The organism is Rhizobium sp. LjRoot258, from assembly GCF_964254185.1.
Classification (GTDB): domain Bacteria; phylum Pseudomonadota; class Alphaproteobacteria; order Rhizobiales; family Rhizobiaceae; genus Rhizobium.
Window position 1 is genome coordinate 1 of the sequence record NZ_CAXUST020000005.1, and the last position, 42,159, is coordinate 42,159.

Annotated in this window: 37 protein-coding genes and 13 pseudogenes; 24 read left to right on the top strand and 26 right to left on the bottom strand. The window is 60.3% G+C overall.

Going from position 1 to position 42,159, the window contains the following annotated elements; genetic code table 11:
* The first annotated feature begins 318 nt into the window (after window positions 1-318).
* Window positions 319-879 carry a hypothetical protein gene (locus ACSQ9D_RS34175; protein WP_436286195.1) on the top strand — a complete coding sequence of 187 codons (561 nt, stop codon included), beginning with the start codon at window positions 319-321 and terminating at the stop codon, window positions 877-879.
* A 274-nt stretch (window positions 880-1,153) separates the two neighbouring features.
* Here the strand turns inward: ACSQ9D_RS34175 and ACSQ9D_RS34180 are convergent, their stop codons facing one another.
* Window positions 1,154-1,417: a hypothetical protein gene (locus ACSQ9D_RS34180; protein ID WP_436286196.1), complete on the bottom strand. Its 264-nt coding sequence runs from the start codon at window positions 1,415-1,417 to the stop codon at window positions 1,154-1,156.
* A gap of 61 nt (window positions 1,418-1,478) precedes the next feature.
* The gene (locus ACSQ9D_RS34185; RefSeq protein WP_436286197.1) at window positions 1,479-2,018 is read right to left on the bottom strand and encodes a cytochrome b; all 540 of its coding nucleotides are present in this window, start codon (window positions 2,016-2,018) and stop codon (window positions 1,479-1,481) included.
* Window positions 2,019-2,280: 262 nt separating this feature from the next.
* Between ACSQ9D_RS34185 and ACSQ9D_RS34190 the strand changes: the two genes are divergently transcribed.
* Window positions 2,281-4,083 carry an ABC transporter transmembrane domain-containing protein gene (locus ACSQ9D_RS34190; RefSeq protein ID WP_436286198.1) on the top strand — a complete coding sequence of 601 codons (1,803 nt, stop codon included), beginning with the start codon at window positions 2,281-2,283 and terminating at the stop codon, window positions 4,081-4,083.
* Here the strand turns inward: ACSQ9D_RS34190 and ACSQ9D_RS34195 are convergent.
* Window positions 4,084-4,325, bottom strand: a pseudogene (locus tag ACSQ9D_RS34195) (adenylate/guanylate cyclase domain-containing protein); the annotation flags it as partial. It abuts the gene before it with no gap.
* Window positions 4,326-4,357: 32 nt separating this feature from the next.
* On the opposite strand from ACSQ9D_RS34195, the pseudogene ACSQ9D_RS34200 reads away from it, so the two are divergent.
* Window positions 4,358-4,858: pseudogene (locus ACSQ9D_RS34200) on the top strand (IS6 family transposase); the annotation flags it as partial.
* Between the two features lie 78 nt (window positions 4,859-4,936).
* Here the strand turns inward: ACSQ9D_RS34200 and ACSQ9D_RS34205 are convergent.
* The gene (locus ACSQ9D_RS34205) at window positions 4,937-5,161 is read right to left on the bottom strand and encodes a hypothetical protein (RefSeq protein ID WP_436286199.1); all 225 of its coding nucleotides are present in this window, start codon (window positions 5,159-5,161) and stop codon (window positions 4,937-4,939) included.
* Between the two features lie 881 nt (window positions 5,162-6,042).
* Here ACSQ9D_RS34205 and ACSQ9D_RS34210 point away from each other — a divergent pair.
* The 4 genes and pseudogenes from ACSQ9D_RS34210 to ACSQ9D_RS34225 all read left to right on the top strand — a co-directional run.
* Window positions 6,043-6,255 (top strand): hypothetical protein, encoded by a 213-nt coding sequence (locus ACSQ9D_RS34210; RefSeq protein ID WP_436286200.1) that lies wholly within the window; start codon window positions 6,043-6,045, stop codon window positions 6,253-6,255.
* Window positions 6,256-6,309: 54 nt separating this feature from the next.
* Window positions 6,310-6,837 carry a DUF992 domain-containing protein gene (locus ACSQ9D_RS34215; protein WP_436286201.1) on the top strand — a complete coding sequence of 176 codons (528 nt, stop codon included), beginning with the start codon at window positions 6,310-6,312 and terminating at the stop codon, window positions 6,835-6,837.
* A 233-nt stretch (window positions 6,838-7,070) separates the two neighbouring features.
* A complete protein-coding gene (locus tag ACSQ9D_RS34220; protein WP_436286202.1) occupies window positions 7,071-7,820 on the top strand; it encodes a cytochrome c biogenesis CcdA family protein in 750 nt (249 codons plus the stop codon).
* A gap of 45 nt (window positions 7,821-7,865) precedes the next feature.
* Window positions 7,866-7,994 (top strand): annotated as a pseudogene (locus ACSQ9D_RS34225) (AEC family transporter); the annotation flags it as partial.
* Window positions 7,995-8,056: 62 nt separating this feature from the next.
* Here the strand turns inward: ACSQ9D_RS34225 and ACSQ9D_RS34230 are convergent.
* The 4 pseudogenes from ACSQ9D_RS34230 to ACSQ9D_RS34245 form a co-directional block, all read right to left on the bottom strand.
* Window positions 8,057-8,551, bottom strand: a pseudogene (locus ACSQ9D_RS34230) (FAD-dependent monooxygenase); the annotation flags it as partial.
* 28 nt (window positions 8,552-8,579) lie between these two features.
* Window positions 8,580-8,720, bottom strand: a pseudogene (locus tag ACSQ9D_RS34235) (group II intron reverse transcriptase/maturase); the annotation flags it as partial.
* Between the two features lie 169 nt (window positions 8,721-8,889).
* Window positions 8,890-9,207 (bottom strand): annotated as a pseudogene (locus ACSQ9D_RS34240) (ISAzo13-like element transposase-related protein); the annotation flags it as partial.
* Between the two features lie 204 nt (window positions 9,208-9,411).
* Window positions 9,412-9,666: pseudogene (locus ACSQ9D_RS34245) on the bottom strand (OsmC family protein); the annotation flags it as partial.
* A gap of 467 nt (window positions 9,667-10,133) precedes the next feature.
* Between ACSQ9D_RS34245 and ACSQ9D_RS34250 the strand changes: the two are divergent.
* Window positions 10,134-10,250, top strand: a complete 117-nt coding sequence (locus ACSQ9D_RS34250) for an acyl-CoA dehydrogenase C-terminal domain-containing protein (protein ID WP_436286203.1) — start codon at window positions 10,134-10,136, stop codon at window positions 10,248-10,250.
* Between the two features lie 27 nt (window positions 10,251-10,277).
* Entirely contained in the window at window positions 10,278-10,400 is a 123-nt protein-coding gene (locus ACSQ9D_RS34255; protein WP_436286231.1) for a hypothetical protein, read from the top strand.
* Window positions 10,401-10,517: 117 nt separating this feature from the next.
* On the opposite strand, the gene ACSQ9D_RS34260 is transcribed toward ACSQ9D_RS34255, so the two are convergent.
* Window positions 10,518-10,733: a hypothetical protein gene (locus ACSQ9D_RS34260; RefSeq protein WP_436286204.1), complete on the bottom strand. Its 216-nt coding sequence runs from the start codon at window positions 10,731-10,733 to the stop codon at window positions 10,518-10,520.
* A gap of 620 nt (window positions 10,734-11,353) precedes the next feature.
* Here ACSQ9D_RS34260 and ACSQ9D_RS34265 point away from each other — a divergent pair.
* Window positions 11,354-12,673, top strand: a complete 1,320-nt coding sequence (locus ACSQ9D_RS34265; protein ID WP_436286205.1) for a glucoamylase family protein — start codon at window positions 11,354-11,356, stop codon at window positions 12,671-12,673.
* A 535-nt stretch (window positions 12,674-13,208) separates the two neighbouring features.
* Here the strand turns inward: ACSQ9D_RS34265 and ACSQ9D_RS34270 are convergent.
* Window positions 13,209-13,604, bottom strand: a complete 396-nt coding sequence (locus tag ACSQ9D_RS34270) for a response regulator transcription factor (protein WP_436286206.1) — start codon at window positions 13,602-13,604, stop codon at window positions 13,209-13,211.
* Window positions 13,605-14,297: 693 nt separating this feature from the next.
* Here ACSQ9D_RS34270 and ACSQ9D_RS34275 point away from each other — a divergent pair.
* The 10 genes and pseudogenes from ACSQ9D_RS34275 (at window position 14,298) to ACSQ9D_RS34320 (ending at window position 25,326) form a co-directional block, all read left to right on the top strand.
* Complete coding sequence (locus ACSQ9D_RS34275) at window positions 14,298-14,936, top strand: response regulator transcription factor (RefSeq protein WP_436286227.1); 639 nt, start codon at window positions 14,298-14,300, stop codon at window positions 14,934-14,936.
* Window positions 14,937-15,914: 978 nt separating this feature from the next.
* Window positions 15,915-16,651 (top strand): annotated as a pseudogene (locus tag ACSQ9D_RS34280) (serine/threonine protein kinase); the annotation flags it as partial.
* Window positions 16,652-17,709: 1,058 nt separating this feature from the next.
* Window positions 17,710-18,927, top strand: coding sequence for a 5-aminolevulinate synthase (gene hemA, locus ACSQ9D_RS34285; RefSeq protein WP_436286207.1), 1,218 nt, complete (start codon window positions 17,710-17,712; stop codon window positions 18,925-18,927).
* Window positions 18,928-19,004: 77 nt separating this feature from the next.
* A complete protein-coding gene (ccmI, locus tag ACSQ9D_RS34290; RefSeq protein WP_436286228.1) occupies window positions 19,005-20,081 on the top strand; it encodes a c-type cytochrome biogenesis protein CcmI in 1,077 nt (358 codons plus the stop codon).
* Window positions 20,078-20,587 carry a cytochrome c maturation protein CcmE gene (gene ccmE / locus ACSQ9D_RS34295; RefSeq protein WP_436286208.1) on the top strand — a complete coding sequence of 170 codons (510 nt, stop codon included), beginning with the start codon at window positions 20,078-20,080 and terminating at the stop codon, window positions 20,585-20,587. The genes ccmI and ccmE overlap by 4 nt, the downstream gene beginning before the upstream one ends.
* Window positions 20,584-22,581 carry a heme lyase CcmF/NrfE family subunit gene (locus ACSQ9D_RS34300; RefSeq protein ID WP_436286209.1) on the top strand — a complete coding sequence of 666 codons (1,998 nt, stop codon included), beginning with the start codon at window positions 20,584-20,586 and terminating at the stop codon, window positions 22,579-22,581. The genes ccmE and ACSQ9D_RS34300 overlap by 4 nt, the downstream gene beginning before the upstream one ends.
* Window positions 22,578-23,033 carry a cytochrome c-type biogenesis protein gene (locus ACSQ9D_RS34305; RefSeq protein WP_436286210.1) on the top strand — a complete coding sequence of 152 codons (456 nt, stop codon included), beginning with the start codon at window positions 22,578-22,580 and terminating at the stop codon, window positions 23,031-23,033. The genes ACSQ9D_RS34300 and ACSQ9D_RS34305 overlap by 4 nt, the downstream gene beginning before the upstream one ends.
* A 195-nt stretch (window positions 23,034-23,228) precedes the next feature.
* Window positions 23,229-23,507 (top strand): annotated as a pseudogene (locus ACSQ9D_RS34310) (transposase); the annotation flags it as partial.
* Between the two features lie 224 nt (window positions 23,508-23,731).
* A pseudogene (locus ACSQ9D_RS34315) lies at window positions 23,732-24,806 on the top strand (IS110 family transposase); the annotation flags it as partial.
* Window positions 24,807-24,870: 64 nt separating this feature from the next.
* The gene (locus ACSQ9D_RS34320) at window positions 24,871-25,326 is read left to right on the top strand and encodes a DDE-type integrase/transposase/recombinase (protein WP_436286229.1); all 456 of its coding nucleotides are present in this window, start codon (window positions 24,871-24,873) and stop codon (window positions 25,324-25,326) included.
* Window positions 25,327-25,530: 204 nt separating this feature from the next.
* Here ACSQ9D_RS34320 and ACSQ9D_RS34325 read toward each other — a convergent pair whose 3' ends face one another.
* The 12 genes from ACSQ9D_RS34325 to ACSQ9D_RS34380 all read right to left on the bottom strand — a co-directional run bounded on the left by ACSQ9D_RS34325 (window position 25,531) and on the right by ACSQ9D_RS34380 (window position 36,120).
* Entirely contained in the window at window positions 25,531-26,142 is a 612-nt protein-coding gene (locus ACSQ9D_RS34325) for a DsbE family thiol:disulfide interchange protein (protein WP_436286211.1), read from the bottom strand.
* The gene (gene ccmD, locus ACSQ9D_RS34330) at window positions 26,139-26,309 is read right to left on the bottom strand and encodes a heme exporter protein CcmD (protein ID WP_436286212.1); all 171 of its coding nucleotides are present in this window, start codon (window positions 26,307-26,309) and stop codon (window positions 26,139-26,141) included. The genes ACSQ9D_RS34325 and ccmD overlap by 4 nt, the downstream gene beginning before the upstream one ends.
* Before the next feature lie 2 nt (window positions 26,310-26,311).
* Complete coding sequence (locus tag ACSQ9D_RS34335) at window positions 26,312-27,076, bottom strand: heme ABC transporter permease (RefSeq protein ID WP_436286213.1); 765 nt, start codon at window positions 27,074-27,076, stop codon at window positions 26,312-26,314.
* A 1,535-nt stretch (window positions 27,077-28,611) separates the two neighbouring features.
* On the bottom strand, window positions 28,612-28,806 hold the full coding sequence (gene ccoS / locus ACSQ9D_RS34340) for a cbb3-type cytochrome oxidase assembly protein CcoS (RefSeq protein ID WP_436286214.1): 195 nt from the start codon (window positions 28,804-28,806) through the stop codon (window positions 28,612-28,614).
* Window positions 28,803-31,079 (bottom strand): cation-translocating P-type ATPase, encoded by a 2,277-nt coding sequence (locus ACSQ9D_RS34345; protein WP_436286215.1) that lies wholly within the window; start codon window positions 31,077-31,079, stop codon window positions 28,803-28,805. Before ACSQ9D_RS34345 ends, ccoS begins: the two co-directional genes overlap by 4 nt.
* 48 nt (window positions 31,080-31,127) lie before the next feature.
* Window positions 31,128-31,925, bottom strand: a complete 798-nt coding sequence (locus ACSQ9D_RS34350; protein WP_436286216.1) for a DUF2189 domain-containing protein — start codon at window positions 31,923-31,925, stop codon at window positions 31,128-31,130.
* 5 nt (window positions 31,926-31,930) lie between these two features.
* Window positions 31,931-32,176 (bottom strand): hypothetical protein, encoded by a 246-nt coding sequence (locus ACSQ9D_RS34355; protein ID WP_436286217.1) that lies wholly within the window; start codon window positions 32,174-32,176, stop codon window positions 31,931-31,933.
* Window positions 32,173-33,045 (bottom strand): cytochrome-c oxidase, cbb3-type subunit III, encoded by an 873-nt coding sequence (ccoP, locus tag ACSQ9D_RS34360; protein ID WP_436286218.1) that lies wholly within the window; start codon window positions 33,043-33,045, stop codon window positions 32,173-32,175. Before ccoP ends, ACSQ9D_RS34355 begins: the two co-directional genes overlap by 4 nt.
* A complete protein-coding gene (locus ACSQ9D_RS34365) occupies window positions 33,042-33,206 on the bottom strand; it encodes a cbb3-type cytochrome oxidase subunit 3 (protein ID WP_436286219.1) in 165 nt (54 codons plus the stop codon). The genes ccoP and ACSQ9D_RS34365 overlap by 4 nt, the downstream gene beginning before the upstream one ends.
* 2 nt (window positions 33,207-33,208) lie before the next feature.
* Window positions 33,209-33,940, bottom strand: coding sequence for a cytochrome-c oxidase, cbb3-type subunit II (gene ccoO, locus ACSQ9D_RS34370; protein WP_436286220.1), 732 nt, complete (start codon window positions 33,938-33,940; stop codon window positions 33,209-33,211).
* A 5-nt stretch (window positions 33,941-33,945) separates the two neighbouring features.
* Window positions 33,946-35,604 carry a cytochrome-c oxidase, cbb3-type subunit I gene (gene ccoN, locus ACSQ9D_RS34375; RefSeq protein ID WP_436286221.1) on the bottom strand — a complete coding sequence of 553 codons (1,659 nt, stop codon included), beginning with the start codon at window positions 35,602-35,604 and terminating at the stop codon, window positions 33,946-33,948.
* Between the two features lie 138 nt (window positions 35,605-35,742).
* On the bottom strand, window positions 35,743-36,120 hold the full coding sequence (locus ACSQ9D_RS34380) for a c-type cytochrome (RefSeq protein ID WP_436286222.1): 378 nt from the start codon (window positions 36,118-36,120) through the stop codon (window positions 35,743-35,745).
* A gap of 473 nt (window positions 36,121-36,593) precedes the next feature.
* Here ACSQ9D_RS34380 and ACSQ9D_RS34385 point away from each other — a divergent pair, with 473 nt between their 5' ends.
* The 4 genes and pseudogenes from ACSQ9D_RS34385 to ACSQ9D_RS34400 form a co-directional block, all read left to right on the top strand.
* Window positions 36,594-36,824, top strand: coding sequence for a LysR substrate-binding domain-containing protein (locus ACSQ9D_RS34385; protein WP_436286230.1), 231 nt, complete (start codon window positions 36,594-36,596; stop codon window positions 36,822-36,824).
* 196 nt (window positions 36,825-37,020) lie between these two features.
* Entirely contained in the window at window positions 37,021-37,947 is a 927-nt protein-coding gene (locus tag ACSQ9D_RS34390; protein ID WP_436286223.1) for a LysR family transcriptional regulator, read from the top strand.
* A 796-nt stretch (window positions 37,948-38,743) separates the two neighbouring features.
* A pseudogene (locus ACSQ9D_RS34395) lies at window positions 38,744-38,893 on the top strand (carboxymuconolactone decarboxylase family protein); the annotation flags it as partial.
* A 166-nt stretch (window positions 38,894-39,059) separates the two neighbouring features.
* A pseudogene (locus ACSQ9D_RS34400) lies at window positions 39,060-39,357 on the top strand (glutathione S-transferase N-terminal domain-containing protein); the annotation flags it as partial.
* On the opposite strand, the pseudogene ACSQ9D_RS34405 reads toward ACSQ9D_RS34400, so the two are convergent.
* The 4 genes and pseudogenes from ACSQ9D_RS34405 to ACSQ9D_RS34420 form a co-directional block, all read right to left on the bottom strand.
* Window positions 39,358-39,748: pseudogene (locus tag ACSQ9D_RS34405) on the bottom strand (carboxymuconolactone decarboxylase family protein); the annotation flags it as partial.
* A 12-nt stretch (window positions 39,749-39,760) separates the two neighbouring features.
* Complete coding sequence (locus ACSQ9D_RS34410; RefSeq protein WP_436286224.1) at window positions 39,761-40,180, bottom strand: cupin domain-containing protein; 420 nt, start codon at window positions 40,178-40,180, stop codon at window positions 39,761-39,763.
* A gap of 399 nt (window positions 40,181-40,579) precedes the next feature.
* The gene (locus tag ACSQ9D_RS34415; protein WP_436286225.1) at window positions 40,580-41,497 is read right to left on the bottom strand and encodes an NADP-dependent oxidoreductase; all 918 of its coding nucleotides are present in this window, start codon (window positions 41,495-41,497) and stop codon (window positions 40,580-40,582) included.
* Window positions 41,494-42,159, bottom strand: a 666-nt coding sequence (locus ACSQ9D_RS34420) for an FMN-dependent NADH-azoreductase (RefSeq protein ID WP_436286226.1), incomplete at its 5' end; no start/stop codon positions are given. The genes ACSQ9D_RS34420 and ACSQ9D_RS34415, both read right to left, overlap by 4 nt.

Consider the following 42,159-nt stretch of genomic DNA (forward strand, 5'->3'; position numbering starts at 1 on the left):
TGCGCTGCCGTCATTGGACTCGGACTGTGCGAATGCGGTTGTTATAGCAACCGCGCTGAAAATCGCTCCCGCGATCAGTAGGGTAGTGCGCATACTTTTTTCTCCACGACATTGAATGTTATCCGTCACAGGCTGCCCTCGGCGTCACTCGATGAGATCTGCAACGAAGGTGCTCAGTTGTCGCAGCGCGGGGTGGAGTTTTCCAATAGCAGGTTTGCATCGTTTCCATAGCAGCGGGGAATACGGCTGCGACGGTCCTCAAACATCCTTGCCCCTGGCGGCTTCAACGGCATCTTTTATTGGATCGCCGGCTTTGCGGTGGAGATCTCGAAACCGTCAACATCGGCTATGCGGGGCCAACTCTTTCCGAGAAAGACCGGTCTCAGTTCTCAGCTGCCCTGGCACGACAATCTTCAGTCTCAATTTCATCCAGGCATCGATGGCGACCACGATGCAAAGGCTGGTTATCTCTATTCGTTGGGAGAAGAGCATCCCTTTATGGGAACGTGGAAAACACGTTCCACAATCGACATTTTTCCGCTCTCGCCCGAGCCGGCGGTTTTCTTCCTCTTCGGGGATGAAAAGTTTGACCATGAGGGCAAGCACACGATTCACCACGTTTGTAGGTCGTCGAAGCACGTTTTAACGTTTCGCCGCGTATTCTGTCCGTTTTTGCACGGCGATGACGGAGCGGCAGTCCGTGACAGCAATTATTTCTTTGCCAAAATTCGGGAAGATCGAGCCGTTGTGATCGCTATCGGTCGTGGCGACGAATCGCCGCCTGATCTTGGGCGGCAGCCCTTGTTCGCGGATGAGCTCTGTGGTTTGCAATGTCAAAACGACGATAGCCGTAGAATTCAAACGCGTCGCAGATCGTAAACTTGGCTTCCACAATTGCGGTGTCATCGGCCGACCGATCGCCGGCGGTCACAACATGTCGAGCGCGAGATCCCCATCAGCCGTCGCCAGATGTCGTGCCGTTTCGCCTGACCGTGGAGTGGCTCTCCGGACAGATATTCCCGCGCCAGCTGGCGCTTACACCCGAAGCTATGGGTACGCTATCTTGCCATGGGTCTCTTTTCGAAACTCCGACAAGAATGGTCAATTCCTTGTCTCGATCTGCCCACCCTAAGCGGCGCACCTACCGCTCCACCTACTTCCGCTCCTCGGCACTCAGAGCCAACGGCACGACGGGCCTGTTCCCCGTGTATTCGCCATCAGCGCTCTTCTTCAAAAATACAGAGCCGCCATCTTCAATGTAATTACCTTCAGCTCCAGCTGGGCCGCGCGCGTGATGGCGAGATGCGTCTTCCCGACGCCGGTCGCGCCAGGTCATATCGCCGATGTACGGCGTTTTGAGCTCCCGACACCTATCTCGTTTCACCGCGGCGCCGATCGCCGCCGTCGTCCGCTGCATTGCTTCCTTCAGCCGAATTGAGAACGAAAACGCCTCGCCGCGGTAGCTCCGGACTAACCATTCATCCGCCCCAAACCATCGACTGCAAGACTTTGTCGCGCAGGTAGAAGTGGTGGAAGAGAGCCGCCGCCGCATGCCCGCCCGCAACCCAGAGAATGGCGTTGCCAAGGGCAGTGTGTATTTCGATGATCAGCTGCCCCAGTCCATGCGCCTGTGCGATTTGGGGGGAGATATCGAATCCGAGAAGAGTGACGGGAAGCCCCTCGAGCCAGGTACCGAGCACCGCCGTCGCTGGAATTGCGATGAGGAGCGTATAAAGCGCGAACCGCACGAGCCTCGCCGCCACGGCCGCCCATCGTGGCATCGGCTGTTCCGCGGGCCTACTGTCGATCAGCCGCCATAGCAGCTGCAACACGACAATCATGAAAACCAGCATCCCGAGCGTTTCGTGAATCCTGCGGATACTGTCCGCGGCGGCGGAATAGAGCGAATAGCGGTCGCCCTTGCTCAGCACATAGGCGGCGAGGATCAATATGACAGTCAGCCAATGGAAGGCCCGGGCGCCGGCGCCGTAGCGAGAGGAAGTGCTGCGCAAACCCATTCTAACTCCGATACTAACCCGCCGCAGCGGTTGATGAAGGTTGGCGGCGTGTCGCCAGAGATTTGGGCGCTTGGTAAGCTGGCCGGTTCCCCTGACGCCCAACTTCATCTTATGCCGGACACATAGCCCGGGAGTCCTAAATCGGTGTCCTAGCGTCCCGCTACGCTTCCCATTCGGTTGCGGCACCTATACATGAAGGCCATCCGGATAACTAGTGCCAACAAGCTGCGGATCCGCGGCATCGAAGGCGATTGGAGACAATTTGACAGACGCAGTGCAGACCGGGGAAAAGAAGCCTCGTTCGCTGAAGCCGCTCGGGCGGCTGACGCCCTATGTGATGCGCTATCGCGGCATGGTCGCCGGCGCTCTCGCATCGCTGGCGCTTGCCGCCGTAACATCCCTCGCTCTGCCGCTCGCAATTCGCCGGATGATTGATCACGGCTTCACCCAGCCGGACGGCAGCTTCATCGACAGCTACTTTGTGATGCTGATGGTGATGGCCGTCATCCTCGCGATGGCTAGCGCGCTTCGCTATTACTTCGTCATCACCCTTGGCGAGCGTATCGTGTCGGATCTGCGCCGCGACGTATTTGCTCACGTGACGCGCCTTTCCCCGTCCTTCTTCGACGTCAATCAATCCGGCGAGATCGTCTCGCGGCTGACCGCCGACACCACGCAGATCAAGTCTGCCGTCGGCGCCACCGCATCCGTGGCCTTGCGCAACATGATCCTCTGTTGCGGTGCGATGGGGATGATGGTTGTAACCTCGCCAAAGCTCGCAAGCCTCGCGCTTGGCGCCATCCCGCTCATCGTTTTCCCGCTCGTCGCCTTTGGCCGCTCGGTGCGCAAGCGCTCGCGTGCCGCACAGGAGACGCTTGCCGAAGCCTCCGCATTCGCCAACGAGACGATCGCCGCCACACGCACCGTTCAGGCCTTTAACGGCGAAGATGCGGCTGCAAACCGCTATGGCCTGGCCGTCGAATCCGCTTATCAGGCAGCGCGATCGGCGATCCGGTCCCGCGCGCTGCTTACCGGCATCGCAATCACCCTGATCTTCGGCAGCATCGTTGCCGTGCTCTGGGTCGGCGCCCACAATGTGCTGACCGGTACCCTGTCGGCCGGTACGCTCGGCCAGTTCCTGCTCTATTCAGTCATCGCAGCCGGTTCGCTCGGTGCCTTGTCCGAAGTCTGGGGAGAGCTCTCACAGGCGGCGGGCGCCGCCGACCGGCTGACCGAACTGCTGGATGAAGTCTCGCCAATAGCCGCACCTGCAGAGCCGGAAACGCTGCCGGCGCCAGCCTTCGGCAGGGTCGAATTTTCGAACGTGTTTTTTGCCTATCCATCGCGTCCCGGCAAATCAGCACTGCACGGCCTGACATTCAATGTGACGCCGGGCGATACCGTCGCGATCGTCGGCCCCTCCGGCGCCGGCAAGAGCACCGTATTCTCGCTGCTGCTGCGCTTTTACGATCCGCAGCAGGGGAATGTTTCGATCGACGGCATCGATGCGCGTCAGGTAACGCCCGACGAGCTGCGCGAACGTCTGGCGATCGTTCCGCAGGACGTGACGATCTTCGCAGCCTCGATCCACGATAATATCGCCTTCAGCCGGGCCGGCGCCTCACGCGACGAAGTCCGTGCAGCCGCAATCGCCGCCCAGGCCGACGAGTTCATCGCCCGCCTGGACAAGGGCTACGATACGGAAGTCGGCGAGCGTGGCATTACGCTTTCGGGCGGACAACGCCAGCGTATCGCGATCGCCCGCGCTATCCTCAAGAATGCACCGGTGCTGCTGCTGGATGAGGCGACCTCCGCGCTGGACGCCGAGAGCGAGACCCTGGTGCAGAAGGCGCTCGACGGGCTGATGCAGGGGCGCACGACGCTCGTTATCGCCCATCGCCTGGCAACCGTTCTCAAGGCCGACCGCATCCTTGTCATGGACCAAGGGCGCGTCGTGGAAGAAGGCACACACCAGAGCCTGATCCGCCACGGCGGCATCTACGCCAAACTTGCGAAGCTGCAATTCGATGCCGGCGTGGAAGAGTTTCTGGCAATCGCCAAATAGCTATGTGTCTTCACGAAAAGCGTAGACGTCCACTGGCTCGCCGAGCCGCGAAACGGGAAGGAGCCTAGGCTTTCGAGATCGCTTTCACATTAGGCCATGTCGACGCGAGCCTTGGACAGAAGCACTGGGCGCTTCAGGTCCTTCGTCAGCGTCTCGAGGCGCGATGCGACGTTGACGGCCGTGCCGATGACGGTGAAATCCAGCGGCTTTCGCGAACCGATATCGCTGTACATGACATCACCGGGTACTGTCACATTGATTTTTGCTTAGGTGGGTGGCGGTAAGCAGAAGGAATGGACAAGCCCGCGACGTAAAGCACGATCGCCACCCGATCGAGATCGTCTCCCACGCGGTCTGGCTTTATTATCGCTTTGGCCTGAGCCTGCGCGAGGTTGAGGAAATGCTGCTTGAACGCGGCATCGTGGTCTCGTACGAAACTATCCGCCGTCGGGGAAAACGGCATGGCAGCGATTATGTCCGGCGGGTCCGGCGAAAGCCCGCGTCAACGGGTGATGTCTGGCACCTGAATGAGGTATCGATACGCATCAATGGCCGGAAATGCTGGCTGTGGCGGGCAGTCGATCAGGACGGATATGTGCTCGACGAAATCGTCCAAACCCGTCGCAACACCAAGGCGGCCAGACGGTTAGTCAAACGCCTGCTAAAGAAGCAGGGGATGAAACCGAAGCGGATCGTCACCGACAATCTGAAATCATATTCGGCCGCCAGGCGCAAGATCTTGCCGACTGTCGAGCACGGTTCACACGAGGGCCTTCTGTGGTTGCCGCCCCTGGTGCAAGTAGTTTCCGACTTTGTGAACGCGTGATCGAGTGCGGTCTTTTGTCAGGCCTTTTCATTTGCGGAAGCCGCTGGCTGGTATGGTGGTCTGTGGAACGGGGCCAAATCTGAACAGCGAGCTTGTCGCTCGTTCCCTTGTCCTGGCTTTCCGGCTCCAGATCTGTTCGATCATTGCGCCCATGCAGGTCATCAACTTCTCACACGCCTTCACCGCCGTTACCGCCTCATCGATATCTGCTCCGGCACGGACCACCACGTCACCAATGACAACTTCGATCACCGCCCCGTCACAGCCGCGACCGCCAGGCTGTGGCGCTGGAAGTCGCGAAGACGCGCGCTGCCCATCCAAGAAATCGCGACGCCAGCCGAATAATTGTGACGGACGAATAACCAAGGCGATGGGCAATCGCCGAAACACTAGCACCGGCTTCCAGAGGCGACGGCCTGCGCCTTGAACGCATCAGACCCAGCGGCGGCGCAATTGACGCGGCGCGCGCTCGAGCCCTTCGGGCACGGCCTCGATCATATGGAAGTTTCTAGTTCCAGAGCTAGGCGCAGACAGAGAAGCTCACAGTTCGTGAAATCTGCCGTCTGCAATATCGGACCCGTCCCCACCGCCGCTAGGTGGGGTCGGCTAGACGCTTCCCGTAGGGAGTGCTGCGACATAGTTGACCTCGATGTCGAACTGCCCCGGCCAGCCGTCGCACCTATGCCGGTAGAAAAAGAGAGAAGCCTGTGCCGCGCGCCGAGCTCCTTCAGAGTGAGAGGCGGGCGTTCCTTTCCCTCAGCATCGATCCGGTAGGGGACCTTGAGGTGACGGGCGGGTCGTCCTGCGATGCTTTGGGTCATGGGTGGACTCGCAACTCTGATTGCCGCGAGCCGTACGCCGTCGGCCGCAGCCTCACAACCGCGCTCGCCGAGACAGCGTTATTGCCAAAAGTTCCGCTCGGGTAAGTTCTCGCAGACAGAAACGCCGCACTCGCTTCGCAGCGTCCCAAGCGTCTTTCACCCATTCCGATAACGGTCGGCTATCGAGTCCATGGCGAAAGGTGATTTTCCTTTAGACCGTCACAGACCCAATCTTCGAGCCATCGTCGCCCGCCCGCGTGTGCGGGCTGAAGTCGGCGTTCCGTCGAACGATCGGAGGTTTGGAGGTCCGACATGCAGATCAAAGAGACACTCGACGGTTGCTTCGCCGGCGCGGTCGAGGGCCCTCCGCTGGAGGATCTCGTCGTGCTTGCGGACCGCGCCGACGTCTCTCTTGAAATACAGCGTGCATTCAGCGCGAGGGTGCAGAGCGTCCGCGAGGATGGCAATGGCGTCATCGCATCCGGGGTGGGTGGAGATTCCAGACAACGACCCGCAGGAAAATGACACCCTGGAGACCCCGCAGCCCGCACGGGTCACGATTTTAAAAAGGAGAAAATGATGAAAAAGAGTTTTAGTTTTGCGATGATGCTTGCCGGCGCCGCCCTGGCGGTTGCCGGTGCCACGACGGCGGGTGCGGCCGATCTGGTTCAGTCCTATCCGACACCCGAGCCTGGCGTGCGCGACGGCGTGAAGATCGGCTATCTCACCTGCGATATCGCAGGCGGCACCGGTTATGTTCTGGGTTCGGCCAAGGAAGTCGATTGCGCCTTCCATTCGGCGATGGGCAGCGAGCCGATCGATCACTATACCGGCCAGTTTCGCAAGCTCGGCGTCGACCTCGGTTTCACGACGCGGAGCCGGCTGATCTGGGCCGTCTTCGCGCCGACGGCCGGCTATCACCGCGGTTCGCTGAGCGGCCTCTATAACGGCGCCACCGCCGAAGCGACGCTCGGCGCCGGCGTCGGCGCCAATATCCTGATCGGCGGCACGACGGGCTCAATCCATCTGCAGGCTTTGAGCGTCACCGGCCAGCTCGGCCTCAACATCGCCGCCGGCGGCGCCTCCATGACGCTCGCGTCAAGCTGATAAGCTATCTGCAGCGGCCCTCCTGCCACCGCGGGAGGGCCATCGGAAAACGATCTTCACCACAGATCCGATCCACTTCCGAAGCTCCTGATGAAAGCCTCGGCTATCCACCTTTTCTCATACCTGTCCTATCTTTGATTTCAGCGGTTCTACTACGATCAGCGCAAAAAGGTGATTGGCAATCACCGGTCTGCAGCGGTAGGAACATCGCTCGATTGCTGCCGGAGAGAACCGTGTCGATTGCCGATATTTCCCTTTGGAGCGCGCTGCTTGCCGGAGCGCTCTCCTTCCTGTCGCCTTGTGTGCTTCCACTCGTTCCGCCCTACCTCTGTTATATGGCGGGTATTTCCGTGGAGCAGTTTCGCGGCGGCGATGCCGTTGCGGCAGCACCTGATATACGGCGCGACGTGCTCTTTTCCGCGCTGTTTTTTACACTCGGCTTCGCGACTGTCTTCGTCGCGCTTGGCGCCGGCGCCTCCACGATCGGCATGGTGCTGCGCCAGCATCTTGACCTGCTTGCCAAGATCGGCGGCCTCATCATCATCGTCATGGGGCTGAATTTTCTCGGACTTTTCCGGATCGGCATTCTAGCCCGGGAAGCCCGCTTCCAAGGCAACGGCAAGCCGGCAACGCTGACAGGTGCTTACGTCATGGGGCTGGCATTCGCGTTCGGCTGGACGCCCTGCATCGGACCGGTGCTTGGAGCGATCCTCGGCGTCGCCGCGTCAAGTGAAACGGTCGGCTCCGGCGCCGGGCTGCTTGCCGTCTATTCGGTCGGCCTTGCCGTGCCCTTTTGGATTGCTGCAGGCTTTTCCGGGACCTTCATGCGCTTCCTGTCCCGCTTCCGTCGGAATCTCGGCACGGTCGAGAAGCTCATGGGCGTCCTCCTCGTGCTGACGGGCCTTGCCTTCCTCCTCGGCCGGGTCAGCAACATCGCAATCTGGTTTCAGCAGACCTTTCCCATCCTGATGCAAATCGGCTGAACAGAAGCCTCGCCCGCCACAATCCCCTGCCTGACCGGAAGGCCGTTGGCCGATATCATCAGCCTTCTCCTGCCGTTCTTCGGAGTGATTCTTACTGGTTATATCGCCGGCCGCGTGAGCAAGCAGCCGCCAGAAGCGCTCGGCTGGCTCAACACCTTTATCATCGATGCCGCTCGGCAACGTTCCTGACACGGTGCTTCCGTGGTAATCGTTTCGCTCTGCCGGATTGGGATAAATCAAGCTTTCTTCCGCTTGAAACGTTCCTTTATCGCCTCGGGAATATCGCGAAAGCCGCGCCCGGCTCGATGCCCTCGCGCATGACAATGTTGCGCAGCGGCGGAATGGCCGACAGGACATGCAGGCCTGCGGCCCTCAGCACTTGAACCGGCAGGAAGTCGGACAGCAGCGAGGGTTCAGGAGATCGACGCTTGCGGTGCGGGTCATTATATCGGCACGGCCAATTCAGCATGCGAGCACAGGATCGCAGTCAGCGCCATGATATCCCGCAGGCTGAGATTGAAGCCCTGCGCTCCAATCGGAGGAAAGACATGCACGGCCTCGCCGACCAACGCAATGCGGCCCTTGCCGAATCGACGTGCCATCATGCCCAACAGAGGCCAGATCGGTGCGCCTTCTTCGACCGTGACCTTGCCGAGCATGGACTGCATGCGCGCTTCCACGACATTGCCGAGTTCGGCGAGCGAAAGCTCGATGCGAGCCGTCGCATCGGCCGCAGTACCGGATCCACCCACGCAAGAGCGGATTCAGCGACCGGGCAATGTCACCCAGTGAGCGCACCATGAGCTGTCGGATGTTCAATTCCCTGATCGTCGATTGCATAACCTTCAGCGCCGATGAGTTGACAACTGGCGTAAAACTACAGAATGGCTCGCCACGCATTTTGAACGTAGCAGCTCGGGCTGGTTTCAGACCCGCTCCTGAAAGCCGACCCCCATCATCCACGCAGCTTCAAAACACGGCTTTAACTTTATTTTCGATCCCTTTCCGCGCCACTGCAGCGCTCCTTTCGTCTTGGTGTCGGCGGAATCGCCCGCTGGTCGGCGGCGATGCCAAGTCTTTTCAACAGGGTGCCGACGACGTCGTAGCCGAGCCGAGCCGATGACCCATAGCGCAAAGGGCGCCCGCCAGGTTACGCAGGCTTTACGAGGTTCACTTCAACAGCGACATCGGATCGCAGGCGTCGGCGGATCAACAAGATCTTCCAGGTCGGACAGAAGCGTCGGGTCGGTCTCCGTCGGCGGCTTGCGGCCGGCGCCCTTGCGACGGATGCCGCAAAGCGCTGAATCCGGCGCTTGGCCGCGCAGCTCGCGCAACCCATGGCGCTGCGCGCGATCCCCGTCGCCTCGCACACCGCCGCGATCCCGCCCGTACGGGATCTGTAGTTCAGCCAGATCATCCTCATAGCTAGCCTGAGTGCTTGCGTTGCGGCCGGAAGTAGCGGCGTCCGCGCGTGTGTGAATATCTGCACTAATGCCGAGAATTTCGCCAACGGGGCAAAGGTTTGCGGCCTCCAGCAAGAATGCGCGCTGACGAGAGTGCGCTCGAACGAATCTCTTTCGCCCTGGGCGCCGTGGTAGAAGCTGACGCCCACTTCCACGCGCTCTAGCGGAAATTTCCGGAGCCCGGCCTGAAAACGAACGGTCATAGCGGTGCATGCGGCGAGAGATGCGCTGAGAAGGTCGTAAGGATTGGGACCGGGAGATATGTGGCCGGCGCCATCTGGACCGCCGATAGGAAACTGAGATGCGTCGACATGGCCAACCAGCGCGCCATGATTGCTGGGGTCGCTTGCGACGACAACTTCTCGGAGCTCGGGGCGCCTTATCCTATGGTGTCATAGAGTGCCCTTCCACTGTGTTAAGCGCGTCATGCGAACCGGCGTCATTAGCTGCCATATCGTTCGGTCTTGATCACTGCGGCGTCCAACCCGCCATTAATGCGCCATCGGCCGCGATATTGACGAAGGGGTTTGATCCGCGGACAACTGGATGCGCGGGCATGCGAGGGAGCCGGACAACCGACTTGGCGACCATTGCGCTATCGATGCGTCGGCGCAAAGTCAGTCGCGCGCATTGGGGTCTCTCGAGTAATCGCCAGCGCCAACTTGAACCTCGGGTCAGCCATCTCCAATGAGAGCAGTTCATCGGCGAACAACACGACGCGCTGCGTCCGAGATGACAGAAGCAGCACTGTCGGCAGCGGTGTTGGTGGGCTCAGCCGATGTGGGTTGCTTTTCGAGTGTGCGGCTCGCTGCCATGCGAGCCTGATAGTGCGCATCAAAAACGCAACTCGGTGATAGTCCTTGCCCGCTTCTTCGCGGGCCGCCTGCTGCCCCAGACTGCAGCGCTCGATGCGGCGATCCGTGCCGGTGCATCTGACATCATGGCGCTCGACGCCGACCTGTTCTGATTGCACTGCTCCCGGGAGGATAGCGCTTTGCTTGGCACGAACGACGTGGTGAAATCGGGCGACGAGTGTATCAGCTCCATCGAGGTCGAGAACATTGCCCGGGCCCATCCGGCCATCAAGGAAGGCGCCGTCGTTGCCAAGCCCGATTAGCGCTGGGCGAACGTGCGGTTCTGGTTGTCCCGAAGACTGGCCATAGCTTCACCGCCACGATGGTCGAAGCTTATACGGGTTGGATGTCCAAGGGGAGCATCCCGGACGACGCCATCATCATCGACAATTCCCGACCTGGATATACGACGACTTGGCCTTCGCAACCTTCTCCCTCAGAGCAGCCAGCTCTTCAGCAAGCAGTTCCACGGCGATCTTCTGGACGGCTGCCTTCAACCGATCCTCGACTTCGAAACTGTCCAGCATGTAACTGGTTATTGCATCTTTCATCAGTTCTTCGATGGCAGGGTCATTCTGCTCCAGCGTGTCAGTCATACTGTGCTTCCTTTGGTTGCGGGCATTCCCCTTCAGTTGGCACCTTTGAGGCTAGTCCCAAGCGTTATCTCGGTCCATAATACTCAGGGAAGACTTTCTGAATTCTAGGCATGCTCATTTCCTCCTTTGGTTTAGCCCACGTCACCAGATTGTCGGAGTCTATCGAACTTAAACTTCCTCGGTTGGGGGGATTACAGATGTGCAGGAAGCCTACCCTGCGAGGCTTTGGCGGAGGGAAGCAGTGGCTGTTCCAGTTTGGAGACTCGGCTGATAGGATTGGGAAGATCAAAGTCGGCGCCAAAGGCAACGGTGGGAGTGTTTGGATCGGCTGGTTTTCCTCCCTGTTCTGAAGTCATTTACAACGATGCCGGCCGATCCGCGCCAGCGCTTGTCGATGAGCCGAGGCATCGCGAACCTCGAGTTCCCGCCGGTTGGTCGGCCTATCAGCTTTTTACACAAAGATGGATTGGCGACGTCCCGTATCGGTTTCCATAGCTCAGAGGGGGTCAGTCGAGGAGTGCACGCCATGATACTGGACGAAAGACCGATGGCAGACGTAAATATGCCGCTTAGTGAAGAGGGGACACGCGCGACATCCGCGTCGTAATTGGTTAGCAATCATGCCCGAAATCCTATCGACCGACCGCTCCCTCGACCGTTTGCCAACCGACCAGGATCTGGCGCGGCTGCAATTCATGACCTTGCTATACTATCTCCAATGCACGAACCCGGACAACGGTCTGGTTCGCGACAAAACCGAACCGAATGCCCCGGCAAGCATCGCGGCAATTGGCATGGCTCTGGCGACAATCCCCGTTGTTGTCGAGCGCGGGGTAATCATCCGCGAATTCGCTGCAAAGATCACCCGCAAGCGAATGCGGTTTTTAATGGACTGTCCGCAGGGGCCAGAGCCCGATGCATCCGGGTACATGGGCTTTTTCTATCATTTTCTGGAAATCGAAACGGGCCGCCGGGCCTGGCAATGCGAATTGTCCACTATCGATTCGGCTTTCCTGTTCGCCGGCGCCCTGACCGCAGCGACCTATTTTGATGGCGATACGGCCGATGAGGCAGAAATCCGCCAGCTTGCGACGGCGCTTTACGAGCGAGCCGACTGGATGTGGGCTTGCGATGGCGGCCCCACTTTGACGCATGGCTGGCACCCGGAAAGCGGGTTTATTCCCTATCGCTGGCGCGGTTACGATGAGGGTCTGCTGCTGTACATTCTCGGGTTGGGATCGCCAACCCATCCATTGCCACCGGAGAGTTACGCCGCCTACACCGCGAGCTTTGAATGGAGAAACATCTATGGTCGCGAATTGCTTTATTCGGGGCCGCTTTTTACCCACCAGCTGTCGCACATGTGGGTAGACTTTCGAGGCATTCGTGACGAGTTCATGCGCCAGCACCACAGCGACTACTTTGAAAACAGCCGGCAGGCATCGTTCGTGCAGCAGGAATATGCAATTCGCAACCCAATGCGTTTTGCGGGTTACGGAGAACATTGTTGGGGGTTTACTGCCTGCGACGGACCAGGTTGGGGTAAGCGGGCGATCAGTGGCGTCGACCGGGAGTTCTTCGACTACATCGCCCGTGGCGCGCCCTTCGGACCTGACGATGGCACCGTCGCGCCATGGGTCGTTGTCGCCTCGCTGCCGTTCGCGCCGGAGATCGTCATACCGACAGTCCTCAACTTTGCGCGAATGAAGCTCGGCATGACGCGGCTTTACGGCTTCAAACCGTCGTTCAACCAGAGCTACGCCGTAGAGAACAGTCCGACCGGATGGTGGGTAAGTCCCTATCACTTTGGCATTGACCAGGGACCGGTGGTGCTAATGATCGAAAACTACCGGACCGGTTTGCTCTGGAACATCATGCGTCGATGCAAGCCCCTGGTGATCGGATTGCGTCGCGCGGGGTTTTCAGGAGGGTGGCTTTAGGTTGGATGCGCTCCGATCCTAGCCTTCCCGCGCCCGCCTAGTTTCCCTTGACCTGCTGCGGCAGTTCGAAGCCCAGAGGTCGTGGTTTCGTCGAAGCCGTTGGATGTGAGAATTCCGTCGAGGGCTGCAGGTGGCGGACAGGCCGCGCGAGCGGCTGATTACATCACGGCACGACGCAAGGGAGGCCGTCCAGGCCCCCCTCAGGCTCGATCCGCAAATTGCGAAGCGGGTGTTCGAGACCCTTATTAAGAACGAAGGCGCAAGGCTTGGCCATCTGTCGGTCGATAATCGAGGCGCACAGCGGGCGGGTTGTGGGCCCGCTCAAAAGCCTCGGGTATCGTCTTTCACTTCACTCTATCTCCTAACCGGGCGAGACGACCCGCCTGCCGGTCACCGGCCAAATGCTAACAGGTCCAGAATGGACCGTTAACAACCTCGCGTCCGCAGAGGATCCTTTGGATCCCGTAAGAACAATATTTTCTGAAATTCGCGAAGTGGAGTTGCAGCGCGCTTTGTAGGAGAGGTCTTTGCGACCTTACGACCCGTTTTCGCCTTCGCTACTGAGAGCCAGCGCAGAACGGATGCAATCAAGCAAAACCTGTTCGCCAAACGGTTTTGTCAGGCAGCCGACGATGTCCGCGCCCAACGCAGACGCGCGCACATTCTTTTCCGGAAAGGCGGTGATCAGAACAGTCGGAATGCTCTTGCCCAGCGCGACGAGCCGGCGGTGCAGATCGAGCCCGCTCATTCCGGGCATATTGATGTCCGTCACGAGGCAGGCCGTGCGGCGGATATGAGGGAATCTCAAGAAATCATCCGCGGATGAAAAGGTCTGGGCGTCAAATCCCATCGACCTTATGAGCCCCTTGATAGCCTCCCGCATCGACTCGTCGTCGTCGACGATCGCAATCAGAGGTCTCTTGGTTGGCACTGCCGCCTCCCGACTTCGCCGATCGGCGTCGTGCCGAATTGGCGTTGTGGCGCACTTGACTGGATGGATTTAGTATTGAACGGCGATAAAGGCATCGCAAGCTATACGATCGTATAAGTTGTCTAACACTTGCGGCAACGAGCGGGGCATCGGCTCAGGAGTTCCCGGAACATGGAGATGAGATAGTCGATGAAATTTTGAGATCGACGCGCTGGGAAAGTGGCACCATTCGCGCGTCGGGCCAGTCGATGATGCAGAAGAGGTGGGTGGGAGCTCGACTGTGTCGCGCGGAAGGGTGGAGAAATGGCCAGACAGCGGCGCGACCATCGAAGCTTTGGCTGCGGCTTGGCCCGGTGCAGCGCCTGGTCGAACTCAATCACCTGCCCGAAGTGGCTTCGGTCGCGCCGGTGGCCGCCTGAGCTTCCGATCGAACGCGACCACCCGGCCGAAGGGGCGTTCCCGCCTGCGCTTTCGCTCAGGCCTGTTGGCCGTCAAGAAGCCGGCCCGCATTTAGCCTTGTGGCCGAGGCAATTAGCGCGCATTCTCGTGTGCGAAAAAACTCCGGTTCGGCAGCGACGAAGGAGAGAGGAGGAGTGTTCTCATCGCGTCATTGGCGCTCTGTTGGTTCGCCCACCGCTGCTGCAGTGGGTGCAGATCTTGCACGTCCTAAAGCTTCGGTTGACCTTGGGGGCGCTGACGATGACTGAGGCAACCGTCATTGTCATCGATGATGACCAGGAGATCCGCGACGCGCTTGGCGGTCTGCTGCGTTCCGTCGGCTTTGCCGTGAATCTCCTCGCTTCGGTGGGTGACTTCCTCAGGTCTGGACGACCCAACGGACCGACCTGTCTCGTGCTCGATGTCCGACTTCCGGGACAAAGCGGTCTTGATTTTCAGCTCGAGCTGTCGCGAGAAAATATTCAGCTGCCGATCGTCTTCATCACCGGGCACGGCGACATTCCCATGTCCGTCCAGGCGATGAAAGGGGGCGCGGTCGAGTTCCTGACGAAACCGTTCCGAGACCAGGATTTGCTCGACGCCGTTCACGTCGGCCTGGCGCGCGACCGCGTGTGGCTTGAAAATGAAAAGGAATTGGCGACGGTGCGCGCACGTTTCGATAGCCTGACCCCGCGGGAGCGCGAGGTGATGGCTTTGGTGGTGGCCGGACGGCTCAACAAGCAGATTGCCGGCGATCTAGGCGTGAGCGAGATTACCGTGAAGGTTCACCGCAGCCAGGTCATGCATAAGATGGGTACCAAGTCCCTGCCCGAACTCGCGCGCATGGCTGACAAGCTGATGCTCGCGCCGGGAAAGCCGCAAACGCACTCATAAAGGTCTTGGCTGCGGGTATAGGTCACCCCCTCCTCATTGGTAATCGATCCTTCCTGGTGGCCAATAGCCCGGGCGGGAGCCCTCCTCTATGGTGTGGGTTCCTTCCTCCTCCTCCCAGGCCGTATCGCCCCCGATCGGCCCGCCTTGAGCCTCCCAACCCCCGGGAGGCTTCTTTTTAGCCCTCTCGCATGGCAGACAAGGTCGCGCGCTCGAGACCGACCGAATGGATTTGCCGATAAGATCGCGCCACGCCATGTGGGGCTGCCGAGGTTCACGGTTACACGTGCCCTCTGCCAAGCTCGGGTTGTTGAAGACAAACCTGAAGGAACAGATGGCAGGCGAGTGATCGACAATGGCGATGTCGGGAGAGAATGCCGTGCGATTCCGGGACCAACCCTCAAAGGTACGGGCCGCCGGCAGGGATATGAGCGCACCAATGTGGTCCGCATCAGCGCAGAGGTGCCGGAGCGCCATCATTGCCGATCCATGAACATGTCACACGCTGAGCAGTAGTTCGCGGATGGGCTCGATGCCGGTATTCAAAAGTATCGGAAGAAGAAACCACAGTATAATTTTCTGTCGGCTTTTCTATCGCTAGGTTCCACTCGTTGCCTCACGACAGGCAGGTAGCGAATTTCTCCCGTGCTACCAACAAGCTTCGGCGCTCTCCTCTCTCCGAGGCTCTGCGGGTCTACGATCCGCCCGGCCGTCCAGCCGCCGCTGGGCGGTCTTTCGTCTGCAGAGGCGGACCATGCATCGAAGGGGCAGGTGATGGCCGCTCGGCTGATCCGCTGGGACGAACAGGCAAGATGTGGTAAGAGCGTAGCGAAGTGGTTACGGTTCATCATATGTGCTCGCTTTGGCCAATGTGATTGGACGGATCTCGGAAACGAGAGTGGCCGTGCCAAATAGGCAGGCGAGGTGACGACGTCGGCAAATAAGCACATCCTCTTTCTTCGGCGTTGGTGGAGATAGCAGTTGGAGCTTCTTTGGGAGGATGGTGATCGCGTGTTCCACCGGCAACGGCACCGGGGCGCCGACGGCAAGTGGAACCAGGTAGTACTGGTCGTGCTTCCGGCCCTCGAGCACCCCACACTTTCAAGCCTTGAACGCTTCGACCATGAATATGAATTGAAGGATGAACTCGATAGCGCATGGGCGATGCGACCGCTTGAGTTGGTGCGCGAAGGCGGCCGGACCATGCTGGTGCCTGAAGATCCGGGCAGCGAGCCGCTCGCCCGGCGGCTCGGAACGGCAATGAAGACGGCGCTTTTCCTGCGCCTCGCGGTCGGCATCGCCGCTGCGCTCGGCAGGGCACACCAGCGCGGCCTTGTCCACAAGGAGATCAAACCGGCCAATATCCTGGTAACGGACGCGGGCGCCGAGGTGCGGCTCACCGGCTTCGGCATCGCCTCGCGCCTCTCCCGCGAACGGCAGCCGCCCGAGCCGCCCGAAGTTGTCGCCGGAACGCTTGCCTATATGGCCCCGAGCAGACCGGGCGCATGAGCCGCTCGATCGACTCCCGCAGCGACCTCTATGCGCTCGGCGTGACCCTCTACGAAATGCTGACCGGGAGACTGCCCTTCGCCGCTTCCGACCCGATGGAATGGGCGCATTGCCACATTGCACGGCAGCCGATACCGCCCAACGAGCGGGCGGCGGATGTTTCACCTGCAGTCTCGGCCATCGTCATGAAGCTGCTCGCCAAGACGGCGGTCTTCTCGTTGGACAAGCCGCGGCGCGGTCGATGATCGCGCGTGTTTCTGGAACGATAATCTTCCCAGGAGCGCCCACTTCGCTGCGCGGAATTTCGCGAATCTTGCGGTTCCCAAATTCGGTTGCGAGTGCTTGCTCAATCTATGGCCGGCGCGCTCGGTCCGCGTGGCATTCATGTCCGCAGGTGAAACAGTGCGCGAGAAGTGCCCAGCCCCGTGGCGTCGTCTCCGGGTGCTCGATACGGCCGGAGAATCGGTATCCATTAGGACTCTCGAAATCGAACGCTTGGCTTGGCATGATCCTTCACCCGCTTGAGGCCGCGTCGAGGCCGCGTCGAGGCCGCATAGTTAGTCATCGGTAACCAACGCGATATGCCCGGAGCAGGAGTTATATAGAGGGCAAGGACTGCGGCTATGCTGGGCTACTTTGCTAAGGTTGGTTCCCCTCCCGCGAGCGGGAGGAGTGATTTTCACTCCGCGTCCAACGGAACGATCGCATCGTCGAGTGCCGTGATAATCACCGTCCAGCCCGCGTGTATAGTTTCGATAGCTCGGCGCTCAGTTGCTGTGCTTGCGGTCCCGTTTCGTATCTCATCAGTGTGCACGGCGCCACTATGCCCGAGCTCGGCCGATTTTCCCAATGCCCATGCCGTTTGCTTTCCATAGCTTCGCGAATTGCTTGAGCATCGTCGATGCTTAGGAGCGGGAATTGGCGATCGCGACGGTCTTGGGGTCGACCACTCCGGTCGAGATACGGAAGATCGCGCATCGTGCTTCACTCTACGAATGGTGGGGAGGGCCGGCGCAGCAGTATTCCCGGTCGCTATGGAAACTATGCTCGCTTCGTATTGGAAACTTTCGTCCAGCGCTGCGACAACTGGGTATCGCGACGACAACGAGCAGCTTGTTTCGGAGCGTGGCGACGCGCATGCGAGCTGTGATGCCCACGGTGATTATGCGAGCGTCAGCCATCTCGAGAACTGCTTTGCCGCATCGTGTACCAGGGTTTCTCTTTGAAAGAACCCGCCCTGCCGAGTAATCCTAACAAGGGTCTGGTGATGAAAGATTTTGATGCTATCTTCAAAGGTGCGCTAGACGAGCTCCATTCGGAAGGCCGTTATCGGGTATTTGCAGAGCTAGTACGCCATTGTGGTCATTTCCCGAGAGCGAGACGGTTGACGGCCGATGGCGAACAGGACGTGACGGTCTGGTGCTCCAACGACTATCTCGGCATGGGCCAGCACCCCAAAGTGATCGAGGCGATGAAAGAGGCCATTGATCACTGTGGCGCGGGTGCGGGAGGCACCCGGAATATCTCTGGCACCACCCACTACCACGTTCTCCTGGAGCAGGAGCTCGCCGATCTGCACGGCAAGGAAGCGGCGCTGATCTTTACCTCCGGCTATGTTTCCAACTGGGCAGTGCTCGGCACGCTCGGCGCCAAGATCCCCGGCCTCATCATCTTCTCCGATGCGCTGAATCACGCGTCGATGATCGAGGGCATTCGTTACGCCAAGTGCGAGAAGGTTATCTGGAAACATAATGATGTGGCCGACCTCGAAGCCAAGCTCGCCGCTGCCGACCCCAAGGCGCCGAAGCTCATCGCCTTCGAGAGCGTCTATTCGATGGATGGCGACATCGCGCCGATCAAGGAGATATGCGATCTCGCCGACAAGTACGGCGCCATGACCTATCTCGACGAAGTCCATGCCGTTGGCATGTACGGACCGCGCGGCGGCGGCATTGCCGAGCGCGAAGGCCTGATGGATCGGCTGACGGTGATCGAAGGCACGCTCGGCAAGGCCTTCGGCGTCATGGGCGGCTACATTGCCACATCCGCCGCGCTCTGCGACTTCATCCGCTCTTTCGCTTCGGGATTCATCTTCACGACGTCGCTGCCTCCTTCATTGGCGGCCGGTGCCGTCGCCTCGATCCGGCATCTGAAGATCAGCCAGTTCGAACGCGCCCGCCATCAGGGGCGCGTGCGCAAGCTGCGCGGGCTGCTCGACCAGCGCGGCATCCCGCACATGCCGAACCCGAGCCATATCGTTCCCGTCATGGTCGGCGATGCGGCCAAGTGCAAGTGGCTCTCCGACCTGCTGCTCGACAATTGCGGCATTTATCTCCAGCCGATCAATTATCCGACGGTTCCGAAGAAGACCGAACGCCTGCGGATCACGCCGACGCCGCTGCATTCGGATGCTGATATCGAACATTTGACTGAATCGCTGCATTCACTTTGGTCGCATTGTGCGTTGGCCCGCCAGGTTGCCTGATCTCCAGTCCAGAGATCATCTGAGAAACAACACGGGCGTGTGTGCCTTCGCCACTAAGGGACCGAGGTATGAACAGTGTGCTGACAGAGACCATCCTCATGATGGTGACCATCGCAGCCGGATTGATCCTGCTTTATCCCTTCCGGCGCGGTGCGAAGTCCGTCGACCGCAGCCATCGGGTCGAGCTTGCCGTCTACCGTAACCAATTGAAGGAGCTTGAACGCGACCGCCTTGTGGGCTTGTTTAGCGACGAACAGGCCGACTACGTCCGGGCTGAGATAGCCCGGCGGCTCTTCGCGGCAAACGACAATAGCCGCCTGCGCAGCCATCGTCCGACGTCGCACCCGTGGACCCTCGCATCGATGTTCGTCTTCCTCGGCGCTGCCTTCTTCCTCTACTTATCCATCGGTCGGCCTGATCTGCCATCCCATCCATTTGAGCGGCAGGCCAGCGCGCAGGGTATGGACGTCACTGCCGTCATTGCAAATATTGAGCAAGCAGCCACACAGCACCCTGATGATGGGGACGCTTCGGACATGCCGGTGGGGCCGAGCCCCGCACGCCTCGATGGTCTTGCCGAAACGCTGATGGCGATTGCCGGAGGCGTGGTGACTGAAGATACCCGAAAGATCCTGGAACAATCCTTGTCCCTCGAGCCGAACAATCCGCGCGCGCGGTTCTATATCGCACTGAGCATGGAGCAGGCCGGCAAGTCGGAGGAGGCGCGCGCCGCCTTCGAGGCACTGGCGAAGCAATCACCCGCCGGCGCACCGTGGCTGCCGCTAGTCAATGAGCATATCACCAAGAACGGCGGCACGGTTATTGCACCTGCAACCCAACCAACCCAACCGACAGTACCGGGTGCCCCAACGGCCAAGGATGTGGCGGCGGCCGAGACCATGAGCGGCGGCGATCGGCAGCAGATGATCCGCGGCATGGTGGAAAGCCTCAATGCCAAGCTTGCCGAAAATCCCGATGATTTCGACGGCTGGATGCGTCTTGTCCACTCCTACGCCGTATTGAACGACAAGGCGCGCGCCGCAGACGCCTTGAAGCGCGGGCTTGTAGCCTTCCCGGCCGCCGGGGAACAAGGCAGGCAGCTTCTCGCGCTGGCCAAAGAACTTGAGATCTCCACAGAAGGATTGAGTGAATGACGCGCAAGCAGAAACGCCTGGCTGTGATTGGCGGCGGCATGAGTTTTATCATTGCCGCCGTGCTACTCGTCATGTTCGCGTTTAGCCAGTCGGTCGCCTATTTCTACATGCCGGCGGACCTCGCCAAGAATCCGATACCGCCAGACACCCGCATCCGCCTGGGCGGTCTCGTCGGCGAGAGCAGCGTCGTTCGTGGTGAGGGCTCCGTCGTGCGCTTCGCCGTCACCGATCCGAGTGGAGAAATCGTCAATGTCCGCTACCAGGGCATCCTGCCAGACCTTTTCCGCGAGGGGCAGGGCGTCGTCACCGAGGGAAGCTTCGAGGGAGGAAGCAATCTCTTCTCCGCCGACACCGTGCTTGCCAAGCATGACGAGACATACATTCCGAAGGAAGTGGCCGACAGGCTGAAGGCCCAAGGACTTTGGAAAAAGAGCGAAGGAGCGGCCCCGCTAGGCAAGGCGAAGGGGCAGGAAGCAAAGGCCCAGGAGGCGAAGGCGACGCAATGATCATCGAGATTGGCCACTACGCGCTGGTTCTGGCGCTCGCAACCGCGATCATCCTGTCGGTCGTGCCCGCGATCGGCGCCCGACGCGGCGATCAGGCAATGATGGATGTCGCCCCAGTGGGCTCCGTCCTGCTCTTTGCCCTCGTCGCCTTCTCCTTTGCGGCGCTGACCTACGCGCATGTCGGCTCGGATTTCTCGGTCGCAAACGTCTGGGAGAATTCGCATTCGCTGGTGCCGCTGATTTTCAAGTTCTCCGGCGTCTGGGGCAATCACGAGGGCTCGATGATGCTCTGGCTGCTGATCCTGGCGCTGTTCAGCGCGCTGGTCGCCGTCTTCGGCCGCAATCTGCCGGATACGCTGAAGGCCAACGTGCTTTCGGTGCAGGCGTGGATTTCGGTTGCTTTCATCCTCTTCATTCTGCTGACCTCGAACCCGTTCATCCGCCTCGATCCGGCCCCTGCAGAGGGCAAGGATCTGAACCCGGTGCTGCAGGATGTCGGCCTCGCGATCCATCCGCCGCTGCTCTATCTCGGGTATGTCGGCTTCTCCGTCTGCTTCTCCTTCGCCGTGGCCGCTTTGCTCGAAGGCCGTATCGATGCCGCCTGGGCGCGGTGGGTTCGTCCCTGGACGCTCGCTGCCTGGACTTTTCTGACGCTGGGCATCGCCATGGGCTCCTATTGGGCCTATTACGAACTCGGCTGGGGCGGCTGGTGGTTTTGGGATCCCGTGGAAAATGCCTCCTTCATGCCCTGGCTTGCCGGCACGGCGCTGCTGCATTCCGCGCTGGTCATGGAGAAGCGCGATGCGCTGAAGATCTGGACGGTTCTCCTGGCGATCTTGACGTTCTCGCTGTCGCTGCTTGGCACGTTCCTGGTGCGCTCCGGCGTCTTGACCTCGGTGCACGCCTTCGCCAGCGATCCGAGCCGCGGCGTCTTCATCCTCGGCATCCTGTTGATCTTCATCGGCGGCGCCCTGTCGCTGTTTGCCTTCCGTGCACCGCGGCTTGCTGCCGGCGGCCTCTTCGCGCCGATCTCGCGTGAGGGCGCGCTGGTTCTCAACAATCTCATTCTGACGGTCGCCTGCGGCACGGTCCTGACGGGCACGCTCTATCCGCTGGCGCTGGAAACGCTGACTGGCGACAAGATTTCCGTCGGCCCGCCCTTCTTCAACATGACCTTCGGCCTGCTGATGACGCCGATCCTGATCGCGGTTCCCTTCGGGCCGCTGCTGGCCTGGAAGCGCGGCGATCTGCTCGGCGTGCTGCAGCGGCTCTATGTCGCCGCCGGCCTTGCCTTGATCGCCGGGCTGGTCCTGTTCTACGTCCGCCATGGCGGACCGGTGCTTGCCGTTCTCGGCCTGGCCGCTGGCTTCTTCCTGGTCTTCGGCGCGCTCACCGATCTCTGGTATCGCGCCGGCATGGGCAAGGTGAAGGTGGATGTCGCCTGGCGCAGGCTGTCCGGCCTGCCGCGCTCGGCGTTCGGCACCGCGCTGGCCCATGCCGGGCTTGGCATCACCGTGCTCGGCATTGTCGCCGTTACGACGTTCCAGGCGGAGAACATCACCGAGATGAAGCCGGGCGGCACCGCCGACATCGGCGGCTATACAGTGCGCTTCAACGGCATGCAGCCGGGTGTTGGCCCGAACTACACCGAGGACCGCGCCCGCTTCACCGTCAGCCGCGGCGGTGCGGCCGTCGCCGAGGTCTCCTCGGCTAAGCGCGTTTTTACCGCCAGCCGCACGGGCACCACCGAGTCCGGCATTCTCACCCTTTTCCCGAACCAGCTCTATGTGTCGCTCGGCGATCTGACCAAGGACGGCGGCATTGCCGTGCGCCTGTGGTGGAAGCCCTTCATCCTCTGCATCTGGGGCGGTGCCGTCATCATGGCGCTCGGCGGTGTCGTCTCGTTGAGCGACCGTCGCCTGCGCGTCGGCGCCCCGAGTCGCAAGCAGAAGGCCGCGAAACCTGCGGCGCCAGTGATGGAGGCGGCGGAATGATTAAACGGCTCCTGCTTGCTCTCGTCCTGATGCTGGCGGCTGCTCCGGCCTTTGCCGTCAACCCTGACGAAGTGCTCTCCGATCCGGCGCTTGAAGCCCGGGCGCGGGCGCTGTCGGCCAAACTGCGCTGCATGGTCTGCCAGAACCAGTCGATCGACGATTCCAATGCCGATCTTGCCAAGGATCTGCGCCTTCTCGTGCGCGAGCGCATCACCGATGGCGACGCCGACAAGCAGGTGCTGAACTATATCGTCTCGCGTTACGGCGAGTTCGTGCTTCTGAAGCCGCCTTTTAGTGTGCGGACACTGCTGCTCTGGGGCGCGCCCGTGCTGCTGATCCTTGCAGGCGGGGTATCGCTCATCGTCTTCGCCCGCAAGAGAGCCGGCAAGCCCACCGGCAGCAAACTCACAGCAGATGAGCAGGCGCGGCTTGTTGAACTGAGCTTAGACTGAAGCCTGGATTATTGAGGTTTATCCAATGCAACGATATGGCGGCGTCTGGAGCAGGATGCCGAAAAGTATGTGCGGTTTTCGGGCAACATCCCGCTAACTTTTCAGTTGAGAGGCGGCTTCAGATTTCAGGTCGATTTGAATAGCCCCTAGATTTATAGAGACCTTCTTCCCTAAAAATGAGGCAGGGAGGCCGTTATGGGCAAGGCCAATTTCAGCGACGACTTCAAGCGCGACGCGGTGCGTCAGATCACCGAACTTGGCTATCCGGTTTCGGAGGTTTCGTAGCGGCTGGGAGTCAGCCAGCACTCCCTTTACGAGTGGAAGAAGAAGTTTTCAGCATCGAATGACAGGAGCAGTGACCAGACCGAGGAGATCAGGCGACTCAAGAAAGAGCTGGCCCGCGTCAGCGAGGAGCGCGACATCCAAAAACGCTCACGGGCTTACGACCGCCTGCGCGCGGTAGAAACAGGTTGTACTACGCTCATGGCTGGAGGGGAGTTGCCGGCTGCGTATTGGAGGCGTCGGACCCCGGTAAAAAACTAGCACATGGGCTGTTGCGAACTTGAGAGTGGTGACGCTGTTTCGGCGGCGATTCCGATTAGGAAAATGACGAACGTGCGCGGCCCAGCCCCTCCCGATCCAGAGGAGGAGAAGCCGTGCTAGAGACAGTGTCATCCGACGCCTTGAACCTTACCCGCATGAACCCGGGTGCCGCAGCGATCGACATCGGTTCCACGATGCACATGGCTGCCGTCAATCCTGATAGCGACGACATCCCGATGCGTGCCTTCGGCACCTTTACCCACGATCTGCATGATCTCGCTGGCCGGTTCAAATCCTGCGGGGTCACCAGCGTCACAATGGAGTCGACCGGCGTCTATTGGATTCCTGCCTTTGAGATCCTGGAGCAACACGGCTTTGAGGTGATCCTCGTCAAGCTCGATACGCGAAGAATGTCCCGGGCCGGAAAACCGACGTCAGCGATGCGGCTTGGCTTCGCCAATTGCATTCCTATGGCCTGCTGAGAGGAAGTTTTCGCCCCAACGCACAGGTCGCCACGTTGCGGGCTGCGGCAACGAGAACGGCTGGTCGAGTATGCCGCGGCTCATATCCAGCACATGCAGAAGGCTTTGATGGAAATGAACCTGCAGCTTCACCATGTCGTCTCGGACATCACCGGCGTCACGGGCATCAAGATCATTCGGGCTATCGTCACCCGAGAGCGCGACCCGGAGGTACTGGCATCATTGTGCGATGTCCGCTGCCACTCCTCCCTGGAGACGATCAGGGCATCCCTGACCGGGAACGACCGCGATGAGCATGTTTTTCTGCTCTCACAGTCGCTTGAGTTGTACGACTTCTATCAGTTGAAGATGCTCGAATGGACGATCGGCAAGCAGCACTCAGGTGACTGCGCCCGCCTAGATTGGCCAGCCGGTCCTCAGCAGACCCCATAGAGCAGCGCCCAGCGTCGACTTCGAACAGAAGCAAGCACTCGGCGAGGGATTAAGCTCACAAGGGATTGACTCAAGGCCTCGTTACAGAAGCCGATCTGCTGCGCTTCTGCGATTGGCAGCCACCACGATCGGCAGAAGCGACACTGGGCTTGGCGCATTTTATCGACGGCTGGCCGGCCGCATAGGTAAGCAGAAGGCTGTGGCGGCGACGGCACGCAAAATTGCGGTGCTATGCTACAATGCCCTCCGATTTGGGATGATTTATCGAGATCCGGGCGCAGCCGACTACGTTGAGCAGCATCGTGGCCGGGTCATCGCCAATCCATCGCAAGCTTCACAATGACCTTCTCGAGCAGGGCGGGACGTGCTGCCCGAACCGCGTGGCGCGCTTGACCCGGCTTGCGGGGATCAAGGCCCAGATCGGCTACAAGCGCCGTCCTGGCGTTTACGGCGGCAGACCCTCAGTCGTTGTCGACAACACGCTCGACTGGCGGTTCGATGTCAAGGCTCCGGACCGGGCTTGGGTCACGGACATCATCTACATCAGAACCTGCGAGGGATTTGTCTATTTTGCGGTCGTCATCGACCTCTATTCCCGCCGTGTTATCGGCTGGGCTATACAGAGCCGCCAGACCACAGATGTCGTGCTGCAAGCCCCCGCTCATGGCAGTCTGGCGGCGCAAGCCAAAAGAGGCGGTGCTGGTCCACACGGATCAGGGATCGCAGTTCACAGCATGGACTGGGTATCGTTTCTGAAACACCACAATCTGGCTCACTCGATGAGCCGTCGGGAGAACTCGATAACGCTGTCGTCGAGAGCTTTTTCAATCTTCTGAAGCGAGAACGGATACGCTGCAAGGTCTACCGGTCACGCGACGAAGCCCGAGTCAGGACGTGTTCGACCACATCGAGATGTTCTACAACCCGAAATGCAAACACGTCAGGAATGGAATGCTGTCACCGTCGAGTTCGAGCGACAGCAGAAACCGTAACCCGAGGTGGTGTCTACGAAACTCGGGGCTATTCAATTCGATCTAAAATCATTCGGCTCTAACCGAGAGCCCTGCCTTCTCCATTGCTGGAAACAATCCCTCCTTGAGGCCGAGATCGTCGAACGGTCCCACGCGCTTGTAGAGGATGGTGCCGTCGGGGGCGACGAGATAGCTCTCCGGAATGCCGTAGACGCCCCAGTCGATCGCCGCCTTGCCGTTCGGGTCGACGCCGATGGCACGATAGGGATTGCCGAGCTCGCCGAGGAAACGCAGCGCATTGTCGTTCTTATCCTTGTAATTGATCGCCACGATATTGAGCTGGTTGTCCTTTGCCAGCTCCTTGAGGATCGGGTGTTCTTCGCGGCATGGAATGCACCAGGACGCAAAGACGTTGACGAGGGTGAGTTTGCCCTTGACCGCCTCATCCGTCAGCGCCGGCAGGCCGGAGCCTTCGAGCGGCGGCAGGTTTAGTGACGGCGCCTTGTTGCCAATCAAGACGGAGGGAATTTCGGCGATGTTCTTGCCGTGGAAATCCTGGTCGTAGAGCATTTTCGCCGCCGTTGCTGCGATGCCACCGAAGACGACAAGCGGAATCAGCGCAAGCGTATAGCGGCTGGTGCCGCCGCTTGTCGGCTTGTTCTCGTGCGGAGCCTCGGTCATGCGCCGTCCTTCGGTCGGGCAGAACGGCGACGGAGACCGGCGGTTTCGAGCGCCGCCAATTCCTTCTGGCGCGCGCGCCCGTCAGCCAAGGTCCAGACCGTTATGCCGATCGTCACCAGGGCGGCGAGACCATAGGAGCCGTAGACGTAAATAGCGTAGGAGCCCATCTCTATTCCTCCCGGTTTGCCATGCGGGCAGCCATGCGGCGCTGGGTGGTGATGCGGCGGCGCCAGATCTCGTTGCGCATCGCCATAATGTGCAGCGTGAAGAACAGAAGCGTGAAGGCGATCGCCATGACGAGAAGCGGGCGCAGGAACTCCGGGTCGATCGCCGGCCCGTCGAGGCGCAGCACGCTCGCCGACTGGTGCAGCGTGTTCCACCAGTCGACCGAAAACTTGATGATCGGGATGTTGACGAAGCCGAAGAGGATCAGCACTGCGGTGAGGCGTGCCGCCTTTGACGGATCGTCCATCGCGCGGTTCAGCGCGATCAGACCGAGATACATCAGGAAGAGAATGAAGACCGAGGTGAGCCGCGCATCCCAGACCCACCAGGCGCCCCACATGGGCTTACCCCAAAGCGAGCCGGTAACCAGCGCAAGCAGCGTGAACGTGGCGCCAAGCGGAGCAGCAGCCTTTGCCGAAACATCGGCGAGCGGATGGCGCCAGACGAGCGTGCCGATCGCCGAGGCGCTCATGATCGTGTAGCACATCATCGCAAGCCAGGCCGACGGAACGTGAATGTACATGATGCGGACGGTCTCGCCCTGCTGGTAATCGACCTCGGCCGAAAAGCTCAGATAGAGCCCGAGGATGAAACAGAGGACCGTGATGCTGACCAGCGAGGGAAGGATGCGGGCGGCCAACGCCAGAAATTGTGTCGGGTTAGCAAGAGAAATCAGCCCGTTTCTGGGTATTGCTCGAATTTCAGTCATGACCCCTCCAAAAAGGACGAACCCCCTTCCGGGGCGCGCTCGCAGGTGAATAAAACGCCAAAAAATACCTCCCCCCGATCGACAGCGGTCCCGTTTTCACCTCGCTGCCCGTGGTTCGCCGGTGTGTCGGTTGCGCGCTGACGCCATCGCCCCCAGGCAATGCTGCTGTCGCCCAAGCGCCGGCCAGGGCCGCTTTAGAACCGAGCCCGACCTTGGATCAAAACCGCAACGATTTCCAATAACTAGCGAACATCGATTCGATAACTCTGCACTCAGTTGCTTGCTCACGGGCCGCGTTTCGTGTCTCAGCGTTGTGCCCGCGGCACCGGCACCTTCAGAGGCGGGAACGGCGCGGGGGCTCCTACACCGGATGGGACGTCGACACACTCAGTATCGCGCTTTCGATGACCCCGGAAGAGACGGGCTGGCTCCGCCACCATCGCATCTCATCGAACGGGTGGTCCCGACTCAAGGTCTGATAACCGCCACCGATATTGAAATGGAAAGACGGGATCGACATGCGAGCCTAGAAAATCATGCGCGTCGTGGTGGCACCGAGCCCGCTCGCGGAATATCGCAAGGTAACCGATGAAATCCCGCTCCGGATGCCTTGCAAGGATCGGTGCCCATGCGCCGCGGCGGAATCTGTCCCGTTCTTAATGACGCGGTTGGGACTGCACCTTGGGCTCCAACAGACACCCGAGACAGCTTCAGTTCAGCCCGCGCGGCCACCTCCCGACATCGGAGCGCAAGCTCGAGAAAATGAAGCGAGGGAGATCCGTTGGAATGACTTTGAAGACGGTTGGGAGGTCCTCATCCCTCTGTCGCCTTCAAGAAGTCGAACTCGTCATTGGCCCTCGCTGCCGTTCCGGAGCTGGTGATTCCGAGGCCCTCGCGATCACCAACTCCCGCTCCTGAGCATCGACAGCACAAGGATCTATGCCGAACTCGATATCGAGAAGTTAACCCCCGACCGCAAGAGGCCGGTTGCAAGGGTGTGGTAAGAGAGGTGGGGGCCGTGGTGCGAATAGTCATCAATGCCTGCCCGTTCGAGCGCTTGCTTTGCAATCATCGTGATTGCGGTGGAGTCGAAACAGACATGCGACGCGAGTGTCCGGAGAAATAGCACCGACGGCAGGATGAAGCTGGTCGCACATGCCGGATATAACGGCTCGTTGCTTGTCGCCACCCCTTGCTATCGACAAGAATCGCACCCGATTGGCAGTCGATATCATCAAGACTGAGGGCCAACGGCGGATGGACGGCACGCAATCGGCCGAGGCCACCGAAATGAAGCCCTTCAGATACAAGTAGCGTAGGAAGGCACGTACCACCCCGCATATTGCCTTGCCGCTGTCGGCAGAGCCATCAAGAGCAAGCCACTCGACATAGCCGATGACGATCCCGCGTGAGCGCTGAAAACCCATTCGCACCGGCCAAGGCCTCCCAGCCTATGAGGCGAACTGAAAAGCTTGGACGGACAACCCGGAGCGATTCAGATACGATCCAATCCACTTGACATCAGGACTAAGCAACTAATTGCGGTGAGGCGGCTTTTCCGCGTGCGCCGAGGTTGTGTCGTCTGGCCTATCGCGGTTTTCGAACAGAATTCGTTCGGCTGCTCCCGCAAGATCGTCATATTGGCCGCTTCGCAACGACCACATGAAAGCTCCGAGTGCAATGGCGCCGAGCGCGAGCGCAACGGGAATCAGGAAGAAGTAATCCGTCATCGCGCTTTTTCCGTCGCAAGCGCCTGGCTGGAGATATCGAGGGCGGGCGCGTCAGCGCGCGGCTCCATACGCGAGCGCCGGCCATGCAGCCGCAGGGAATTGGCGATCACGAGCAGTGACGACGCCGACATCGCCACCGCCGCGACCAGCGGTGTCACATGGCCGAGGATCGCGACGGGTACCGCAATGGCATTGTAGCCGATGGCGAGGACGAGATTTTCGCGCACGAGCCGCCGCGCATTGCGTGCAACGGTAATGGCCTGCGGCACGGCGAGAAGACTATCGTGCAGAAAGACGAGATCTGCGGCATTGCGTCCGACATCGGCAGCGCTAGCCGGAGCCATGGACGCATGGGCAGCGACGAGGGCAGGCGTGTCGTTCAGGCCGTCGCCGACCATCAACACGCGCTGTCCCGCGTCCGTCAAGGAAATGATGTGTTTGGTTTTGTCGGCGGGGGAGACGCCCGCACGGTACGGAAGTCCGAGCTCGGATGCGAGACGGCGCACCGGTTCGTCGCGGTCGCCAGACATGATCTCGACGCGGCATCCTAGGCGGGAAATGGAGCGCACGGCATCGCGGACGTCCGGGCGAAGATCGCTGTCGAAACGGAAGGCCGCGCGCAGTTGCCCGTTCTCCGAAAGGACAACGCCGACGATAGCCGGCTGTTCGGCCGCATCCGTCAGCGCCCAGTCCGCCCGGCCGAGCCTGTAGATCGTCGTGCCGACGGTGGCCTGCATCCCAGCCCCTGTGTGTTCCGAAATTCCGCTCAGCGTCATCGGCGCGATGGCGTCGTCCCGACCTGCGGCGGCCAGCGCGCGTGAGTAGGGATGGCGTGAGTGCGCGGCAATGGAGGCGGCGATCGCCAGCACCGCGGGATCGATGGCCTCGCGGTTGATGAGCCGTAGCCGATCCAGGGTCAGCGTTCCGGTCTTGTCGAAAATCACGGTGTCGACGTCCGCGATGCGCTCCAGCGCGCCACCGTCCTTGACCATCACGCCGCCCTCGAACAGGCGCCGCGCCGCAACAATCTGCACCATCGGCACGGCAAGACCGAGCGCGCAGGGGCAAGTGATGATCAGCACCGCGATGGCGATGGTTGCGGCGCGATGCAGGTCGCCTTCCACGATCATCCAGCCGATGAATGTCAGGAGTGCGGTGAGATGCACGACCGGCGCATAGAGACGCGAGGCGCGGTCCGCGATACGCCGGTAGACCGAGCGCCCGGCTTCGGCTGCTTCCATCATTCGCACCATTTCGGCGAGGAATGAATGTTTCGCGGTAGTCGTCGCGATGATGGTGAGGGGGGCGGTCAGGTTCAGCGTTCCCGCGGACAGCATCGTGCCCGGCGAGACCGGTTGGGGAAGGCTCTCGCCGGACACTAGCGTATAGTCGACCTCCGATTGTCCTGTTTCGACTCGGGCATCAACCGGCACGCGCTCGCCCGCCGCAAGCAGGATATGCATATCCGGCTGGATCTCGTTTACCGGCAGATAGGCATGTGTGCCGTCGTCCTGCATTACGAGCGCGCCGCGCGAGGACAGGCGGGCCAACCCTCGGACGGCGGTGCGCGCGCGCTCGCGCATCATGTGATCAAGCGTGCGGCCGATCAACAAAAAGAACAGCAGTGAGATCGCCGCGTCGAAATAAGCGTGCGATTCGTGATGGGACGTCTCGTAAAGGCTCATGCAAAACGCGAGCAGAACGCCGATGGAAATCGGAACGTCCATGTTGGTCTGACCATGGCGCAGAGCGCGCCATGCCGACGAAAAGAAGACGCGGCCCGAATAGACAAGCGCGGGGAAGGCGATCAGCGCGGAGATCCAGTGAAACAGGTTGCGGGTTGAAGCATCCGCGCCGGACCATATCGACACCGAAAGCAGCATGATGTTACTGGCCGCGAAACCTGCCACCGCAAGCGCGCGGATCAGCTCTTTCAACGTCTTGTCCATCTCGTCCGCGCCTGCATCATGAAGATGCGCGTCGTAGCCGATCTTGTTGAGCGTCTCGATGAACGGTGCAGGCGGTTTGTCCGCCTGCCAGCGGATCGCAACGCGCTTGGTAGAGAGATTGACGCGCGCGTTCTCCACACCGGAAAGCGCGGCGAGCGCGGCTTCGACTTTCCGGATGCAGCCGCCGCAGTGAATGCCTGGCACCGAGAGGTCGGTCTGGCGGACGCCCTCGCCGACGATGCGGCTCGCGAGCAGCACTTCCTCATTCGCGGGAGGATCAGACATGGCAAGAATCGATTCAGCGCCGAGCGCACAACAACTCATCAGCACTCCGTTTCTGCGCGCCACCGGCGATCTGCCGGCGGTGCGTCTTCAAATCGCGGCTTCGTCCGCTACCGCGCGATAGGCATGCCAGGTGCTGTGCCCGAGGACAGGAAACACTATGATCAAGCCAAGCATTCCGGTGGCGAGAGAGAGCAGGAACAGCGCAAGCACAATGGCGCCCCAAGTCAGCGTCACGGGCAGGTTGTTCCAGACCAGCGCCATACTCGAGCCCATGGCGGTGAGGGCGTCAACGCGCTTGTCGAACATCATGGGAATTGAAAACGCGCTGATAGCAAACGAGAAGGCCGCGAACAGTCCACCGATGGCACTGCCGATAATAAGCATGGCCCAGCCGACCGGCGTGCTGAATAGCATCGGTGCGATATGCTCGAGACCGGGAAACGGCACCAGGCCGAAAAACAACGCGTAGATGATCACCGCTGCGCGCATCCATGTGATCAGTAAAAGGCACAACAGTACGCCCACGAACAAGATCTGTCCGCCGCATCGCGGCCTGACGAAGATCATGTTCGCGAGATTGACGGGCAGGCCGGCGGCGAGGCAGCGGCTTTTTTCATATAGGCCCAGTGCGAGGATCGGGCCGACCATCATAAAGCCGGCGAACGCCGGAAACAGGATGTAGTCCCAGTCCAAGCGAAACAGGCCGCCAACGATGGCGACGGACGCAAGAAAGATCAACAGGCCATAGCAGAGGCTCGTCATCGGCTGCACGGTCAGATCCTGCCAGCCTTTCGCAAGCCATGTGAGGGCATCGGCAGGTGCAAGCAAGCGGTGCCAGCGGTTTTTCGGGGGAAGCGGAGGCACGACGGTCGGGATAATGGTCATGTCGATCACTCCACCAGTGCTTTGGTTGTCATGGACGGTTTCGATGAACACGACGACGTTGCCGCGCCGAAGCTATTCGCGCCGTCGCCTTCGCCGTGCTGGAGATGAGCTACGCAATCCGGCTCTGAGGACACAGCCACGTAAAGCAGATGCGCATTGGCGGCGGCCAGCACGATCAGTCCGAAGCCGACAGACAGCCAGACGATGGATTTCGTCTTCCACCCGCCATGGGATGCCGCCGTACCACTCATGGGTTGGGCACCCTCTGATCGAAAAGGTATAGCGCGAGGATCTTGCGATCGATCGGTGTCAGGCGGCCTTCCCATGATGGCATGTGGCCCTGCCGCCCGTTCCACAGTGTGTTCGTGATCGTCTGCGCGTCGCCGCCATAGATCCAGAACTTATCGGTCAGGTTCGGTGCGCCCACGTCGCTGTTGCCCTTGGCGTCCTCGCCATGACATGCGGCGCAATTGGCAGCGAAGATCTCCTTGCCGGCGTCCACATCGCCGGGCTTTGCGGTGGATGGATCGGAGAACGAGCGCACGAAGGCCACCACCTTGTCGATATCGGCACGCTGGAGGATCTGATCATGGCCGAAAGCCGGCATCTGCGAGGTGCGGCTGTCCGGATGCGGCGAGTTGATGCCGACGCGGATAGTCTCGGCGATGACTTCCGGATCGCCGCCCCATAGCCATGAGGTGGTGATCAGGTTCGGGAAGCCGTGGCCGCCCTTTGCGTTGAGCCCGTGGCACACGGCGCAATTGTCGCCGAACAGGGTGCGGCCGGTCTGGCGCACGGCGGTCATCAGCACAGGGTCGGCCTGAATGTCCCGATCGCTTTTGGCCTCGATCTGCTTGGCCCATGCACTGCGGCCAAGGGCGGCTCGCTTCAGCGAAGCCTGCACGATTTTGCGCTGGTCGACGCCGAGCAGACCTTTGGTGTAGCTGACGCCGAGCGGCCACGCGGGCATCAGCACCCAGTAGCCGACCGAAAAAAGAAAAGTAATCAACAGGAAAAAGTACACTGCGCGGGGAACGGGCGTGTTCAGTTCCTTGATACCGTTCCACTCATGTCCGGTGGTGAGATAACCGGTGTAGTTGTCGCGTTCTTTTACCGTCATGGCCCATCCTCTTTGTGCAGGACTGACTTCGCGGCGCGATCGAACGCCTTCTTGTTCGACGGCCAATAGGCATAGACAACGGTGATGATCGAGAGCGCGATCAGATAGAACAATCCGAACGACTTCGAGAACCACACTAACGTATCGTGTCCAAGATCCATGATCACCTCGCAGCGTCCGCAACGGCTTTGTGAGCCGCGTCGGTGAGGTGGCCGAGCACCTGGAGATAGGCGACCAGTGCGTCCATCTCAGTAAGTTCGCCGGGCTTGCCGTCGAACACGCGGACGTTGGTAGCCTTGCCGTAGCGTTGGGTGACACCGTCGGCGTAGGGCGAATCTGGCACGGCCTGGCCGTAGACGTCCTTGCCGGCATTCGCGATCATGTCGTCGGTGTAGGGCACGCCGACGACGCGCTGGGCCTTCAGGTGCGCGCCGAGATCATCCGTGCGCAGCGTCGTTTTCAGCAACCACGAATACTTGGGCATGACGGAGACGGAAAGAACATCGCGCGGGTTGTTAAGGTGTGCGACATGCCATTCGTCTGAATATTTTCCGCCGATGCGCGCGAGGTCCGGTCCCGTGCGCTTTGAGCCCCACAACATCGGATGGTCGTATTTCGATTCAACCGCGAGCGAGTAGGGACCATAACGTTCGACTTCATCGCGCAGGGTGCGGATCATCTGCGAGTGGCAAGCGTAGCAACCTTCACGGATGTAGATGTTGCGGCCCGCCAGTTCGAGCGGTGTGTAGACGCGCATATCGGGCGCATCTTCCACCGTCTGATGAATCGTGAAGAGCGGCGCGATTTCCACGAGGCCGCCTATGCTCGCTATGAAAATGATACCGAGCGTGAGTCCGATGGCTTTGCGTTCGAGCCGATAGTGCAATCCGAACATGCGGCTTACTCTCCAGATTGAAGGACGGTCGCGCCGCCGATCACCGGCGATGGCCTGTCGGTCGCGGATTCCTGGACCTCGCGGCTGCCGGTTCTGATCGTCATCCAGATGTTGTAGGCGCCAACGATCGCACCGGTCAGGAACAGCAGGCCGCCGACGGCACGCGCAATGTAGTAGGGATGCATCGCAATCAGCGAGTCGACAAAGGAATAGGCGAGAGTGCCGTTCTCATTGTAGGTTCGCCACATCAGCCCCTGGATGATGCCGGAATTCCACATAGCGAAGACGTAAACGACGGTGCCGGCCAGCGCGAGCCAGAAATGCACCTCCACAAGTCGCGGGGAATACATCCGCTCACGTTTCCAGAGCCACGGCACGATGGCATAGATCGAACCGAACGTGATCATCGCCACCCATCCGAGCGCGCCGGCATGGACGTGGCCGACGGTCCAGTCGGTGTAGTGGGAGAGCGAGTTCACGGGGCGGATGGCGAGGAATGATCCTTCGAAGGTGGTGATGCCGTAGAACACCGCGGCCACCATCATGAAGCGGAGCGTTGCATCGTCGCGCACCTTGTCCCATGCGCCGTTCAGCGTCAGCAGCGCGTTGGCGGCGGACGCCCACGATGGGATCAGGAGCATCAGCGAGAACGTCATGCCCAACGTCTGCACCCATTGCGGCAGCGCCGTGTAGTGCAGGTGGTGCGACCCCGCCCACATGTAGAAGAAGGTGATACCCCAGAAACTGATGATCGACATCCGGTAGGAATAGATCGGCCGTCCGGCCCTCACCGGCAGGAAGTAATACATCATGCCGAGGAAGCCGGCGGTCAGGAAGAAGGCGACGGCGTTGTGGCCGTACCACCACTCGGTCATCGCGTCCTGCACGCCGGAGAACAGTGAGTAGCTCTTGGCGCTGCCGAAGGAGACGGGGACGGCGAGGTTGTTGACGATGTGCAGCATCGCGATCACCACGATGAAGGCCATGTAGTACCAGTTGGCTACATAGATGTGCGGTTCCTTGCGCCGCGCGAGCGTGCGCAGGTAGATGGCGAAGTATACGACCCACACAACCAACAGCCAGATATCCGCGTACCACTCCGGCTCCGCGTATTCCTTGGACTGGGTGACACCCATCATGTAACCGGTGACGGCGAGCACGCAGAACAGATTGTACCCGAGCAGCACGAACCACGGGCTGAGCTGATCGGGTAGGCGCGCGCGCGAGGTCCGCTGCAGCACGTAGTAGGATGTCGCGATCAGTGCGTTGCCGCCGAAGCCGAAGAGCACGCTGGTGGTATGGACAGGACGCAGCCGTCCGAAGCTCGCCCAGCCGACATCGAACGTGAAGTCGGGCTTCACCAAAAGCCACGCCACCCAGTCACCGATAAAGAGGCCAAACACGGCCCAGCTCATCGCGAGAATGATGCCGAATTTTGTCGGATCGTCGTAATAGCGGGTGAGGCGTTCGTCGTCAGGCTCTGGATCGTAATAGATCGATATGACTTTGACGATTCCGGCGAGCGCCGCGATCCCGATGAGTGCGCCGTGAATGCCGAGCGGATCGTCCTTGCCTACGATGCCCAGTATCAGCCCGCACAGCGCGATCCCGAGCAGGATCAAAAGCGCGTACTGACGTTCTGCTTTGGTCAGTTGTCCCATCATTGTCTTGCTGCCCCTAAAACCGGAATCGCGATCCAGTCTGCGTTGAAAATCAAAGGTCAGATCAAATCGACCGCAAGGCGCCGCCGGCCATGATACTGATTTAGCCTTCATGCCAACGATCGTCCGCGCAACGCGTCGTTATTTCAATGTTGCAAGGTAGCCAACGAGGTCCGCCCTATCCGTCGGGTCCTTCAACCCGGCGTAGGGCATCCTGGTTCCGGGGACGGCCTTCTGGGGCGATTCCAGAAACGCATCAAGCGACATAGCATCCCAGACGATGCCGGAAATCTTCATCGCGTTACTGTAGCGGAAATCAGCAGTTGTACCCGCCTTCCGACCGACAATCCCTTCCAGCCCCGGACCGACCCGATTGGCATGATCGATGGCATGGCACACTGCACAGGCCTTGAAGATGCTTTTCCCGTGCTCTGCATCCTGTGCGAAGCTGGCGCTCGCGACTAAGCCCGCAAACATCACCACAGTGATAAACGCGCCGATTTTTCCTGTGTTCTCCATTATCAAACTCCTTTTTTGTATGTGCGGTTATCCGTTCGGAAACGTTTGACGCAGCTCCTTTGCAGCGCCGGATGCTGAGGTTAAATGGACCAACTTTTGGAAAATGACCTTGCAACGCCGGCGAGGGAAATCACCTCTCGTCATCGAGTCGATATACGATGGTTATTGCTGCTCGCTGCGAGCGTAATTCCGTAGCAAGAAATGCCACGAGCCGCATCGCACTTCGAAACCGAGTTCGCATTCTGCGAAGAATCTAAGCGGCGTTCAGTCGTTGTCTCGGCCCAACTCCTGGTTCGCTCAACCCGAAAGCTGGCGTTGACAGAGGCGGGGGTCTCGTATCTGGCCGCGTGCAAACGCATTCTCGACCAGGTTGACGAAGCCGAATCTCAAGCTGCTGGAGAGCATAACGTTCCACGCGGCGGTCTTACGATCACGGCACCGATCGTCTTCGGTCGGCTTATGTCGTCCCGGTGGTGCCTGCGTTCTTGGCCAAGTTTCCGCAGATAAATGTCTCTTTAACGCTCCCAGATCGTACACTTGACCTCGCTGATGAGCACATCGATCTCGCCGTTCGCACGGGTGTGTTGTCTGACAGTACGCTCGTTGCGACGAAGGTTGGTGAAATTCGCCGAGTCGTGGGCGGGAGTCCCGCTGCGACCCGACCGAGCTCTTTCCCATCCTTAACCATATTCGCGGATGCCTGATGCACTGATCCTCGACGCTTTCCAGCTCCGAATTCCAGAAGGCGTGTCCGTCCGTCCAGTGATGCCCGACGTGGGTTTCATCGTGCCGGCGCCAGTGGCAGAGTGCCTTTAGCATAAAGCGCCTCCGCGCCGCGTGATGCTGCATTTCTATCGCGCGTGCTCAGAAGCGCCATGAATAGGTAACGGTAAACATCCAATGGAGCTTCATCAGGTTCGGTACTTTCTAGCTGTCGCGAGCACGCTGAACTTCACGCGTGCGGCGGAGATGTGCAACGTCACGCAACCGGCATTGACCAAGGGCGTGCAAAAACTGGAGCAGGAACTTGGGGGTGAGCTCATCTACCGAGAACGTCAGCTCACCCACCTCACTGACCTGGGCAAAGCGGTGCTGCCCATGCTCGAGCGCGCGCTTGCTTCGACCGAGGCGGTTCGACGCCAAGCACGTCAGTTTCAGCAAAAGGAGATGGCCCCCTTAACGATCGGTCTCGCCCCATCCATTTCCGCCTCGCTCGTTCTTGAGCCTATCGCCGAGATTCGCAAATTCGTCCCCGGCCTGCATGTCGAGCTACGAGAAGAGCCGCAAAGCCGCCTTATCGAGCTTCTGTTAGAGGGCGAAGTGAATGTCGCCCTGGTCGGTGATCTCGACGACATGCCCGAACGGATCGACGATTGGGCGCTGTTCGAAGAGCGTTATGTCGCCGTTCTCGCGCCGTCGCATGAACTTGCGGACCGTCCTGTGATCGCAATGGATGCGCTGCGCGAAGCCAATATCCTGGATCGCTCCTACTGCGACGCGGCTCGCAAATTTCAGCATCTCTTTCCCGACGCGCCGCCGCATCACAATTATCGCAGCTGCCGCGACTTGCACCTGCAGCATCTGGCAGCCGCGGGGTTCGGAATAGTCCTGGCTCCCGAGCATATGCCCCGGCTGCCCTCCCTAAAGGCGCTTCCGATCGAGGGCGATCCGGTATGGCGGGAGGTCCGGCTTCTTGCCGTGCAGGGCCGCCGCTACTCGCCAGCGCTTGATGCCTTCGTAAAGGTTGTGCGACTGCGCGACTGGTCTGTTCACACGAGATCGTCTGTTCACGAAATCCACCTCGAACCGACCGGTACGTCCGCATGACCTGTTTCGTGTGCCCGTCGAAACCAAGGCACGCTACACGGGTAGGGTTACCATTCCGGGCACAGTCATGGGTCGACTGGATAGATGCTGCAATCGCGCCGACATTCGTGATCGAGACGGCGTAGTCAGAGAGGATCCTTCGTCGAGCCCGATTCTATGGTCCGCCAAGAACCTCCGACACCCTGCCACAGCTCGCCTTCTTACCGGATCGCAGGGTCAGGCCATTTCCGCATCCGACGAATAATGTCCCGCCGGAGCTCCTGAACGGAAATGGATTTGTCGGGCAACATCGCAATCGTGACCCGTTCATGTCGCGCCACCGGTCTTGCCCTTGCCAGAGGCTTGCGGGAACCGGCGCGAGCGTTGTTGTGAATGGCCGATTGGAAGCAAGTGTGGACGACGCGGTCGCGTCGATCACAAAGGTCGTGCCGGTTGCAAAGGTGCGCGGGTTTCGCCGTAAACCGCTGACCTTCCGTAGCGATCTTCAATTCCCACGCCTCTAAGGGCTGTTCTCAGAATTAGGCAAATCTATCTAAGGAAGGCCACATCCATTAGCCGTTCACTGACACCAACTCAGTTGAGTCCTGATCTTAGCTAACCGCACCTTCTTCCGCGCGCTCTACGTTCTTTCTTGCGTCCTCAGTGCCAAGAAATCCCGCCCTCGCGGGCACTCCCTTCAGTTCACAGCCGCGTTTGATGCGCTCAATCGAAACCTCGAAGAGGAAGTCTCTCACTTCTCCCACTGACATCTCGCATGGTCTGAGAGACGCGCTGCCCGATGCCCGAGCGATATAGGTTGAAAGCCGTCCGCGATGCCGGCTACACGGATGCGAACGTTATGGAGATCGTCGCGCTGGTGGCCATGTACTCCCTGACGAACTTTTTCAATAACTTGTTCGATCCCGTCAAGGTCTTTCCTGCCGTTACACCGGCTGGATCGATCTGAACCCTATCCGGTCGCGTCGACCATCTCCGAGGATTCTTTGAGGTTTCATGTGATGCGAGCGTAACGCCAAAGCCCGGATGCCACCCAGGAAAGATTGTTGGGAACGCGTCCGGGCTTTCCTTATGGGCCGCAAGGCTAGGACAACTTCGGCCATGTCCCGGCGCAGCTGGGCCGCTCATCTAGGAGGAAGAAAGGGACAGTCAATCATCCAATTGTCGCGCGCTGGCCGGCGCAGTACCCCGACCGGTTCCAGCTCTCTCCCTGCCGACGCCCAATGGGGTGAAGGTGGGCATCATGCTTGAGGAAACGAACCTCGCCTACGAGCCGCACCGGATCGACATCATGACGAACGAAAACCACGACCCGGCCTTTTCTCGCGCTCAACCCAAACGGCAAGGTTCCCGCGATCTACGACCCCGATGGGCCGGGGCACTCAGCTCGCGCTGTCCGAATCGGGCGCGATCCATGTTGTTGTAGGCGTTCATCAGATTGATCGCGATCGTGAGGTCGACCAGTTCCTTCTCGCCGAAAACCGCGCGCGCCGCCTGGTATGCCTCGTCCGGCACACCGGTTTGGGCCGCACGTGTTACCGTCTCGGCCCAGGCCATGGCGGCGCGCGCTCTCCTGAAGAGGCTGCCACCTTCCGCCCAGGCCTGAATCACGGCGAGCTTCTCGATCGGCACGCCCGTATTCGTGAGATCGCGAGTATGCATGTCGATCCAATAAGCACAGTTGTTGATCTGTGAGACCCTCAGATAGACTAGATCCACGAGCTCTGCGTGCAGGCTGCTCTGCATGATATAGCCATAGACTCCGCCAAAGGGCGCCGCCTGGCGCGATCTGAATATAGCCCAGACGTCTTGAAGGTTATTTGACGGGTGTGGTCAGCGCTTTGTCATTAGCGTCGAGGACGAAGACAGCGAGCAGCTTCGCCGGCTCGGTCTTGCTCGCGTTTCGGCTGATCGAATGGATCGCCCCCGGCCCCTCGGACCAGCTCTCGCCCTCCCGATAGATGCGCGTCTCGCCGTCATTCACCTTTGACTCGATCGCCCCGGAGATCACGTAGGCATAGATGAACGCGGACTTCGCGTGGGTATGGGACGGGGAGGCCGCACCCGGCGCGTAATCGACCTCCACGGCGATCAGCGATTTGCCGGGGATATTGGGAATGGCCGCCTCGAAGTTCTTCGTGACGGTTTCCGCTTCACCGTCGTGGGCGGACATGGAGCCGGCCGTTGAGAAGGTGAGGGCGACGCAGGTGGTGGCAATAATGGTTCGGATCTTCATGGGCTTTCTCCTTTTTCCTATAACTGGTCTTCATTCTTCATTGTTTGATCCCGGCCTTGCCAGCCTGCCGTATCGGTAGCGGAATTGGCGCGAAACACGCGTTAGCGACAGCACGAGCGGCGCGCCGACCGACGCGTGAAATTCGGATGATCGAGCGCTACTTTCCTCCTCCTGGATGAGCCGCGCCGGCACGCAGGCGGTGCGAAAAGCAGGAGCTGATACGGTCGCCCACACGCCCGTTCGCGATTTCGACGAGGGTTTCCTAGTTCCTTGCAATTATTGCCTCGACGTTAGAGGACCGAGACCAGCCGGACTAGATAGGCAAGAAACGATCGCCATGATCCAAGACGACAACGCTGATCTAAGCGGAGGGCAGAACCGTTCGCCCTCCTAAAGTCCTCACGGACGAACGCGAATGATCGTCTTTCCCGGGCGTCGCTCGGTCGAGTTGAAGGCGGCGACGGCATCAGCGAGGGTCGAGACGTTGCCGATGTTCGTCCGCAGCCGTCCCTCACGCACCCGCCGCACAATCTCAGTCAGTTGGGCGCGATCGGACACGACAACGAAGTCGACCGCGAGGCCGTCGGCCGGGCGCGCCTCGGTCGGGCCGGCGATGGTCACCAGCGTCCCTCCGGCTCGAACAAGCCCTGCGGACCGCTTCTGGATGTCGCCACCGAAGACATCGAAAATCAGATCGACTCTGCCGACGTCTTCCAGGCGGTCGTTCTCAAGGTCAACGAAGTCGTGCGCGCCGAAGTCGAGTGCCTTCTGACGGTGGGCGGCGCGCCCGGTGCCGATGACGTAGGCGCCGGCCTCACGCGCGAGCTGGGTTACCATTGACCCGACCGCGCCGGCCGCACCGTGCACGAGGACGCACTGCCCCGCTTGAAGGCGGCCATGCTCGAACAATCCCTGCCATGCGGTCAAGCCCGGCATTGCCACGCTCGCGCCCACCGCGAAGTCGACATCGCCCGGCAACGGCGCGAGGTTGCGTGCTTCGATCGCCACATACTCCGCCAGGGTGCCGCTGCGATATGAGTCCGTGAGGCCGAACACCCGCTGTCCCACCGACAGTCCCGTCGTGCCATAGCCGAGAGCGCTGACCACCCCGGCCAGCTCCTGCCCGGGAATAACCGGCGTCCGGCTGCGGCCGATCCGATCGGTCCAGGTCGAGGGCCACGTCAGCTCGTCCCAGGTGAATCCCGACGCATGAACCTGAACCACGACGTCATTTATTGCTGCCTGCGGCTCGGGCCGCTCCATCAGCTTCATCCCAGCCGTTCCAGCAGACTGATCCGTCACAACGATTGCCTTCATGATAGTTGTCTCCTCGGTTCATTCTTTTCGGATTCGACAACACCGATCTGACATGGAACCTCTCCCATGAATGTCAGGTCGATCGCCGCAATCGCTTTCTCCCTCGCTAATTTGGCTCGGCCGATCGAGAAACGCGGTTGCCTGCACAGGAATTGCAGGGTTTTCAGCCCAGTGGAGTCCAGCACAGCCGACAGATACGGCGTGAGAAAATCGGGCTGGTTGGCTTTCTCGCCGGTAAAGACGCCACCGGAAGCGATGCCGACAAACACCCGACGATCCGGAGCATTTCCACCTTCCCTGCCGGCGTCGACTTGAAGGTGCGACCGGCGCGCAGGGATTTGGTCGATCCACGCCTTGAGGACCGAGGGAACGGTTAAGTTGTGCATGTGCGTTCCGATGACATTCACATCAACCGCCTCGACTTCCTGAATAAGCGCTTCGGAAAGATCAAGCGCGCCTCTTAGCGGGGCCGACAACGTGGCCCGCGACGACAGGGCAGTCGCGTAGTCGGGCGCAGCGTGCGGCAGGGGGCAAGCGCCAAAGTCGCGCCGGCTGATGCTTGAGCCGCGCGCAACGTGAAGGAGCTTTTTGACAATCGCTCCCGAAAGCCGGCGGCTGTGCGATTCTGGACGCGGACTGCAATCAATATGGAGGACCTTCAT

Bases quoted from the DNA above. Each gene is read 5' to 3' on its own strand.
- ACSQ9D_RS34180 (WP_436286196.1), bottom strand. From the start codon at position 1,417: ATGCAGCGGACGACGGCGGCGATCGGCGCCGCGGTGAAACGAGATAGG.
- ACSQ9D_RS34185 (WP_436286197.1), bottom strand. From the start codon at position 2,018: ATGGGTTTGCGCAGCACTTCCTCTCGCTACGGCGCCGGCGCCCGGGCC.
- ACSQ9D_RS34210 (WP_436286200.1), top strand. From the start codon at position 6,043: ATGCAGATCAAAGAGACACTCGACGGTTGCTTCGCCGGCGCGGTCGAG.
- ACSQ9D_RS34215 (WP_436286201.1), top strand. From the start codon at position 6,310: ATGAAAAAGAGTTTTAGTTTTGCGATGATGCTTGCCGGCGCCGCCCTG.
- ACSQ9D_RS34260 (WP_436286204.1), bottom strand. From the start codon at position 10,733: ATGACTGACACGCTGGAGCAGAATGACCCTGCCATCGAAGAACTGATG.
- ACSQ9D_RS34265 (WP_436286205.1), top strand. From the start codon at position 11,354: ATGCCCGAAATCCTATCGACCGACCGCTCCCTCGACCGTTTGCCAACC.
- hemA (WP_436286207.1), top strand. From the start codon at position 17,710: ATGAAAGATTTTGATGCTATCTTCAAAGGTGCGCTAGACGAGCTCCAT.
- ccmE (WP_436286208.1), top strand. From the start codon at position 20,078: ATGACGCGCAAGCAGAAACGCCTGGCTGTGATTGGCGGCGGCATGAGT.
- ACSQ9D_RS34300 (WP_436286209.1), top strand. From the start codon at position 20,584: ATGATCATCGAGATTGGCCACTACGCGCTGGTTCTGGCGCTCGCAACC.
- ACSQ9D_RS34305 (WP_436286210.1), top strand. From the start codon at position 22,578: ATGATTAAACGGCTCCTGCTTGCTCTCGTCCTGATGCTGGCGGCTGCT.
- ACSQ9D_RS34325 (WP_436286211.1), bottom strand. From the start codon at position 26,142: ATGACCGAGGCTCCGCACGAGAACAAGCCGACAAGCGGCGGCACCAGC.
- ccmD (WP_436286212.1), bottom strand. From the start codon at position 26,309: ATGGGCTCCTACGCTATTTACGTCTACGGCTCCTATGGTCTCGCCGCC.
- ACSQ9D_RS34335 (WP_436286213.1), bottom strand. From the start codon at position 27,076: ATGACTGAAATTCGAGCAATACCCAGAAACGGGCTGATTTCTCTTGCT.
- ccoS (WP_436286214.1), bottom strand. From the start codon at position 28,806: ATGACGGATTACTTCTTCCTGATTCCCGTTGCGCTCGCGCTCGGCGCC.
- ACSQ9D_RS34345 (WP_436286215.1), bottom strand. From the start codon at position 31,079: ATGAGTTGTTGTGCGCTCGGCGCTGAATCGATTCTTGCCATGTCTGAT.
- ACSQ9D_RS34350 (WP_436286216.1), bottom strand. From the start codon at position 31,925: ATGACCATTATCCCGACCGTCGTGCCTCCGCTTCCCCCGAAAAACCGC.
- ACSQ9D_RS34355 (WP_436286217.1), bottom strand. From the start codon at position 32,176: ATGAGTGGTACGGCGGCATCCCATGGCGGGTGGAAGACGAAATCCATC.
- ccoP (WP_436286218.1), bottom strand. From the start codon at position 33,045: ATGACGGTAAAAGAACGCGACAACTACACCGGTTATCTCACCACCGGA.
- ACSQ9D_RS34365 (WP_436286219.1), bottom strand. From the start codon at position 33,206: ATGGATCTTGGACACGATACGTTAGTGTGGTTCTCGAAGTCGTTCGGA.
- ccoO (WP_436286220.1), bottom strand. From the start codon at position 33,940: ATGTTCGGATTGCACTATCGGCTCGAACGCAAAGCCATCGGACTCACG.
- ccoN (WP_436286221.1), bottom strand. From the start codon at position 35,604: ATGATGGGACAACTGACCAAAGCAGAACGTCAGTACGCGCTTTTGATC.
- ACSQ9D_RS34380 (WP_436286222.1), bottom strand. From the start codon at position 36,120: ATGGAGAACACAGGAAAAATCGGCGCGTTTATCACTGTGGTGATGTTT.
- ACSQ9D_RS34390 (WP_436286223.1), top strand. From the start codon at position 37,021: ATGGAGCTTCATCAGGTTCGGTACTTTCTAGCTGTCGCGAGCACGCTG.
- ACSQ9D_RS34410 (WP_436286224.1), bottom strand. From the start codon at position 40,180: ATGAAGATCCGAACCATTATTGCCACCACCTGCGTCGCCCTCACCTTC.
- ACSQ9D_RS34415 (WP_436286225.1), bottom strand. From the start codon at position 41,497: ATGAAGGCAATCGTTGTGACGGATCAGTCTGCTGGAACGGCTGGGATG.